Origin of the sequence: Streptomyces sp. NBC_01808, from assembly GCF_035917395.1 — a bacterium.
Taxonomy (GTDB): domain Bacteria; phylum Actinomycetota; class Actinomycetes; order Streptomycetales; family Streptomycetaceae; genus Streptomyces.
This window is the reverse complement of the sequence record NZ_CP109072.1, coordinates 4932135-4987774: the sequence shown is the minus strand read 5'-3', so window position 1 is coordinate 4987774 and position 55640 is coordinate 4932135. Positions and strand designations below refer to the sequence as shown.

The following is a 55640-nucleotide window of genomic DNA, read 5'->3' as shown; positions in this document are numbered from 1 at the left end:
CGCCGGCCGCCTGGAGCCCGTCGCCGGGCTCGTCGCGGAGCTGGAGCGCAGGATACGTACCCTCCTCTCCGGCACCCCCGGCCAAGGCCCCCGCGCCGAAGGGGAGATCCCCGCCGAAGCCTCCGTGGACGGCACCGCCGTACTGTGCCTCGGCCTCGTCCGCCTCGCCGCGGGCGAGCCGGACGCCGTACGGCTCCTGGCGCTCGCCGACCGGCTGTACGTACCGCAGGCGTTCCACCCCACCCTCTCGGTCGACCGCGCCCGCCGCGCCGCGGAGGACGCCGACGGGGCGGCGTACGCCGACGCGGTGTCGGAGTACGCCGCCCTGGGGCGGAGCGAGCTGCGCGAGGTGGCCCGCGGGCTCATCTCGGTCACTTCGGGTCGCGGTTGAACGACGCCTTGGACCACAGGTAGCCGAGCACGACCAGCCCCAGGCACCAGGCGACGGCCAGCCACCCGTCGTGCCCGATCTCCGTGCCGAGCAGCAGCCCTCGCAGGGTCTCGATGGCCGGGGTGAACGGCTGGTACTCGGCGATCGGCCGGAACCACCCCGGCATGGCGTCGAGCGGCACGAACGCGCTGGACAGCAGCGGCAGCACGATCAGCGGCATGGCGTTGTTGCTGGCGCCCTCGGCATTCGGGCTGACGAGCCCCATGCCGACCGCGAGCCAGGTCAGCGCCAGCGAGAAGAACGCCAGCAGCCCGAAGGCGGCGAGCCACTCCAGCACGGTCGCGTCGGTGGAGCGGAAGCCGATGGCCACGGCGATGGCGCCGACGAAGACGACGCTGGCCAGGCACTGCAGCACGCTGCCGAGGACGTGCCCGATGAGCACGGAGCCGCGGTGGATCGCCATCGTACGGAAGCGGGCGACGATGCCCTCGGTCATGTCGGTGGCGACGGAGACGGCGGTGCCGATCGTGGTGCTGCCGATGGTCATGAGCAGCAGTCCCGGCACGACGTAGGCGATGTAGACGTCGCGGTCGGGGGCGCCGCCGGCGAGGCCCGCGCTCATGGTGTCGCCGAAGACGTAGACGAAGAGCAGGAGCAGCATGACCGGGGTGAGCAGCAGGTTGAGGGTCATGGAGGGGTAGCGCCGGGCGTGCAGCAGGTTGCGGCGCAGCATGGTGGAGGAGTCGCGTACGGCCAGGGCGAGGGTGCTCATCGGGCGGCTTCCTTCTCGGGCGTGGCGGTCAGGGCGAAGAAGACGTCGTCAAGGTCGGGGGTGTGGACGGTGAGGGTGTCGGCGTGCACGTCGGCGGCCTCCAGCCAGTCGAGGATCGCGCGCAGCTCCCGCTGGGTGCCGTCGCTGGGTATCTGCAGCGTCAGCGCCTGGTCGTCGCGTACGGTCTCGCGCAGCGCGCCCGCGGCCCGCTCGTACGCCCCCGGGTCCTCGAAGCGCAGCCGCACGTGGCCGCCGGGGACGAGCCGCTTCAGCTCGGCGGCGGTGCCCTGCGCGGCGATCCTGCCGCCGTGCAGCACGGCGATGGTGTCGGCGAGTTCGTCGGCCTCTTCGAGGTACTGGGTGGTGAGGAAGACGGTGACGCCGTCGGTCAGCAGCTCGCGGATGATCTGCCACATGTTGTGGCGGGAGCGCGGGTCGAGGCCGGTGGTCGGCTCGTCGAGGAAGATGATCCGCGGGCTGCCGACAAGGGTCATGGCGATGTCGAGGCGGCGGCGCATGCCGCCGGAGTAGGTGGCGGCGGGCCGGGCGGCGGCGTCGGTGAGGTCGAAGCGCTCCAGCAGTTCTGCGGTGATCCGGCGGCCCTCGGCTCGCGGCAGGTGGTGCAGGTCCGCCATGAGGCGCATGTTCTCCTCGCCGGTGATGAGGTTGTCGACGGCGGAGAACTGGCCGGTGACCCCGATCGCGGCGCGTACGGCGTCGGCGTCGGCGGCCGGGTCGTGGCCCGCGACGCGGATGGCGCCGGCGTCGGCGGTGATGAGGGTGGACAGGATCTTCACGGCGGTGGTCTTGCCGGCGCCGTTCGGGCCGAGGAGGGAGAAGACGGTGCCCTCCGGCACGTGCAGGTCGATGCCGTCGAGGACGGTCTTGTCGCCGTACGACTTGCGCAGCCCGGTGGCGGCGATGGCGGGTGTGTCGGTGGTCGTCGTCATGCCCCGAAGCTTGCGGGGCGCCGCGCTCAACGGCCTTTCAGCGCGATTTCAACGCCCGGCGGAAAGCTGAAAGCCGATGAAATGCGCAGGTCACGGCGGGCGCGGCGGGTGTCGTGTGACGGCGGCGTCGGGTTGAATCCCCTTCGTCGGTCATGTGGAGGGAGTGGTGACGGTGGAGCGTGGCGAGGAGCGGTTTCTGCGGCGGGCGTTCGAGCTGGCGGCGCAGGCGCGCGGCGAGGGGAACGGGCCGTTCGGCTCGCTGCTCGTGGGGCCCGGCGGGGACGTACTGGCGGAGGACCGGAACACCGCCGCCACGGACGGCGACATCACCGCACACCCCGAGCTGAAGCTCGCGCGGTGGGCGGCGCGGGAGCTGGACGCGGTGACCGCGGCGGGGACGACGATGTACACGAGCTGCGAGCCGTGCGGGATGTGCGCGGGGGCGCTGGCGCGGTCGGGGCTCGGGCGGGTGGTGTACGCCCTGTCGGCCGGGCAGCTACGGGACTTGCAGCCCGGCGCGGGCCGGGCGGCGGTGCGGAGCGAGGGGCCGTATCTGTACGACGAGGCGAGGCGCGTCGTCGAGGGGTACGTCCCGTAGCCGGGGGCCTGTCCCGTAGAAGATAATCGGGATGTGTAGCATCCCCTTTATGAACATGGGCGAAGGCGTCGAGTGGGGGCTGCACAGTTGTCTGACCCTGGCCTGGCTGCGGGACGCGGGGCCGGTGCCCATCCGCAAGCTGGCCGTCTGGTTCGACCTGCCGCAGGAGTATCTGAAGAAGCGCCTCCAGGCCCTCGCCCGCGCCGGGATCCTCGACTCCACGCCCGGCGCGCGCGGCGGGTTCTCGCTCGCGCGGGAGCCCGAGCGGATCACGCTCATGGACGTCGTGACCGCCCTGGAGGGGCCGCTCGAACCGTTCGTCTGCACCGAGATCCGGCAGCAGGGGCACGGGGGGCAGGGCGCGGGGCGGGAGTTCGCCCGGCCGTGCGGGGTGGCCACCGCGATGCGCCGCGCGGAGCTGGCCTGGCGGCGCGAGCTGGCGGGGCAGACGGTCGCCGATCTGATGGCCGCCGCGCCGAAGGCGAGTGCGGAGCGCACGCGGCGGCAGTACGCCCGGCTGACGGGCTGAGCGCGCCGCGCTCCTTCACGCCGTGCCCCTCACGCCGCATCCCGTACGCGACGCACGAAAGGAATGGGGATGTCAGATATCCCGGTCAACGGGTCCGCGGAGCCGGCGGGAGCCGCCCCGGCGCGCGGGCTCTCCGCCACCCTCGTCCTCGCCCTCGGCACCTTCGCCGTCGGTACCGACGCCTTCGTGGTCGCCGGCTTCCTCCCCGCGATGGCCGGCTCGCTCGACGTCTCCGAGTCCGCCGCCGGGCAGTCCGTCACCGTCTTCGCCGCCGCGTACGCCGTCCTCTCCCCCGTACTCGCCACCGCCTGCGCCCGCGTCCCGCGGCGGACGCTGCTCGTCGGCGCCCTGCTCGTGCTCGCCGCCGCCAACCTCTGCTCTGCGCTCGCCCCCGACTTCCCGGTGCTGATGGCCAGTCGCGTCCTCGCCGCGGCCGGGGCGGCGGCGTTCACGCCCGGCGCCGGTGCCGTCGCCGCCGCGCTCGCGCCGCCCGAGCGGCGGGCGCGGGCGCTGGCGGTCGTCATCGGCGGGCTGACCATGGCCACCGCGCTGGGCGTCCCGCTGGGCACGCTCGCCGAGCGGGCGGTGGACTGGCGTACGGCGCTGGGGCTCGTCGCCGCGCTCTGCGCGGTCTGCGCGCTCGGGGTCTACGCCGTCATGCCGCCGCTGCCCGGCGGGGCGCCGGTGCCGCTGCGGGCGCGGCTGGGCGCACTGCGCCGGCCCGGGGTGCTCGCCGTGCTGCCGCTCACCGCGCTCGGCATGGGCGCGGGGTACACGGTCTACGCGTACACCGTGCCCGTCCTGGCGGACGTCGGCGTCGGCGCCTCGGGGGTGGTGTGGATGCTGTGCCTGTACGGAACCGGGGCGGTCGCCGGCAACTTCGCCGCCGGGCTGGCCACCGACCGCTGGGGGGCGGTGCGGGTGCTCGCCGTCGGGTACGCGCTGATGGCGGCGGGCCTCGGCGCCCTCGCGCTGTCGGCCGCGGCCGGGCTGCGCTTCCTGCCGCTGACGGCGGCGGCGATGATGGCCTGGGGCGCGAGCAGTTGGTGCCAGACCCCGCCGCAGCAGCACCGGCTCATCTCCGCCGCGCCGCAGGAGACGGCGCTCGTGGTGGGGCTCAACGCCTCGGCGATCTACACCGGCATCGGGCTCGGCACCTTACTCGGCGGGGTGCTGCTGCCGCTCGGCACGGCGGAGGCCGCGACGGCGGGGGCGGCGCTCGCGGTGGCGGCGTTGGCGTGGCTGGCGGGGACCCGCCGGTACCGGTGAGGGCGGGCCGGGTCGCGTGCTCGCCGGGAAGAACCCAACTCCAGTGTGTGCGTGCGCCGTTGGCGGAAGCCGACGACCGTACGCGCCGAGGACTGTCGTGCCGGCGCACCTCCGCGGCGGCGGCCGCCGTGCTGCAATCGACTATGGCCACGACCACCGACGGCACCCCACCGGCCACCCCGGACGAGCCGGCACACCGGCTGCGTACGGAAGTGGAGCGGTTACGCCAGGACGCGACGCGGCAGCGGAAACTCGCCCACCGCAGGGCCGAGTTCTGGGCCAGGACCGACATCGCCCTCGGCTTCCCCGCCGCCCTCCTCGCCGCCGTCTCCGGCGCCGCCGCGCTGGCGTCCGCGGACGCGCGGGTGCCGGCGGCGCTGGGCACGCTGGTCTCGGCGGGGTTCGCGGCGGGGGCGGCGTTCCTGCGGAGCGAGCGGCGGCGGCTGGCGAACAAGTGGTCGCGGCAGGCGTGGGCCGCAGTGGAGGCGCGGGCCACCGTACTGCTCGCGCGGGACGGGATCGGCGCCGCGGATCTGGCCGGGCTGTTCGAGCTGCGGCAGGCGGCGCTCGCGGCGTACGAGGGCGACGAGAATCCCAGGACGCCGGGCCCGCCGCCGCCCGCCGTCCCCGGCCCGGGTTGATACGTAGGAAATTTCCTACGTATCATCTGCCGCATGAACATCACCCATGCGCAGTTCGTGACCCTGCCCGTCGCCGACCAGGACCGGGCCAAGACCTTCTACACCGACGCCCTCGGCTTCGACGTCGTCGCCGACCGGCAGATGGGCCCCGTCCGCTGGCTCGCCGTCGCGCCCAGGGACGCGCAGACCCATTTCGTGCTCGCCGCCGCGGAGCAGGGCTTCACGCCCGGCAGCGTCCACGGCACGGCGCTCGTCAGCGCCGACCTCGACGGCGACTGCGCTGCTCTGCGCGCCGCGGGCGCTAAGGTCGAGGGCCCGGACGACCAGCCGTGGGGCCGCCAGGCGACCCTGGAGGACCCCGACGGCAACCGGTTCATGCTCTCCGCGGAGGGCTGACGCCCGGGGAGAGAGGAGACGGCGGACTTGCCTGCGACACAGGAAACCCGCGGCGAGGACCGCGTCTTCGGCGCGCTGTCCAGTCCCGTACGGCGCGAGGTGCTGCGGCTGCTGCGCGACGAGGGCCCCCAGCCCGTACAGCAGTTGGCGGCGCACTTCGACATGCGGCGGCCCAGCCTCTCGGAGCATCTGAAGGTGCTGCGGGAGGCCGGGCTGGTCAGCGAGGAGCGGGCGGGGCGGCAGCGGATCTACCGGCTGGAGGCGGAGCCGCTGACGGAGGTACGGGACTGGCTGGGGCCGTACGAACGGTTCTGGCGGGCGAAGCTGGCGGGCCTGGCGGAACTGCTGGACGACCTGCCGGAGTCGGAGGGCGACCGGGACCGTGCGGAGGGTCCGGACGGCACCGGGGCCGGGGCCGGGGCATGAGCGTCCCCGGCTTCCCCGAGCCCGCGGACCCCACCGAGATCCGGCTCGACGCCTTCCTCCCCCACCCGCCCCGCAAGGTGTGGCGGGCCCTCACCGAGCCCGAGCTGCGCGCCCGCTGGCTGATGCCCGGCGACTTCCGCCTCGAAGTCGGCCACCGCACCACGATGCGGGCACTCCCCCGCCCCGGAACCGGCTTCTCGGGCACGGTGGCGGAGGAGGTCCTCGCGTACGAACCGGAGCGGATGCTCCGCGTCCGCTGGACGGACGCGGAGCCGGGCGCCGGGGGCGGCACCGGGGCCGGGACCGCCGACTGGACGATCACCTGGACGCTCGCCCCCGAGGGCCGCGGGACCCGCCTCTTCCTCGTCCACACCGGCTTCGACCCCGACGACCCGCTCCAGCGCCGGGCCCACCGGATCATGGGCGGCGGCTGGTCGTCGCAGGTGCTCCCGGCGCTGGCGGAGGTGCTGCGGGAGGACTGACCCGGGGCCGCGGCCGCGGCCCCGTGCCCGTCCTCACTCCCCCGCGCCCACCGACGCGCGCCGCAGCTCCCCGGCGGTCCTGGTCATCAGCGCGTCCACCTCGGGGACGAGCGCGGGCAGCCGCCACAGCCCGATGCGCTTGCCGCGGAGGGCGCCGGGGCGGGCGAGGGCCGCGTACGACGGGAGGGAGGCCCGTACCGACTCGTCCTCGGCGAGGGCGGCGAGGGCGGCGAGGGTGAGCGCGGTGTCGGTGACGTTGCGGGCCATGGGCCCGGCGGTGTCCTGCTCGGCGGAGATGGGGACCACGCCGTCCTGGCTGACGACGCCGAGGCTCGGATTGTGCCCGACCACGCCGGTCATCCCCGCCGGGCAGACGATGGAGCCGTCGGTCCCGGTGCCGATCGCGACCTGGGAGAGGGAGGCGGCGAGGGCGGCGGCGGAGCCGGAGGAGGAGCCGCAGGGGTTGCGGTCGAGGACGTACGGGTTGCGGGTCTGCCCGCCGACGGCCGACCAGCCGGAGGTCGGCTTCGCGGCGCGGAAGTTGGCCCACTCGGAGAGGTTCGCCTTGCCGAGGATCACGGCGCCGGGGTCCCTGAGGCGGGTCACGAGCGCGGCGTCGGCGGCGGGCGGCGAGGGGCGATCCCGTACGCGCAGAGGACGCGCGGCACCGGCCGCGCATGTGCGACGCGGGGTACGCACCGCGGCGCGGTGTGGGCGCAACGGGCGGTGCGTACGCGGCGATCCCGTACCGCCGCAGGACGCGGCCCTCCGGTATCGCCGACTGCGCCTACTCCTTGGCAGCCACCGCCGCGACCGCGTCCAGCACCGGCGTGTTGCCCTCGACGAGTTCCAGCGTCAGGCCCACCGTCCGGGGCTCGTCCAGCAGCGCGACCAGCACCGCCGCCACGTCGTCGCGCGGGACCGCCGAACGGCCCGTCTTCGCGGCGAGTTTGACCAGGCCGGTACCGGCGTCGTTGCGCAGCGACCCGGGCCGCAGGATCGTCCAGTCCAGGCCGTCCCGGGCCTGCACGTACTCGTCGGCGGCGGTCTTCGCCCGCAGGTACGCGGAGAACACCGCGTCCCCGCCGGCCGGAGGCTCGCTGCCGGCGCCCATGGACGAGACGACGAGGAAGCGCCGCACGCCGGCCGCCACCGCGGCGTCGGCGAAGAGCACGGCGGCACCGCGGTCGACGGTGTCCTTGCGCGCCTCACCGCTGCCGGGTCCCGCGCCGGCGGCGAACACCGCGGCGTCGGCGCCTTCGAGGAGCCGGGCGACCTCGTCGGCACCCGCGGACTCCAGGTCGCAGACGAGGGGTTCGGCACCGGCGGCCCGCAGGTCGTCGGCTTGCTCCGGGCGGCGGATGATCCCCGCGACTTCGTCGCCCCGGGCGGCGAGCAACCGCTCAAGCCGCAGGGCGATCTGACCGTGTCCTCCAGCGATGACGATGCGCATGGCTCCGACCGTAACGCCTGCCCGCCCGACACGCGCGGCGTGCGGCAGTCGGAGGACCGGGGCCCCGCGTCACATCCCCCGCCACACCCTCACGCCACTACCCCGCAAGCCTTCCACCGGCCCGCATTCCACCGGCCCGCATTCCACCGGTACGCCTTCCATCGCAGGGCCTTCCACCCGCACGCCTTAGGTCGGCACGCCTTCCACGCACCCACCGTCACCCGCACACCCGCCCAAGGGTAGGGGCCTCCTCTGACAACGACGGTCTGCCCGCGGCCGCCCACCCCCTCCCCGGGGCCGCCCGCCCCTCGCGTGAAGAGCCGGCCCTCAGCCCGCCGTACGCCGCAGGCCCTGGCGGGGCAGGTCCAGGTCCGCGGCTCCCGAGTCGCAGTACTGCCGTACCGCGCTCGTACGGGCCACCACCCGCCCGCGATGGATCACGATCCGGCTGTACCCCAGCGCCAGCGCACCGGCAACCGAGTCGCCCCGTACCGCCAGCAGCTCCGCAGGAAAGCCCGCCTCCACCCGCACCTCCGGCAGGCCGAGCACCGCGCGCGCCTGGCCCGCCACCGTCGCGTACGCCGCCGCCGGGTCGGCCTCGCCCGCCGAGGCGAGGAGGTACGCGGACTGCAGCGGATCCCCGCGCCCCACGGGGTTCGCCGCGTCGCGTACGGCACCGGTCCCCGCCGCGACGCGCACGCCGGCGGCGCGCAGCAGCCGCACGGGGGCGTACGCGAACGGCCGCGCGCCGCGAGCCCGACCGCCGCCGCCCACCCCCCGCACCGCACCGCAGTCCCCCTGCGGCAGGCACACCACCGCCACCCCCGCACCCGCCAGCCGCTCGGCCACCCCCGCCGCCGTCTCGTACGGCACCCGCGCCAGCCCGCCGCACGGCCCGACAGCCACCCCGCACCGCAGCTCCCCCGCCACCGCCGCCACCCGGTCGAGCCGTGCGGGATCCGTACCGTCGCAGTGCAGATCGACCGCGCACCCGTACTCCGCGGCCACGTGCAGCACCGCCTCCGCGTACCCCGCCGGGTCCGGGTCCAGGTCCGGGCAGCCGCCGACCGCCGTCGCGCCCATGGCGACGGCGTCGTGGAGCAGCGCCCGCCCCCCGGCCCCCGCGACGCCGGTCAGCACCGGGGCCGCGGCGACCACCGCGACGTCGGCGAGCCCCCGCAGCGCGGCCCGGGCGGCGAGCACGCCGCGGAGGCCGTCGAGCCCGGCGCCGCCCCCGATCCGTACGTGCGTGCGCAAGGCGGTGGCGCCGTGCCCGAGTTGGAGGAGCGCGGCCTCGACGGCCCGCCGCTGCACACCGGCACCGGCAGCCCCCGCACCCCCGCCGACCCCCGGGGAACCCGCACCGGCACCCGCACCCAGACCCGCGCCCGCCCCCGCACCGGCCGCGCCCCCCACCCCCGTCAACGCCACGTCCAAGTGCGCATGCGCCTCCACCGGCGCCGGCAGCAGCACGTACCCCCCGAGATCCACCCGTGCCCCGCACCCGCCCGCCGGCCCCGCCAGGCTCCCCGCCTTCCCCACCGCCAGGATCCGGCCGCCCCCGAGACGCACGTCCACCGTCCTGCCGTCCGCGAGCCGCGCGCCGCACAGCACAGGTGTTCCGTCACCCCCCTGCGCGGACCCGTGCCGGGGCTGCTGCGGATGGCTGCTGGCGGGCATGTGACTCCTGCGGGCAGGTCAGGGTAAACATCCACGATGTGAGCAAAATCGCACAGTCACGATCAGAAGGCATCAGACTGTATCGGACGGCGCCAACGAGCCTAGGCGGGGCGAACGCGCACGCCGTGGAGGAGGGGAAAAGTCGTATCGGCGTGGCAACCGGCAGCTCCCACCCAGGCGCGGCCCAGGTCCGGCGCACCGGCGGCGCGGGTCCGCCCACAGGCGGTGATCGGCGCGTACGAGCGGGCGCGATCAAGGGAGGGTTACTGATTTCACCTTCGGCCGCTCAGCGTGTAGTGTCTTCATCGCTCGCCCCAATAGCTCAGTCGGCAGAGCGTCTCCATGGTAAGGAGAAGGTCAACGGTTCGATTCCGTTTTGGGGCTCTGATGCGGTTTGCACCTCGCTATCCTGGGAGGCGCAGAGCATCGCAGCGGTGTAGCTCAGTCGGTAGAGCAAGCGGCTCATAATCGCTGTGTCACCGGTTCAAGTCCGGTCACCGCTACTCACCTCAAGTAGCCGATTGCAGGGTCGGACCTTCGATCGGCTACGCTTTCTGCGTTGAAGAAGCTGTCCGTTCGTCAAGGAGCACTCACGTGGCTGCCACAGACGTCCGCCCGAAGATCACGCTGGCCTGCGTGGAGTGCAAGGAGCGGAACTACATCACCAAGAAGAACCGGCGCAACGACCCGGACCGTCTTGAGATGAAGAAGCACTGTCCTCGCTGCAACGCCCACACGGCGCACCGCGAGACTCGCTGAACGCAGGCCATCGAACCCCTCGTCCCACCCGGGACGAGGGGTTCGCCGCGCTTCACTCCGCGCACGCTCAGCCGCCTCCCACACCCCGCCCCGCCCGCGCGACAGGAGGGTTCATGCCGCTCGATCAGTCCTTCGTGGGCCGGAGTTATCCGCCCACCGCCCCCTACGAGGTGGGCCGGGAGAAGATCCGCGAGTTCGCGGAGGCGGTCGGCGACGCGAACCCCGTGTACACCGACCCGGACGCCGCGAAGGCCCTGGGCCACCCCGACGTGATCGCGCCGCCGACGTTCGTGTTCGCGATCGCGTTCCGGGCGGCGGGACAGGTGATCGCGGACCCGCAGTTGGGGCTGGACTACAGCCGCGTGGTGCACGGGGACCAGAAGTTCGCGTACAGCCGTCCGGTACGGGCCGGGGACCGGCTCTCCGTGACGTCGACGATCGAGTCGATCAAGTCGATGGCCGGGAACGACATCATGGACGTGCGCGGCGAGGTCCGCGACGAGTCGGGCGGGCACGTGGTGACGACGATCATCAAGCTGGTGGCCCGCGCCGCCGAGGAGGGCTGAGCGCCGATGGTGGCGAAGGTGGCGTACGACGCCGTCGAGGCCGGTACGGAGCTGCCGGCGCAGTCGTTCCCGGTGACCCGCGAGACGCTGGTGCGCTACGCGGGCGCGTCCGGGGACTTCAACCCGATCCACTGGAACGAGCGGTTCGCCAAGGAGGTCGGGCTGCCGGACGTGATCGCGCACGGCATGTTCACGATGGCCGAGGCGATCCGGGTGGTCACGGACTGGGTGGGCGACCCGGGCGCGGTGGTGGACTACGGGGTCAGGTTCACCAAGCCGGTGGTGGTGCCGGACGACGGCGTGGGCGCGGTGATCGAGGTGTCGGGCAAGGTCGCGCAGAAGCTGGACGACGAGGCGCGTACGGTCCGGGTGGACCTGACGGCGACGAGCGCCGGGCAGAAGGTGCTGGGGATGTCGCGGGCCGTGGTCAGGCTGGCGTAGCGGAACAGGGGCGGGGCCCGTACCAGAACCCTGCGGTTGACAAGTTAGTGAGTAGCCAATAACTTACTTCCCATGGTAAGGATGAGCGCAGAAGAGCGACGCGAGAGCGTCATCCGCGCGGCGATCACGGAGTTCGGCCGGGGCGGTTACCACGGCACGTCCACCGAGTCGATCGCCAAGCGGGTCGGCGTCTCGCAGCCGTACCTCTTCCGCCTCTTCCCCAACAAGCGCGCCATCTTCCTCGCCGCCTCCCTGCGCTGCATCGAGGAGACCGCGGCCGTCCTCCGCGCCGCCTCCGAGAAGGCGCCGGCGGGCCGGGAGGAGAAGGCGATGGGCGCGGCGTACCAGCGGCTCATCGAGGACCGCGACCTGCTGATGATGCAGATGCAGATGCACGTCGCGGTGGCCTCGGCCGAGTCGTCGGGCGACCACGAGTTCGGCGAGCCGATCCGGGCCGCCTGGTCCGAGCAGCTCTACGACCTCACGCTGCTGACGTTCGGCGGGGACGCCGAGACGGCGGCCAGATTCCTCGCGTACGGGATGCTGATCAACACCCTCGTCGCCCTCGGCTACGCGCCGAGGGAGCGGGTGTGGGACGGCTTCTGGCCCGAGACCCTGCCGAACACGTAGCCCACCACACCCGGCCCGTTCACCGCACAGGCATGCCTGCGAAAGTTATTGACTAATAACTAATCCGGAGGGAACCCCATGTCCGCCCCAGCCAGCGCCGGCGGCCGACGCCGCCTCGGCCCCACCTTCTGGGCCCTGCTCCTCACCAGCCTCGCCAGCTTCATGGGCGCGCTCGACAACCTCGTCGTCACCACCGCGCTCCCCGCCATCCGCGACGACCTCGGCGGCGGCATGGAGGACCTGGAGTGGACGGTCAGCGCGTACACGCTCACCTTCGCCGTCCTCCTCATGCTCGGCGCCTCGCTCGGCGACCGCTTCGGGCGCCGCCGGATGTTCGCCGTCGGCATCGGCATCTTCACCGCCTCCTCCGCCGCCGCCGCGCTCTCCACCGGCATCGAAGGACTGGTCGCCGCCCGCGCCGTACAGGGTGTCGGCGCCGCGCTGCTGATGCCGCTGTCGCTGACCCTGCTCTCCGCCGCCGTACCCGCCGCCCGCCGCGGGATGGCACTCGGCGTCTGGGGCGCGGTGCAGGGCCTGGCCGTCGCGTCCGGGCCGCTGGTCGGCGGGGCGCTGACCGAGCACATCTCGTGGCACTGGATCTTCTGGCTGAACGTGCCCGTCGGCATCGCCCTCATCCCGCTGGTCCGGCTGAAGCTGGCCGAGAGCCACGGCCCCAACGACCGCCTCGACATCCCCGGCACCGTGCTCGCCAGCACCGCGCTCTTCGGCCTCATCTACGCCCTGGTCCGCGGCAACGCCGACGGCTGGACCGCCACCCCCGTCCTCGCCGGGCTGATCGCGGCACCGGTGCTGCTGACCGCCTTCGTCGCGTACGAACTGCGCGCCGCGAACCCCATGCTGCCCATGCGCCTCTTCCGCAACCGCAGCTTCAGCGCCGTCAACGCGGCGAGCGTGCTGATGTTCGTCGGGATGTTCGGCTCGATCTTCCTGCTCAGCCAGTTCCTCCAGGGCGTCGGCGGCTACTCGCCGCTGGAGGCCGGCCTGCGCATGCTGCCGTGGACCGCGATGCCGCTGATCGTCACCCCGATCGCGGGCGCGCTCTCCGACCGCATCGGCGGCCGGCCGATCATCGCGGCCGGTCTCGCGCTGCAGGCGGTGGGGCTGGTGCTGTGGGCGGTGGCGGTCGAGGTGGGCTTCTCGTACGGGTCGATCCTGCCGGCGCTGACGGTGAGCGGCGTGGGCATGGCGATGTACTTCGCGCCCTCCGCCAACGTCGTCCTGTCCAGCGTCGCCCCGGAGGAGCAGGGCATCGCCTCGGGCGCGAACAACGCGCTGCGGGAACTGGGCGGCGCGCTGGGCATCGCCCTGCTGGCGGCGGTCTTCTCCGCCCAGGGCGGCTACGAGACGGGCCAGAGCTTCGTCGACGGCCTGACACCGGCGCTGTGGGTCGGCGCGGCGGGGGTGGGTCTTGGCGCCCTGCTGGCGCTGCTGATCCACAAGCACCGGGGCCCGGCGACGGCCGCGCCGCTTGCGGCGTCGAAGGAGGACCGTACCCCGGTGGGGGTCTGACGCGGCTGCTGCTCCTGGGGACCGCCCCGCGCTTCACCTGGCGCGGGGCGGTCCCGTACGCGCTGCGTTTCCGTCCGGGCGGAGGACGTGCCGATAATTGGTATCGAGGGGACCGCGTCAAAGCGAGTGTCCAGGAAGGTGCCGATGATGAAGCCCTTGAACCTCCTTTTGAACGTCCTGTGGCTGATCTTCTGCGGAATCTGGATGGCGATCGCCTACACGGTCGCCGCGCTGGTGTGCTTCATCCTGATCATCACGATCCCGTTCGGCATCGCGTCCCTGCGCATCGCCGGCTACGTCCTGTGGCCATTCGGCCGCACGGCGGTGGAACGGCCGGACGCGGGCACGCCCTCGGTCGTCGGCAACGTGATCTGGGTGATCTTCGCCGGCTGGTGGCTGGCCCTTGGCCACCTGCTCACGAGCATCCCGCTCTTCCTGTCGATCATCGGCATCCCCTTCGGCTGGGCGAACCTCAAGCTCATCCCGATCTCCCTGATGCCGCTGGGCCGCGAGATCGTCTCCACGGACGAACGCTTCGGCTACGCCCCCCGCTGACGACGGGGGGTCCCCGCGGGTACGCCGTACGCTCCCCGGGCCAGCGAACGGCCTGGGCCAGGGACGCCGGATGAGCGGGAGGCGCGCAGGGGGTGGTGTGACAATGCCCGGTTATCGACGCGGGCACGACCATCACCTTCCTGAAACCGAGCCTCCCGACGCTGCTTGGTCTCGTCCGGTACCTACCAACTACGTGGGGATACGCCCGAATCCACACAAGTCCTTGAACCGCAACCAGTTGCCAAGCAAAACTGCTGGTAGCAAAGGATGCTCCCCGCATACGCGGGGATGGTCCCCTCGCGGTCGGCGCCGCGCTCGACGTGCGGATGTGCTCCCCGCACACGCGGGGATGGTCCCCCGAGGTTAGGAAAACCCATGACGCATCGCTGTCCACACCGCCCACGCAGGGGTGGTCCCTGCCGACGTTCCGTCAGCGTCTACACGCCCGCGTTGCGCCCCGCCTGCGTGAACGTCAACGAGTCGGTAGCCGGTGAGTATGAGTGACTTCCTGCAGGTCTACACCGCAGCCGAGACCCGCGAAGCGGCCGTGGCGCTCGGGCGGAGTGTGACGCGGGCGCGGCTGGCAGCCGGGGTGCAGGTGGTCGGTCCAGTGGTGTCGCTGTTCTGGCACCAGGGAGAGTTCGGGGAGGGAGAAGAGTGGCAGGTCATCTTCAAGACCACTGCGGCCCGCTACCCGGAGTTGGAAGCACACTTGCTGGAATATCACCCCTGGAGCAATCCGGAGATCACAGCCATCCCGATGGCTGCCGGCTCCCAGCCCTACCTGGATTGGGTACGCCGCACCGTCGAATCCCCCGGCGACGAAACGGCCTGACCTACGCCCCTCGACGCAGCACCTCGGCCACAGCCTCCAAGGACCGATGCGGATGCAGTCGGGTCAAGAACGTCTGGATGCGTTGCCGGGGACGGACCGAGCCGACCCCTTCGGAGAGATCGATAGCCCTGCCGATCACTTGCGCCGACTGCTCGACCTCCCCGGCGTCGAAATAGGCGTACGCCAGCCAGGAGAGGTAGAGGGCCTTGTCCCTGGCTTGTGCGTCATCGAAGTCGGACAGCGCCGCCTCCAACTCCGGCACGGCGCGTAAGGGGCGGTGCAACTCGGTCCAGCAGCGACCCTTCATGATCCGCAACTCTCGCCCGTCAACCCACGAGGCCCACTCGGGGCCCGGTTCATCGTCGCTGCTGCTCAGGGCCTCCTCTGCCTGAGCGAGCGCAGCCTCCGTTTCCTTCGCCTCCCCGGCACGGGCATGAGCCCAGGCCCGGCGTTCGTGCAGCAGCCCGCGAACGGTGGGAGGCGCGTCGGAGCCCGCGGTACGGCACGACGCCACCGCGGTGGCCACGCCCGAAGATGCACTGCTGACCTGCTGATATGCCAGAAAGGCCAGAGAGTTGGCTTCGAGTGCGCGGTCACCGGCTTCGCTTGCCGCCTGGTGTGCCCACCGGTAGAGGATCGACGCCTCCCGCTGGTCCCCTGCATCAAACGCGGCCCAGCCGGCCTGTTGCGCCAGTTCGGAAACGATAGTGAGCAACTGCTTTCCGGTGGTCTCCGAATAACTGGCATGACGCATCAGACTCACCGTTCCGTCCAACTCGGTGCGGTAGATATGACGCGTGTCCGCCCCGCCAAGAACGTCGTCCAGGCGGCGAAGCCGAGAAGAGCGCAGTCTCAACTGCGCTACCTCACGGCGTCCGAGATGCGATCCCGCATTGCGCTCGGGGAGCATGCCGGCGATGCCTGCCACTCCCGATGCCGCGAGGAACCTTCTTCGCTCCACGTCGCCTCCTCCTCGACCGGCTGCTGCCCCGAATGCACGTGGGGAGACACGCGCCGCCCTCACCTCAGGTGCGGGTAACCGGCAAATATGTTCGGTGTGCGGCAGCGCGTCCAGTTGCGTTTGTTCCCACGGACGCGGTGCCAGGCCCACCAGATGCCCAGGGATGGCCAGGGCGTCCGCAATGCGCGTGATCTTCTCGTAGGTGGTGATCGCACCTTCGCCCCGGGCCAACCGCCCCACCCGTTCGGGCTTGATGTCGCAGGCATCGGCGATCTTCACGAAGCTGATTCCGCCCCATTGCCGAGCCAGCTTGAACACCTTGCCGAAATCATGACACCGCAAGGCGGCCTGCACATCGGCACGTTCGAGCACGTGCGGCGGAAGAGCGATTGGCGACATGCGTCCTGACATGCGATTTCCCCGCGATCTACCGCTTGCGGAGTGATTGCCGATCCGTCCGAGGAGTGTACCCACCATGGGTATCCCCTTCGTCGGGAAACGAGATCCCCAACGCTTCGCCCATGGTGTCGGACATGCAGATTCAGCAGGTGGATGGCGACGAGAAGGTGGTGGTGTGGCAGTGGAGGCGGCATCGGAGGTGTGTGGGGCTGGCTCGGGCGCAGTTGCGGAAGGCGTTGGCGGCGTGGGGGTTGGGTGAGTTGGAGTTCGCGGCGGTGGCGGTGTTGTCGGAGTTGGTGGCGAACGCCGTCGTGCATGCGCGGGTGTCGCCGGGGCGGGAGATCCGGACGCGGTTTCTGGTGGTGGAGGGCGGGGTGCGGATCGAGGTGCACGACGCCAGTGACCAACTGCCGGTGCCACGGCTGCCGGATGAGTCCGGTGGGTACGGGCTGGCGCTGGTGGCGGAACTGGCGGAGCGGTGGGGGGTGGAGGAGCGGGGTGGGGTGGGGAAGTGCGTGTGGGCGACGGTGACTTGTTCGGCCGGGGCGTCGGGCGGCATCTCGATGCGGTAGACCGCCGTCGCCAGGCTGCCGGTGACCGCGATACCGAGGGCCAGGCCCAGGTCGTACGCCGTCTGCCCCGTCGCCGCCGCCGCGCCCGCCTTCGGCGGGGGGCGCGCGGGCGCGGAGGAGGCACTGCGGCGAGGGGAAGAACTGACGCCGGAGGAGGCGGTGGCGGAGGGGTGCGAGTAGCGGGGCAAGAGGCAGGGGCCCTGCGCAACCCCACAGGTGGCGGTCGCCTCCCGATGAACGCCGCCGAGACGAACTCGCGAAATCACCCGCTGCGAATCGGGGCAAATCACCCCCGCGGGCCGACTTTCGCCCATCGGCACGCACAGGGCCGGGCCAGGACCCGCCACCGCCAGCCGCAGCGTCCCAGTGGAGAAAATCGGTCGTAACTCCCGGTAACTCTCGGCGATCCGGGCCGAATCGGTCCCCGGAGCCCGAGTTTTGCACCACGACATGCGACCGCCCGGCCCCCGACGCCACGCCCGCCCGGCGCCTCAACCGACACCCCCGCCCCGGCTCCCTTCCCGGCGCGGCGTCGCTCGGCGAACAGGGCAGGCCAACTCCGGGCAGCGGCCCTCCGTCCGCCGGGCTCCGCCTCCGTATCGCAGCGTTAGGGTGCCCGCTCCCCCCTGGGCCACCCTTAGCCGCCGTCTTTTACGGGCCGGAGTCCGCAGTCAGGGGTGGGGCGAAGCCCCATCGCGAAGCGACGCTCCTCGCAGCGAAGCGGAGGGAGCGCCCTTGACGGCGGACGCAGGCCCGCACACTCAGAAGTGGGGTGGCCCGGGGGGAGCCCCTGCGACGCCCTATTCCCTTCGCCGGCACCCCCGTACACCGGCCCACCCCACGCACCACCGCCAGCCCGGAACCGTACCCCCGTACCCGCCCTGCACAGACGCGACGTACCAGCTCAACTACCCCGCTGCCCCCGCGCTGTCAGACCAGCCGCATACCCTTGAGTGGGTGTGAGGGGATGTACGGTGCGAGCGATCCGTAGACCCCGCCCCCGGCCACCCCCTACCGCCCCACCCCCATCCGCCAGGCCACAGCCCCCGCCGCCGCCAGCCCTCCGACCGCCAGCACACTGCTCATCACAAACGGGTTCCCACTCCCCACCCCCGGTGCGAACCCCACCCCCACGTACAGCGTGACCCCCGTGGCGCCCCCCAACTGGTCCGCCGCCCGCTGGACACCCGAGGCGATGCCCGCGTCGGTCTCTGTCACCCCGCTCACCGCCGCGTACTGGAGGCCGATGATTCCGAAGCCCAGGCCCGCCGCGATCAGCAGCATCGCCGGGATCATCGCCAGCGGACCCCCCTCGACGTGGGTCACCAGCGCGAGCAGCAGCAATGCCAGCCCCGTCAGCCCGATCCCCGTCAGCGCGCACATCCGCGCCCCCCAGCGGCCCAGCAGGCGGGGTACCAGCACCGACGCCCCGATCAGGGTGAACGCCAGCGGCAGCATCGTCAGGCCCGCCTCCAGCGGGCTGAGGCCCCGGTGCTCCTGCAGGTAGTACGTGAACAGCAGGAACGACGTCGACAGCGCCGCGCTCAGCAACGCCGTCGCCAGGTTCGCCATCACCCGCGGGCCGTTACGGAAGAACCCCAGCGGCACAAGCGGGTTCGCCGAGCGGCGTTCCACTGCGGCGAACCCCAACGCCGCCAGCACCGCGCCCGCCAGGGACACCGGCGGCAGCCACGCCCCCGTCCCGTCGCCCTCCCCCGCCTCCACCACTCCGACCGCGAACAGCAGCGGTGCCGCGGTCAGCAGCAGTGAGCCGGGCAGGTCCATCGGGGTGCGGGCGGGCGGCAGGTCTGCCGGTACGAGAAGGAGCGTCGCCGCCAGGACGACGACGATGAACGGTACGGACACCAGGAAGATCCACCGCCATCCGAACAGCTCCGTGATCACCCCGGAGAGCACGAACCCCAGCACCAGCCCGCAACTCGCCACCGCTCCCCACACGCTCAGCGCCCGCGACCGCCGCGGGCCCTCCGGGAACATCAGCACCACCACCGCCATCGCCGCCGGCAGCGCGACCGCCTCGCCCGCACCCTGGAGCAGCCGGGCCGCCACGAGCCAGGCGAACGACGGCGCCAGCCCCGCCAGCAGCGACGCGAGGCCGAAGAGCGCGGTGCCGGACAGCAGGACGCGGCGGCGGCCCAGGACGTCGCCCAGCCGGCCGCCGAGCATGAGCAGGCCGCCGCCCGTGATGGTGTATCCGACGACCACCCAGGTCAGCTGGCGGTCGTCGGCCGCGAAGTCAGCGCCGATCGACGGCAGGGCGATGTTGACCACGGTCACGTCGACCGCGATGAGGAACTGCAGCATGGCCATGCAGCACAGCACCAGCCATGCGCGCGCCGGGGACGCGGAGTCCGCGCGCGCGGAAAGAATGCCTGAGAACACCTGGAAGCTCCGTTGCTCGGAAGACGAGTTCCGGGCAGCACAAAGAGGCCGCTCCGGTCGATCGATCACGAAGCGACGGAACTGTACGAGTGTGTCCACGGGGGCCCGCATATAGACGCAGATACGGGTCTACGGGTGTAAAAGTGACGTACGTCCCGCCGCTAGCGGGCCGTCCTCGTCACACCGGCGCAGCCGGCTCCAGAAGCACCTGACATGCGTCCTACGCTATCCCAGCCGCCCGTCAGTGCCCCAGGTCCCTGCCCGCCATGCGCTCCAGCCTGGCGATACGTTCCGCCATCGGCGGGTGTGTCGAGAACAGCCGCGACATGTTGCCCGAGCCCCGCCGGAACGGGTTCGCGATCATCATGTGGCTCGCCGTCTCGATCCGCGGCTCCGGCGGCAGCGGGAGCTGCTTCGTGCCCGCTTCGAGCTTCCGCAGGGCGCTCGCCAGGGCCAGCGGGTCGCCGGTGAGCTGGGAGCCGGTCTGGTCGGCCTCGTACTCCCGGGAGCGGCTGACCGCGAGCCTGATGATGCTCGCCGCCACCGGGCCCAGGAAGAGCACCAGGAGCATGCCGAACGGGCCCGGGCCGTTGCCGTTGCGGTCGCCGCTCGGGATCAGCCAGGCGAAGTTCACCAGGAACATCACCACCGACGCGAGCGCGCCCGCGATCGACGAGATGAGGATGTCCCGGTTGTAGACGTGCATCAGCTCGTGCCCCAGGACGCCGCGCAGCTCGCGCTCGTCGAGGATCTGCAGGATGCCCTCGGTGACGCAGACCGCCGCGTTGCGCGGGTCGCGGCCGGTGGCGAAGGCGTTCGGGGCCTGGGTGGGCGAGATGTAGAGCCGGGGCATCGGCTGGCGGGCCTCGTTGGAGAGCTCACGCACGATGCGGTACAGGTTCGGCGCCTCGATCTCGCTGACCGGGCGGGCGCGCATCGCGCGCAGGGCCAGCTTGTCGCTGTTCCAGTACGCGTACGCGTTGGTGCCGATGGCCACGACGAGCGCGATGACCAAGCCCGTACGGCCGAAAATGCTGCCGATGAGCAAGATCAGCGCTGACATGCCGCCCAGGAGCGCGGCTGTCTTCAGCCCGTTGTTCGACCGGTGCACGGTGTGCCCTCCAAAGCCTGCCGGCGCGAGTGTCGGCCGTCTCCTTCCAGTGGACCCCTCCCACGCACAGAACGCCCGGCCCACCGGGTAAGTTCCCTGGTCAGCGCAGATTCCCCGGGCGCCGCGCGGGTGAGGCGGCGTTACAGCAGGGCTTCGCCCGCAAAGCGGAGGACGAGCTGCGGTGCGCCCGAGAGCGCGACGCCGAGCGCCGCCGTCAGGCCGATGGCGCCGCGCAGCGGGGCGGTCAGGGTGGTACGGACCGGGGCGGGAGCGCCGTCCGGAGCCGCGGGCGCCGGGCGGAACAGCAGCGCCGTCCACTGCAGGTAGTAGTACAACCCCACCACCACGTTCGCCGCCATGACCACCGCCAGCCACCCAAGACCCGCGTCCACCGCGGCGCCCAGAACCGTCACCTTCGCGAAGAGGCCGATGATCCCCGGCGGCAGCCCGGCGAGGTTGATCAGGAAGAACGCCAGCGCCAGCGCGACCGGCAGCCGCGTGGCCGCCAGGCCCCGGTAGTCGGTGATCCGGCCGCCGCGGCCGCCCTTCGCGGCCACCGCGGCGACCACCGCGAAGGCACCGAGGTTCACCACCCCGTACATCAGGGCGTACGAGAGCGTGGAGCCCACCGCGCGCTCCGGTTCGTCGGCATAGGCCGCGGCGGCGATGGGGACCAGCAGATAGCCCGCCTGCGCCACCGACGACCAGGCCAGCAGCCGGACCGCGCTGTGCGGGGCGTCGACGCGCTGACGCAGGGCGGCGACGTTGCCCGCGGTCATCGTCAGCGCCGCCAGGACCGCGATCGCCGGGCCCCACACCTCGTCGTACGCCGGGAAGGCCAGCACGGTGACGAGGATCAGCCCGCTGAAGCCCACCGCCTTGCCGACGACCGAGAGATACGCGGCCACCGGGATCGGCGCGCCGACGTACGCGTCGGGCACCCAGAAGTGGAACGGCACCGCCGCCGTCTTGAACGCGAACCCGACCAGCGTCAGCACCACCCCCGCCGCCGCCAGCGTCTCCAGCCGCTCCGGCGCCGTCGCGAGCCCGTCGGCCAGCCGCGCCAGGTGCAGGCTGCCCCCGGCGGCGTAGACGAAGCTGACGCCGAGGAGCATGACGGCGGTCGCGGTGACGGAGGAGAGGAAGAACTTCAGCGCCGCCTCGGACGACAGCCGGTCCCCGCGGCGCAGGCCGACCAGCGCGAACGCCGGCAGCGAGGCGACCTCCAGGGCGATCACGAGCGTGGCCAGGTCGCGCGCGGCGGGCAGCAGCGCCGCGCCCGCGGCCGAGGCCAGCAGCAGGAACCAGAACTCCCCTGCGGGCAGCTTCGTCGCGCGCACGTCGTGCACGGACAGCAGCGCGGCGAGCAGCGCGCCCGCGAGCACCAGGAGTTGCACGACGAGGGCGAAGCGGTCGGCGGTGTAGCTGCAGACGTTTGGATCGTCGGTGAGACAGAAGGTGCTGCGGTCGCCGTCGAGGAGCGGCAGGAGCGCGAGCAGGGAGACGGCGAGCGCGGCGACCGCGCCCCAGCCGAGGAGGTGCTTGGCGCGCTCGGGCACGAAGAGGTCGGCGACCAGCAGCGCGACGGCGGCCACGGCGACGATCGTGGGCGGCGCGACGGCCAGCCAGTCGACGGACTGCACGACGGACTCGGCGAGGACCGTGTCCGCGGTCCCGCCGAAGGAGGGTGCGCCGGCGTGTGCGTACGTCATCAGCTTCCTCCCGCTAGGAGCTTCTGCACGGCCGGGTCGGTCAGGCCGAGGAGTGCGGCGGGCCAGAGGCCGGCGAGTACGGTGAGCGTGACGAGCGGGCTCCAGGCGGCGATCTCGTACCGGCGTACGTCCCCGAAGGCCGGCCGCTCCCCCGGCGTCCTGTCACCCATGCAGACGCGGCGGACGACGACCAGGAGGTACGCGGCGGTGAGCAGGGTGCCGAAGCCCGCGACGGCCATGGCGACCAGGTACGCCGGCCGCGGGAGCCCGGCGGCCGGGTCGTACGCCGCGAACATCGCCAGCATCTCGCCCCAGAACCCGGCCAGCCCCGGCAGCCCCAGCGACGCGACGGCGCCGAAGACGAGCAGCGCGCCCAGGCGAGGGGCGTTGCCGTAGAGGGCGGCGCCGGTGCGGCCTGCGAGGGCGTCGAGGTCGGTGGTGCCGGTGCGCTCCTTGAGGGCGCCGACGAGGAAGAAGAGCAGGCCGGTGATGAGGCCGTGGGCGATGTTGGCGAAGAGCGCGCCGTTGACGCCGGTGGGGGTGAGCGTGGAGATGCCGAGGAGCACGAAGCCCATGTGGCCGACGGAGGAGTACGCGATGAGCCGCTTGAGGTCGCCGCGTGCGCCGCTCCTGGCGAGGGCGAGGCAGGCGAGGGAGCCGTAGAGGATGCCGGTGACGCCGAAGGCGGCGAGGTAGGGCGCGTACGTCTCCATGCCGTCGGGGGCGATGGGCAGCAGGACGCGCACGAACCCGTACGTGCCCATCTTCAGCAGCACGCCGGCGAGGAGCACGGAGCCGACGGTGGGCGCGGCGGTGTGGGCGTCGGGGAGCCAACTGTGCAGCGGCCACATCGGGGTCTTCACGGCGAGGCCGACGCCGATGGCGAGGACCGCGATGAGCTGCGTGGTGTGGGTGAGATCGGCGCCGTTGTCAGTGGCGAGTGCCACCATGTCGAAAGTGCCGCCCTGGAACCCGACGAGGAGGAGGCCGAGGAGCATCACGACCGAGCCGAGCAGCGTGTAGAGGATGAACTTCCAGGCGGCGGCGGTCCGTCCGGCGCCGCCCCAGCGGGCGATGAGGAAGTACATCGGGATGAGCACCATCTCGAACGCCAGGAAGAAGAGCAGCAGGTTGAGGACGGCGAAGGTGGCGAGCATGCCGCCTTCGAGGACGAGCAGCAGCGCGACGAACGCCCGCGGTGAAGGACCGGCGGGCATGACGAAGTAGCCGTAGACCGCGCAGAGGAAGGTCAGCAGCGCGGTGAGGACGAGAAGGGGGAGCGATACGCCGTCGACGCCGAGGTGCAGCCGGATCCCGAGGGCCGGGATCCAACTGACGTCGGAGTCGGCCTGCATGGTGCCGGCATCGTCGTAGTCGAAGCCGGCGGCCAGGACGACGGACAGGACGAACACGGCGCCGGTGACGGTGACGCCGTGGCGCAGCACGGCCTGGTCGGGGCTCTTGCCCTTCAGCCCGGGCGGCGCGGGGAACAGGGCGGCCAGGGCGCCGAGAAGGGGGAGGACGACGATGGCGGCGAGGACGAGCTGCATCGCGGTGTGGTTCATACGCGGGTGACCTCCGCGGCTTCGGAGGACGGCCGGGGCGTGGGACGGATACGGCGGGCCGGGGGGCTGCCGGGGCGGTGCTCGGGCGGGCTGGTGTCCATGCGGCGTCAGCCTCCCGTGACCGACGTGGTGGCGACGACGACCGCGACGGCCAGGACGAGCGCGCCGCCGAGCAGCGCGCTGAGGTAGCTCTGCACGTTGCCGGTCTGCGCGCGGCGGACGGCGGCGCCGAGCAGCCGGGGCGCGGTGCCCGCGCCGCGTACGTACGTGTCGACGACCTCCCGGTCCAGGAAGCGGACCAGCCGGGCCGCGGCCCGTACCGGGCGGACGAAGAGCGCGGCGTACAGGGCGTCGACGTGGAAGCCGCGGGCGGCGTTCCGGTAGAGGGCGGGGCCGAGCAGTATGCGGCCGGGGTCCGTGGAGGTGCCGTCGGGGGCGGCGCCCGACGCGGGGGTGCCCTCGTCCGACGGGCTGCCGTACACCGCCTCGTGCGTGGCCTCGGCCTCCACCTCGGTGAGGGCCGGCTCGGCGTCGGGGTGGGCGGTGACCGCGCCGGCCGGGACCCGGGCGGCGAGCCCGGCGGTCTGCTTCCACGCCGCGTACGTCGCCGTCATGCCGACGAGCGCCAGCCCCGTACCGAGGACGGCGGTGGCGAGCGTCGGGGTGAGGGAGTGGTCGCCGAGCCAGTCCGGCAGCGTCCAGACGCTCAGCCCGAACGCAAGGGTGGGTACGAACAGCAGCCACAGCACGGCGTTCATGACGACCGGCTGGCGGCCGTGGTCGGGTACGGGTTCGCCGCGGCCGTGGAAGGCGAGCAGCCACAGCCGGGCGGCGTACGCGGCGGTGAGCAGCGCGGCGGCGAGCCCGGCGACCAGCACGGTCCAGGCCGCGGCGGCGGGGATGCCCTGGCCGGTCGCGCCATGTCCGGTGATTGCAGCTTCCGCGGCACCGAGGACGGCTTCCTTGGAGAAGAAGCCGGCGAAGGGCGGGATGGCGGCGAGGGCGAGGAGGGCGGCGGTCATCGTCCAGTAGGCGTCCGGCACGCGGTTGCGCAGGCCGCCCATCCGGGCCATCGCGGCCAGCGAGTTGGTGCCGGCGGCGTGGATGACGACGCCGGCGGCGAGGAAGAGCAGCGCCTTGAAGGCGCCGTGCGAGAGGAGGTGGAAGACGGCGGCGTCCCGGGATCCCGCGGCCAGCGCGCCGGTCATGTAGCCGAGTTGTCCGACGGTCGAGTACGCGAGCACGCGTTTGATGTCGTCCTGCGCGAGCGCGGCGAGCGCCGAGCCGACCATCGTGACGGCGGCCATGACCGCCAGCACCACCAGCGCGGCGGCCGAGGCGGCGAAGACGGGCAGCAGCCGGGCGACGACGTACACGCCGGCCGCGACCATCGTCGCCGCGTGGATCAGTGCGGAGACGGGCGTGGGACCCGCCATCGCGTCGGGCAGCCAGGTGTGCAGCGGGAACTGCGCGGACTTGCCCGCGACCCCGGCGAGCAGCAGCAGCGCGATGAGCGTGGGGTGCGCGAGGCCGTCACCGGAGCCGGCCGCGGTCACGATGCCGCTGATCCGGAACGTACCGGCCTCGGACGCGAGCGCGAAGATGCCGATGAGGAAGGGGACGTCGCCCAGCTTGGTGACCAGGAACGCCTTGAGCGAGGCGGCGCGCGCGACCTCCGTGTCCCAGTAGTGGCCGACGAGGAAGTACGAGCAGATGCCCATGATCTCCCAGCCGACCAGCAGCACCATCAGGTCGCCGGAGTAGACGACGAGGAACATCGCGGCGGTGAAGAGGGAGACGAGGGCGGCGTACGAGGAGTAGCGCGGGTCGTCGCGCAGGTAGCCGGTGGAGTAGATCTGCACGCACGAGGCGACGACGCCGACGAGCACGGCGACGAGCACCGCCATGCCGTCGAGGTGCAGCGCCAGGTCGATGGGTACGGAGCCGGTCGGGGTCAGCTCGGTGGCGGCGGTCACCGGCTCGTCGCCGCCCTGCCGCGCCGCCACGACGGCGGCGAGCACGGCGGCGGTCACGGTCGGCAGCACGGCCAGCGGCTGCACCATGCCCGGCGAGCGGCGGCCGAGGAGCAGGCCGGCGACGGCGCCGAGGAAGGGCAGCAGGGGGACGAGTACGGCGAGGGTGGTGGTGGTCACGCGGTGGCCTCCGCCTTCTTCGACGCGGTCCCGGACTCGCCGCCGGCGGTGGCGCCTGGGGCTGCAATTCCTGCTTCCGCGCCTTGGGCTGGGTCCTCCGCTCCGTCGCCGGTGCCGCCCGCGCCGGTGCCGCCCGCGTCCGTGTCGGCGAGGTCGCGCAGGCGGTCGACGGCGGAGGTGCCCCGGTTGCGGTACACCATCAGCACGATGGCCAGCCCGATGCCGATCTCGGCCGCGGCCACCGCGATGATGAACAGCGTGAACGACTGCCCGGCGCGCAGGGTGTCGCGCAGCCAGACGTCGAAGGCGACGAGGTTGAGGTTGACGGCGTTGAGCATCAGCTCGACGGACATCAGCACCAGGATGGCGTTGCGCCGCGCCAGCACGCCGTAGAGGCCGACGCAGAACAGCAGCACCGCCAGCACCGCCGGATACGCGAGATGCATCAGCCCTCCCCGCCGTCGTCGGCGGCCCCGGCGGCCTCTGCGGCCCCGGTGCTCTCGGCGGCGTCCTCGGCCGCGGACCCGCCGTCCTTGCGGGACAGCACGATCGCCCCCACCAGCGCCGCCAGCAGCAGCACCGAGAGCGCCTCGAACGGCAGCACCCAGTGCCGGAAGACACTGGCCCCCAGCAGGTCGGTGGTGCCCTTGGGCTCGTCGAGGTCGATCCACGTCGTACGGAACGCGTCCACCACCAGCGTCACCAGCAGCACCGCCGCCGCCCCCGCCACGCCCAGCGCCACCCACCGGTTGCCCGAGTCGGCGTCCGGCGAGCGGCCTATCGGCGCGCGGGTCAGCATCAGTCCGAAGAGCAGCAGCACGACCACGGAGCCGACGTAGATCAGCACCTGCACCCAGGCGACGAACTCGGCCGTCAGCAGCAGGTACTCGACCGCCAGCCCGCCCAGCGCGACCACCAGCCACAGGGCGGCGTGCACCAACTGCCGCGTGGTCACGGTGATCACGGCGGCGCCGAGGGTCACCAGACCGGTGAGGAGGAAGACGATCTCGACGCCGGTGGGCGACAGGAAGCCGTGGGTCTCGGCGGCGAGGGTCATGCGTCGTCGCCCTCCCCGGCCGGGGGCTCCCCCGCGTCCCGTACCCGCGCGGCCTCCGCCTTTTCCGCGGCCTCCGCCTTTTCCGCCGCCTTACGCGCCGCGCCCAGCTCCTTCGGCTCCTCCCCCGCCGGGTCCGGCGCGGGCGGGACCGGCACCGTCCACATCCAGTCCCGCAGCCGGTCGCGCTCGTGGGTCAGCTCAAGGATGTCGGTCTCCGCGTACTCGAACTCCGGCGACCAGAAAAGCGCGTCGAACGGGCAGACTTCGACGCAGATCCCGCAGTACATGCACAGCGCGAAGTCGATCGCGAAACGGTCGAGCACGTTGCGGCTGCGCTCGCGCCCGCCGGGGGCGGCGGGCGGCACCGTCTCCTTGTGCGAGTCGATGTAGATGCACCAGTCCGGGCACTCGCGTGCGCAGAGCATGCAGACCGTGCAGTTCTCCTCGAACAGCGCGATGACGCCGCGGCTGCGCGGCGGCAGCGCGGGCAGGGTGTCGGGGTAGTGCGCGGTGTGCGAACGCCGCGTCATCGTACGCAGCGTGACCGCGAGCCCCTTGGCGAGCCCCTTCACCGTCAGATCACCACCTTCACGATGCCGGTCAGCGCGATCTGCGCGAGGGCGAGCGGGATGAGGGTCGTCCAGGCGAAGCGCTGGATCTGGTCCTCGCGCAGCCTCGGGTACGTGACGCGCAGCCAGATCACGGCGAAGGCGAGGATCCCGGTCTTCAGCAGCGTCCAGAGCCAGCCGAGCCCGTCGGCGTACGGGCCGTGCCAGCCGCCGAGGAAGAGCACGGCGGTCAGCGCGCTGAGGACGACGATGCCGGCGTACTCGGCGAGCAGGAACAGCGCGAAGCGCAGCCCGGAGTACTCGGTGTACGCGCCGAAGATGATCTCCGAGTCGGCGACGGGGGCGTCGAACGGCGGGCGTTGCAGCTCGGCGAGCCCGGCGGTGAAGAACACCACGCCGCCGACGAGCTGCCACGGCAGCCACCACCACTCGAACCCGTCGACGATCCCGACGAGCGAGACCGTCCCGGCGGCCATGGCGACGGAGGCGGCGGCGAGCAGCATGGGCAGCTCGTAGGCGAGAAGCTGCGCGGCGGTGCGGAGGCCGCCGAGGAGGGAGTACTTGTTGGCGGACGCCCAGCCGCCCATGAGGGACCCGAGGACGCCGACGCCCATGACGGCCAGGACGAAGAAGATGCCGGCATCCAGTGCCTCGCCGACGCCGCCGTCGGGGTGGAAGGGGATGGCGACGAGGACGACGAGGTAGGGCAGGAGGGCGACGGCGGGCGCGAGCTGGAAGACCCGCCGGTCGGCACCGGCGGGGACGACGTCTTCCTTCTGTACGAACTTGAGCCCGTCGGCGACGAGTTGGGCCCAGCCGTGGAAGCCGCCGGCGTACATGGGGCCTACGCGGCCTTGCATGTGGGCCATGACCTTGTGCTCGGTCTGCCCGACGACGAGCGGAAAGAGCAGAAAGACGACGAGCACGCCGAGGAGTGTGACCAGGATTTCGAGCACGTCGTTCACGGGGGGTCACCGCCTTCGCCGTCCTCGGGGGCGGAGGGGGGTTCGCCTGCGGCGGGCTTGGCGGGTGGGGTGCCTTCGCCGGCGGCGGGGGTCGACTCGTCGTCGGGGCGGGGGCGTTGCCACGGGGCATCGGGCGTACGGGCACGGGAGCGCGGCTCCCGGCCCGCGACGGCGGGGCCGCCACCGGAGGCCCGCTGCGACGCGGAACCCTCACTCGCCGAAGGCGTGCGTCGTGCGCCCCGCGGCGGGCGCCCGGACTCCGAGGTCTCCGCGGACTCGTCCTCCGCGCCGCCACCGGCACTCCGCTGCGACGCCGAACCCTCGCTGGCCGAGCGCGCGCGTCGTGCGGCGCGGGCCGGGCGGCCCGTCCCCTCTTCGGCGGGGGGCGCCCCCGCGCCCGTACGGCGGTCGCGCGGTTCGTCCGGCCGGGTCGCCGGACCCTCGCCTGCGGGCGCCGCCTCGCCGGCGCTCCGCTGCGATGCCGAGCCGGCGCTTGCCGAGCGGGCGCGGCGGGGTGGGGCTTCGGTTCTGGTGCCCGCGCGGCGGGCGGGGCGGGTGGGAGGGTGGGGGAGGGTGCCCTTCTGAGGGCCCCAGTCGTTGGGGTCCGGGACGCCCGGGGGTTGCATCTGGCGCCGCTTCGGGCCGCCCGCGTGGGACTCGCCCGGCTCCTTCGCGCCCGGCCACGCCTTCGCCACCCGCGCCGCCAGGACGAAGTCCTTCCGCAGCGGGTGCCCCTCGAACTCCTCCGGCAGCAGCAGCCGCACCAGGTGCGGGTGGCCGGGGAAGTCGACGCCGAACATCTCGTGCGTCTCCCGCTCGTGCCACGCCGCCCCCGCGTAGACGCCCGTCGCCGTCGCCAGCGCCGGGGCCTCGTGCGGCACCGTCGTGCGCAGCAGCAGCCGGCGCGGCGGGGTGCCGACCGCGACGACGTGGGCGGCGATGCGGAAGCCCTCGGCCGGTTCGTCGACGGCGCTGAGCCAGTCGAAGAACGTGCAGCCCAGCTCGTCGCGTGCCGTCCGCAGCGCCTCGGTCCAGGTGGCCGCCGGTACGTCCACCGTCAGGACGCCGTACGCCTCCTTCGCCACCGCCTCCGGGCCGAACAGTTCCGTAGCCGGCCGTGGGAGCCAGCCCTCACCCTGCTCCGTCATCCGGCGTCCTCCGGCGGCTTCACCAGCCCGCTCGTCAGCGCCCCCACCGACGCCCCGGACGGCGATGTCCCGTACCGCTCCTCCAGCGGCTCCCGCGCGATCTTCTCCTGGAGCTTCAGGATCCCCTGCAGCAGCGCCTCCGGCCGCGGCGGGCAGCCGGGCACGTACACGTCCACCGGGATGATCTGGTCCACGCCCTTCGTCACGGCGTACGAGTCCCAGTACGGCCCGCCGCAGTTGGAGCACGCGCCGAAGGAGATCACGTACTTCGGCTCCGGCATCTGCTCGTACAGCCGCTTCACCGACGGCGCCATCTTGTCCGTCACCGTGCCGGACACCACCATCAGGTCCGCCTGCCGCGGGCCGGGCGCGAACGGGATGACGCCGAGGCGGATGAAGTCGTGCCTGGCCATCGACGCGGCGATGAACTCGATCGCGCAGCAGGCGAGGCCGAAGTTGAAGACCCACAGGCTGTAGCGGCGGCCCCAGTTGAGCACGACCTTCATCGGCTGGGGCGCCAGCCGCTGGAGCACGCCCACACTCTGCACGGGGGCGGGGACGGGGCCGGAGGCAGGGGCCGGGGCGGCGGCGGGGTTCACGTCCATTCCAGGACGCCCTTCTTCCAGGCGTACAGCAGGCCCACGGCGAGGAAGCCGAGGAAGATGAACATCTCCACGAGCGTCACCGCCCCGTACCCCGGCGCCGCGAAGACCGTCGCCCAGGGGAAGAGGAAGATGACGTCGACCGCGAAGATCACATACAGGAAGGCGTACACGTAGTAGCGGACCTGCGTGTGCGCCCAGCCCTCCCCGACCGGGTCCACCCCGCACTCGTACGTCAGCAGCTTCTCCGGCGTCGGCACCGCGGGCCGCAGCAGCCGGGCAGCGCCGAAGGCGACGCCGACGAAGAGCAGGCCCAGCACGGCGACGAGGCCGACCACCCCGTAGCCGTCGAAGTACCCGGCGGCGAGGGCGTCGGCGGCGAGCATGTCCGGCACGTCCGCTCCGCTCCTGACTGCTGTGGCTGGCTGACCCGTGCGCGTTCGGTCAGGACATCGACCTGTACGGGCAAGGAGTGTAGGCCCTGCCCCGGGCGCTGTGGCCATCCCGTGTACGCCACTTCCTGCGAGCCGCCGAAGGTACGGACCGCGCCCGCCCCCGCCGCGGGCCGAAGCCGGGCCCGAAGCGGAGACTTCTCCGCAAAGGGTGGGGTTAGCCCCCGTACGTTCCCCCGTACACCCCCCATGGCGCCCCCGCGCCCCGGCGCGGCACCCTGGGAGGATGACCCACAGCCGCCCTGGTGCGGAGCCGCCGGCCGAGCCGAGCGGCGACAAGCCGCTGCCCCCACCGCGCCCGCCGCTCAGCGGCACGACCTGGCTTGAGATCGTGCACCTGCTGGTGAACCTCCCCATGGCGATCTTCGCCTTCACCTACGTCTCGATCTGGCTCTACGCCGGCGCGCTGCTGTCGATCACCGTGATCGGCCTGCCGCTGCTGGCCGCGGGCCTCGCCGGCGCCCGCGGGATCGGTTCGTGGGAGCGCGCGCGGGCGCGGGCGCTGCTCGGCGTGCACGTCGAGGCACCGACGCCGATCCGGCGCAGCACGTACGGCGGATTCCTGCCGTGGCTGTGGGCGACGCTGAAGGACCCCGTCGGGTGGCGGACGACGCTGTACAGCGTGATGCGGCTGCCGTGGGGGGTCCTCACTTTCGCCCTCATGTCCGTGTCGCTGTTCGTCCTGTGGCCGCTGCTGCCCTGGCTGGCGCGCGGTCTGACGGAGGTGGACCGGGCGATGGTCCGCGGGCTGCTCGGTCCTTCCGACCCGCTGGAGCGGCGCATCAAGGAGCTGGAGGAGAACCGCGGCGTCGTGGTGGACACGGCGGCGGCGGACCTGCGGCGCATCGAGCGCGACCTGCACGACGGCGCGCAGGCCCGGCTCGTGGCCCTGGCCATGGGTCTTGGTCTGGCGAAGGAGAAGCTGCTGGAGGATCCCGAGGCCGCCGCCGAGATGGTCGGCGAGGCGCACGGCGAGGTGAAGCTCGCCCTGGAGGAGCTGCGCGACCTGGCCCGCGGCATCCACCCGGCGATCCTCACCGACCGCGGCCTCGGCCCGGCGCTGTCGGCCGTCGCCGCGCGCTGCACGGTGCCCGTCTCGGTGACCGTCGACCTCAAGGACCGCCCCGCGCAGGCCATCGAGGGCATCGCGTACTACACGGTCTCCGAGCTGCTGCAGAACATCAGCAAGCACAGCGGCGCGAAGACCGCGAGCGCCGACGTGTGGCGGGCGGAGGGGCGCATCATGGTGCAGGTCACCGACGACGGGAAGGGCGGCGCCCGGCTGGACGGCGGCACGGGTCTGTCCGGGCTGGCGGAGCGGCTGGGCTCGGTGGACGGGCTGCTGGTCGTGGAGTCGCCGGGCGGCGGTCCCACGGTCGTCACCGCCGAACTCCCCTGGCGCAACCGCGAGTCGCAGGCGCAGGCGCGCGCGTAGCCGCACCGACAGGGGTGGGGTTTTCCCCCGTACGGACAGACCGACCTGCTCCATGGCCCGCGCCGCCCCCGCCGAGGAGGCTGGAGGCACAAGCTCGACAGACCCGTCACCAGCGCTCCGGCAGAAGGACTTCCGACGATGGACAGCACCGCGTACGCACCCGAGGCCCGCCGCCCGCGGCTTCCCCTCGCCCTGCGCGCCCCCTTCGAGGCACGCACCTGGCGCGAGTTCCTCTACCACCTGCTCAGCCTGCCGGTGTCGATCGTGTTCTTCGTCTACACCATCACGATGCTGTCGCTCGGCCTCGGCCTGCTGATCACGTTCCTCGGCGTCCCGGTGCTCGCCGCGATGCTGGCCGGCTGCCGCGGCATGGGCTACTTCGAGCGGACCCGCGCCCGGCTGCTGCTGGGCGTGGACGTCGACGACCCGGAGCCGCTGAGCCGGCGGGCCTCCGGGTTCATGGGCTGGGTCGGGTCGCTGTTCCGCAGCGGCGAGTCGTGGCGGACGATGCTCTACGGGCTGCTGCACATGTTCTGGGCGGTGTGCTCCTTCGGCATCTCGGTGGCCGTGATGTTCTGGAGCTGGTCCATGGTCACGTACCCGCTGTGGCAGTGGGTCTTCCCGGCGCACTGGGGCCAGGACGGGCTCCAGGTCTACGGGAACGCCGAGGGCGACGGCTGGTACCTGGACTCGCCGCTGGAGCAGCTCTTCGCGGTCGGCGCAGGCGCGGTGTTCCTGCTCGCCTCGCCGTGGGTGGTGCGCAGCCTGTCGTACGTGGACCGGGCGATGGTCGTCGGGCTGCTGGGCCCGTCGAAGCTGGCGACCCGGGTGCAGGAGCTGGAGACGGACCGCGGGGTCGTGGTGGACACGGCGGCGGCGGACCTGCGGCGCATCGAGCGCGACCTGCACGACGGCGCGCAGGCCCGGCTCGTGGCCCTGGCGATGGACCTGGGGCTGGCCAAGGAGAAGCTGCTGGAGGACCCGGAGGCGGCGGCCGCGATGGTCGACGAGGCGCACGGCGAGGTGAAGCTCGCGCTCCAGGAGCTGCGCGACCTGGCGCGCGGCATCCACCCGGCGATCCTCACCGACCGGGGCCTCGGCCCGGCGCTGTCGGCCGTCGCCGCGCGCTGCACGGTGCCGGTCTCGGTGACGGTGGACCTGCTGGAACGGCCGGCGCAGTCGATCGAGGGCATCGCGTACTACACGACCTCCGAGCTGCTGCAGAACATCAGCAAGCACAGCGGCGGGAGCCGGGCCATGATCGACCTGTGGCGCGCGGAAGGACGGCTGATGATCCAGGTGACGGACGACGGCAACGGCGGCGCGCGGCTCGACGCGGGCTCGGGGCTCTCGGGCCTTGCGGAGCGGCTGGGCTCGGTGGACGGCCTGCTGGTCGTCGACTCGCCGCCCGGCGGCCCGACGGTGGTCACGGCGGAGCTGCCCTGGCGGGCGTGAGCGGTTCTACGGGGACGGGGCGGGCCCGCGGGCCGGCCACGTCCCCGTACGCCTGCCGCCCCTCCGCGCCCCGGCCCCGGATGTCCGCGCGGTCCCGTACGCCCGGCACCACCGCCGTTTTCCACCCTTTACCTGCCGTTATCCGCCTCCGGCACCTCCCCCGCCGCGGAATGCTGGGATGCTGGAGATCTACACATCTTCGTATGGGTTCGTAAGGGGGGCAACGGTGGAGGACAGCGTGCGGGTGGTCATCGCCGAGGATTCGGTGCTGCTCCGGGAGGGGCTCACCCGGCTGCTCACCGACCGGGGCCACGAGGTCGTCGCCGGTGTCGGCGACGGCGTGGCCCTGGTCAAGACGGTCGGGGACCTGGCCGCCGGGGGCAGCGCGCCGGACGTCGTCGTCGCCGACGTGCGGATGCCCCCGACGCACACCGACGAGGGGGTGCGCGCGGCCGTCCAACTGCGGCGCGAGCATCCGGACGTCGGTGTGCTGGTGCTCTCGCAGTACGTCGAGGAGCAGTACGCCACCGAGCTGATCGCCGGCTCCAGCCGCGGCGTCGGGTATCTGCTGAAGGACCGGGTCGCGGAGGTCCGCGAGTTCGTCGACGCCGTCGTGCGCGTCGCCGAGGGCGGCACGGCGCTCGACCCGGAGGTCGTCGCCCAGCTCCTCGGCCGCAGCCGCAAGCAGGACGTGCTGGCCGGGCTGACCCCGCGGGAGCGCGAGGTGCTGGGCCTGATGGCCGAGGGCCGGACGAACTCGGCGATCGCCGGGCAGCTCGTGGTGAGCGACGGCGCGGTGGAGAAGCACGTCAGCAACATCTTCATGAAGCTCGGCCTGGCGCCGAGTGAGGGAGATCACCGTCGGGTGCTCGCGGTCCTCACCTACCTCAACTCCTGACCGGGCCGTGCCCCGGCGCCCCGCCCCGGGCCCCGCTCCGGTGACAAGGGATTGTCACACCGGCGGATGGGGTCAAGAGGGGCATTAGATAGGGACAAAAAGGGATATAACCTGACGTCTCGCCACCGTCCAGTTTGCGGACGGACTCAGGAAGGCATGCCTAACCCGCGTACGATGTTCACTGGGTCAGGCGGTCGGAATCCCGTTCCCGAGCGGCCGCCGCGAGGGAGGTCCACGAAGGTGACCAGCGAGGTCAACAGCAAAGAGGTCAAGCGTCTGGACCGGGTGATCATCCGGTTCGCCGGTGACTCCGGAGACGGGATGCAACTGACCGGCGACCGCTTCACCTCGGAGACCGCGTCGTTCGGCAACGACCTGTCGACGCTCCCGAACTTCCCCGCCGAGATCCGCGCCCCCGCAGGCACGCTGCCGGGGGTTTCCAGTTTCCAGGTGCACTTCGCCGACCACGACATCCTCACCCCGGGCGACGCGCCCAACGTGCTGGTGGCGATGAACCCGGCCGCTCTGAAGGCGAACATCGGGGACGTTCCGCGCGGCGCCGAGGTGATCGTCAACACCGACGAGTTCAACAAGCGCGCGATGGCCAAGGTGGGCTACGAGGCGAGCCCCCTGGAGGACGGCTCCCTCGACGGGTACAGCGTGCACGAGGTGCCGCTGACCACGCTCACGGTCGAGGCGCTGAAGGAGTTCGGGCTGTCCCGCAAGGACGCGGGCCGCTCCAAGAACATGTTCGCGCTCGGCCTGCTGAGCTGGATGTACCACCGCCCCACCGAGGGCACGATCGGGTTCCTGCGGGCCAAGTTCGCGAAGAAGCCGGACATCGCCGAGGCCAACATCGCCGCCTTCCGGGCGGGGTGGAACTTCGGCGAGACGACGGAGGACTTCGCCGTCTCGTACGAGGTCGCCCCGGCGCAGTCCGCGTTCCCCGCCGGCACGTACCGCTCGATCTCGGGGAACCTGGCGCTGGCGTACGGCCTGATCGCCGCGGGGCAGCAGGCGGACCTGCCGCTCTTCCTCGGCTCGTACCCGATCACGCCCGCCTCGGACATCCTGCACGAGCTGAGCCGGCACAAGAACTTCGGCGTGCGCACCTTCCAGGCCGAGGACGAGATCGCCGGCATCGGCGCCGCGCTCGGCGCGGCCTTCGGCGGCGCGCTCGGCGTGACGACCACCTCGGGCCCCGGCGTCGCGCTGAAGGCCGAGACCGTGGGCCTGGCCGTGTCGCTGGAGCTGCCGCTGCTGATCGTGGACATCCAGCGCGGCGGCCCCTCGACCGGGCTGCCCACCAAGACCGAGCAGGCGGACCTGCTCCAGGCGATGTTCGGGCGCAACGGCGAGGCACCGGTGCCGATCGTCGCGCCGGCCACGCCGTCGGACTGCTTCACGGCGGCCCTGGACGCGGCCCGTATCGCGCTGACGTACCGCACGCCGGTGATGCTGCTCTCCGACGGCTACCTCGCCAACGGCTCCGAGCCCTGGCGGATCCCGGAGGTCGACGACCTGCCGGACCTGCGGGTGCAGTTCGCCGGCAAGCCGAACCACACCCTGGCCGACGGCACCGAGGTCTTCTGGCCGTACAAGCGCGACCCGCAGACCCTCGCCCGCCCGTGGGCGATCCCCGGCACGCCGGGCCTGGAGCACCGCATCGGCGGCATCGAGAAGGAGGACGGCTCCGGCAACATCTCGTACTCGCCGTCCAACCACGACCTGATGGTGCGCACCCGCCAGGCGAAGGTCGACGGCATCGAGGTGCCCGACATCGAGGTCGACGACCCGGAGGGCCCCTCGGGAGAAAGGGCGCGCACGCTGGTGCTGGGCTGGGGCTCGACGTACGGGCCGATCACCGCGGCCGTGCGCCGCGTGCGCCGCGCCGGCGACCACATCGCGCAGGCCCATCTGCGCTACCTCAACCCGTTCCCGGGCAACCTCGGCGAGGTGCTGGCCGCGTACGACAAGGTCGTCGTCCCCGAGATGAACCTCGGCCAGCTCGCGACCCTGGTCCGCGCCAGGTACCTCGTGGACGCCTTCTCCTACAACCAGGTCAACGGCATGCCGTTCAAGGCCGAGCAGCTCGCCACCGCCCTCAAGGAGGCCATCGACAATGGCTGAGACGACCGCCGAGGGACCGGCGATCGACGCCCTTTCGCTGATCCCCAAGGCCGAAGCCAAGCAGTCCATGAAGGACTTCAAGACGGACCAGGAAGTGCGCTGGTGCCCCGGCTGCGGCGACTACGCCGTCCTCGCCGCCGTCCAGGGGTTCATGCCTGAGCTGGGCCTCGCCAAGGAGAACATCGTCTTCGTCTCCGGCATCGGCTGCTCGTCCCGCTTCCCGTACTACATGAACACGTACGGGATGCACTCCATCCACGGCCGCGCCCCGGCCATCGCCACCGGCCTGGCCAGCACCCGGCGCGACCTGTCCGTCTGGGTCGTCACCGGCGACGGCGACGCGCTGTCCATCGGCGGCAACCACCTGATCCACGCGCTCCGCCGCAACGTCAACCTCAAGATCCTGCTCTTCAACAACCGGATCTACGGGCTGACCAAGGGGCAGTACTCGCCGACCTCCGAGGTCGGCAAGGTCACCAAGTCCACCCCGATGGGCTCGCTGGACGCGCCGTTCAACCCGGTCTCGCTGGCGCTCGGCGCGGAGGCGTCGTTCGTCGCCCGCACCGTCGACTCGGACCGCAAGCACCTCACCGAGACGCTGCGCGCGGCGGCGGCCCACCCGGGCACGGCGCTGATCGAGATCTACCAGAACTGCAACATCTTCAACGACAACGCCTTCGAGGTGCTCAAGGACCGCCAGCAGGCGCAGGAAGCGGTGATCCGGCTGCAGCACGGGCAGCCGATCCGCTTCGGCGCCGACGACCACAAGGGCGTCGTGCGGAACCCGGCCACGGGCGACCTGGAGATCGTGGAGGTGACGCCGGAGAATGAGGCGGACATCCTCGTCCACGACGCCCACGCCGCCACCCCGACCACGGCGTTCGCGCTCTCCCGGCTGGCCGACCCGAACACGCTGCACCACACGCCGATCGGCATCCTCCGGGACGTGAACCGGCAGGTGTACGACACGGAGATGGCGGAGCAGCTCGACGACGCGGTGCAGCAGAAGGGCAAGGGCGACCTTGCCGGGCTGCTCGCGGGGGGCGACACGTGGACGGTGCTCGGCTGAGCCGACCGCCGGCCGCGGGCTGACGGTCCCACGACCGCCGGTCCCCCGCCGCTACGACCCGGGCCCGGGCCTGAGCACCTCAGGCCCGGGCTTCGTCGTACCCCTCCCGGGCCGCGGTCACCGCGGGCACGCTGTCGTTCGCCCAGATCGCCAACGGCCGTACCCGCAGGGCCGCCTGCTCGCCGAGCGGGGTCAGCGAGTACTCCACGTGCGGCGGGATGACGGGCTTCGCCTCGCGCAGCACGAGGCCGTCCCGCTCCAGCGTCTGCAGGGTCTGGGCGAGCATCTTCTCGCTCACCCCGCCGATCCGCCGCCGCAGCGCGCTGAACCGCATCGTGCCCTCCAGCAGCGCGAGCAGCACCAGCACGCCCCAGCGGCTGACGACGTGCTCCATGATGTTCCGGGCGGGGCAGTCGGCCGTGATCACGTCCGGAAAGTCCCGCAGCCGGGGCGCCGCCTCTCCCTCTGCCTGCATGCTTACCTCCACACCAGTACCTTACGTGAAAGTGGGTACTTTCTCTCCGTAAGTATGCAGCTTACGGTGGTCGACATGAAGATCACCGTCACCGGAGCCACCGGACACCTCGGCCGCCACGTCATCGCCGCACTGCTGGAGCAGGTGCCCGCGGAGCGGGTGGCCGCCGTCGTACGCAGCAGGGAGAAGGCCGCGGACCTCGCGGCACGCGGGGTGGAGGTGCGGGTCGCCGACTACGACGAGCCGGCCACGCTGGCGGACGCCTTCCGCGCGGGCGAGCGGGTGCTGTTCGTCTCGGGCAACGCGGTCGGGCGGCGGGTGCCGCAGCACCGGGCCGTGGTCGACGCCGCCGCGGCGGCGCGCGTGGGGCTGCTCGCGTACACCGGCATCCTGGGCGGGCCGAAGGCGGACCTCCTGCTGGCGGACGAGCACAAGGCGACCGAGCAGCTCGTCCTCGACTCCGGCCTGCCGTACGCCTTCCTGCGCAACGGCTGGTACCACGAGAACTACACCGAGCACCTCGCCCCCGCCCTCGACAACGGCGCCGTCGTCGGCAGCGCGGGCGCCGGCCGGATCGCCGCCGCCTCCCGCGCCGACTACGCCGCCGCGGCCGCCGCGGTGCTGACCGGCGAGGGGCACGAGGGCCGGGCGTACGAGCTGAGCGGCGACACGGCGTGGAGCCTGCCGGAGTACGCGGCGGAGGTCGCCCGGCAGTCCGGCGCCCGGGTCGGCTACCGCGACCTGCCGCCCGCCGAGCACCGGCAGGTCCTGCTCGGCGCCGGGCTGCCGGAGGCGATGGCCGACGTGCTCGTCGACGTCGACGCGGCGGTCTCCCGCGGGGTGCTGGCCGGCACGTCCGGCGAGCTGTCCCGGCTCATCGGCCGGCCGACGACGCCGCTGGCGGACGCGGTCGCGGCGGGGCTCGCGGTGGTCTCGGCGACGGAGCGGCCGTAAGGACCCAAATGCTGATACAGATATGACAATGGGCTCTCGCGCCCGCTACCGTCGGCACGGCGCACGCCGTGCGGGCGGCGGAACGGGAGGGCGGCCGTGGGGTCATCAGGTGAAGCACCGGCGCGCGCGGCGAGCGAGGCCCGGCTCGGGCTCCTCTACGGCTTCGCCGCGTACGGCAGTTGGGGCGTCATCCCGCTCTTCTGGCCGCTGCTGGAACCCGCGAGCCCCGCGGAGATCCTGGCCAACCGAATGGTGTGGTCGCTGGTCGCGTGCATCCTGCTCCTGCTGGTGCTGCGCCGCTGGGCCTGGATCCGGCCGCTGCTGCGCGAGCCGCGGCGGCTGGCGCTGGTGGCGGGGGCGGCGGCGACGATCACCGTCAACTGGTTCGTCTACATCTGGGCCGTCAACTCGGGCCACGTCGTCGAGGCGGCCCTCGGCTACTTCATCAACCCCCTGGTGAGCATCGCCTTCGGCGTGCTGCTGCTGCGGGAGCGGCTGCGCGGGCTGCAGTGGATCGCGGTCGCGGTGGGCGCGGCGGCGGTCGTCGTGCTGACGGTGGGCTACGGGCGGCTGCCGTGGATCGCGCTGGTGCTGGCCTTCTCGTTCGGGACGTACGGGCTGATCAAGAAGCGGATCGGTCTTGAGGGCATCGAGTCCTTCGCGGCCGAGACGGCGGTGCAGTTCCTGCCTGCGCTGGTGTTCATGCTGATTCTGGGCGCCCGCGGGGACTCGACGTTCCACACGGAGGGGGTCGGCCACGCGCTGCTCCTCGCGAGCTGCGGCGTGATCACGGCGTTCCCCCTGATCTGCTTCGGCGCGGCGGCGGTCCGGCTGCCGCTGTCGACGATCGGCCTGATGCAGTACCTGGCGCCGACGCTGCAGTTCGTGCTGGGAGTCCTGTACTTCCGCGAGTCGATGCCGGCGGAGCGCTGGGCGGGCTTCCTGCTGGTGTGGCTGGCGCTGGCCCTGCTCACGTACGACGCGTTGCGCACGGCACGCCGCGGCCGGCTGGAGCTGCGCCGGGCGGAGGCGGAGGCGGAGGCGAGGGCGGCGGCTGCGGGCGGCGCGGCGGACGGCGAGGCGAAGGCGGAGCCGGCCGGCATGCCGGAAGCGGCGAACCCGGGCCGGCCCGCATGACCCACCGGCGGACCGGCCGGGAACCGGCAGTTCACGCCCACGCTCGCGCCTCGGCGTACGTGACGGCGGCGGCCTGACGCTCACCAGCCACGCGGCGGACGAGGCCGGCACCGGCGGCACCGACCAGCCCGGCCACTACCTGACGTACATCGACCCCGAGACCCGCGAGCTGACACCCTCGGCGTGCACGGCTTCGCCGAGCGGCTCGACGTCCACGTCGGCGGCGACGGCCGGCTCCGCGCTGAACACGCCTTCTCCGTCTTCGGCATCCCGTTCCTCGTCCTGCACTACCGAATGGACCGCAAGACATGACGCCCGACGCCTGGACCCCCGTCACCACCGGCGAGTCCGGGGCCGCCGTCTTCCGCAGCGCGGACGGCACCCGCTACGCCAAGCACGTACCCGCGACGGACCCCGCCGGCGCCGCCGCACTCGCCGAGGAGCGCGACCGCGTCGCCTGGCTGGCCGGCCAGGGCGTGCCGGGGCCCCGCGTCCTCGACTGGCACTCCGACGGCACCGGCGCCCGCCTGGTCACCGCCGCCGTCCCGGGCGTCCCCGCCGACCAGTTGCCGCCCGGCGACCTGCGGGCCTGCTGGAGCCGCATCGCGGAGGCCGTACGCGCCCTCCACGCGCTCCCCGCCGCCGACTGCCCGTACCGCAGGGACCTGGACGACGTGATCGCCACCGCCCGCGACGTCGTCGCCCGCGACGCCGTCCAGCCCGACTTCCTGCCCGAGGAACAACAGCACACCCCGCCCGCGGAGTTGCTGGCCCGCCTCGAACCCCAGCTCCCCCGGCGCCGGAAGCAGGCCGCCGGCGACACCGTCGTCTGCCACGGCGACCTCACCCTGCCCAACATCGTCCTCGACCCCGGGACCCTGGAGGTGTCGGGCTTCGTCGACCTCGGCCGCCTCGGGCTCGCCGACCGCCACAGCGACCTGGCCCTGCTCCTGGCCAACTCCCGCGAGACCTGGCCGGACGAGACCGAAGCCTGCGCCCAGGACGCGGCGTTCGCCGAGCACTACGGCACCGCGCCCGACCCCGACCGCCTCCGCTTCTACCTCCACCTCGACCCCCTCACCTGGGGCTGACCCCTCCCGGAGTTGGGTGCCGTTATGGATCCCGTAACCGAGATCGCCCGTGCCCTGGGAGCCTGCATCCTGCTCCAAGAGGGCGTGGCGGTCGTGGCCGACCCCGATGGGTCGTGAGCAACTGCCTCCGGAGTTCCAGGAGAACGCCGTGATCGGCCTCACGAGCGCGGGAATCGACCTCGCGCCGACCCGAGCAGTGGCGTTACTGCAGATCAGAGCATTTGGCGAGGAAATACCGCGAAGTGCATGGCCGTTGCAGGCTGGACGGCCGCCCGCCGGGCCAGGTGCGTATGCGACAGGAGTAACGCCTCGTTCACAGATGTCTCTTGAGCGTCTAGAGTGACGCACGCCCCCCTCAGTAGTGCCTTATGACGCCTGAGGAGCAGTGAATGTCCGCACGAAATTGGGTCGCCACACTGGCGAGCACCGCCCTGATCGCCGGCCTCTCCACCGTCGCCGCCAACGCCGCCGACAATCCCACCGTCGGCGCGATCCCGCCGGTGTCCCACTGTGGCACCGAGGCATCCGGATCCGGCAACAACGGCTTCGTCGACTATGCGCAACTGACCACCGCTCTCCGGCAGCTTGAGACCAGCACCGGCGGCACCGTCGACGTGGAGGTGGCCGGGTACTCCAACAAGGGCCGCGCCATCCACACCGCGCGCGTCGGCGAGGGCGACAAGGTCGTGTACGTGCAGACGCAGATCCACGGCAACGAGATGCACGGCACCGAGGCGGCCCTGGAGCTGCTCAAGCAGTGGGGCTCCAACAGCCCGGAGGCCAAGAAGCTACGGGAGAACGTCACCGTGGTGGTCGTCCCCCGGCTGAACGTCGACGGAGGCGAGCTCGACCAGCGGCAGAACGACATGACCTGGAACGAGGTCGTCGCCGACTTCCCGCAGCTGGCGGGTGCGTCCCCGTCGTGGAACTACAACTCCCGGGTCGGCGGTTTCGACATCAACCGTGACTTCCACCCGAACCTGGACTACGTTCCCGCCGCCGAGGACTTCCCGGGCAACAGCGCCGACACCGGCTGGTACATCACTCCCGAGGCGCAGACCTCCCGCAATGTCTACCGTTCGCTGGAGCAGGAGTTCGGCACGGTCGATTACTTCGTCGACCTGCACAACCAGTGGTCCTGCTACGCCACCGATGACATGGAGAGCATGTCGCCGCTGTCCATCTCGGCCAAGTTCATCGACAACCCGGCCGAGTTCGGCAACTGGCCCAAGTTCGACCTGGACGCCTCCAAGCGGGCCAACGTCGCCGTCTACCAGGCGCTCCAGGAGCGGGGCGAGTCCTCCTACGGCAAGCTGACCCTGTACCCCCAGTCCACCAACCTGCCGGGCACCGCGCTCGGTTCGTACCAGCTGCGCGGCTCTGCGGTGGTTCTCTTCGAGACGTCCTCGCAGACCCAGTACGACGGCATGAAGCGCAACGGCATGCTCGCCAAGATAGTGGAGACCGGGCTCGGCGGCCTGGTCGACGCCGTCGCGGACGGCTCGGTGAACTCCCTCGACACGGGCGTCTACGACACCATCCCGAACCGCGTCACGCTGCCTTCCGACGGCCCCCGCGCCTGACGGACCGGACTGCCCGCGGCATCGCCCGGTGGTCCGCTTCTCCCCTGGCTCCGCACCGGCACTTCGGTCCGGAGCCGGGGGAACCACCGCCCTGCCGGGAGATGCCGCTTCATGCCCGCCGGACCGCGGACCCGCCCTGCGCCGCGGCGAGCGCCGCGTCGGTACCGGCGGCGGCCAGGTCACTTCGACGGCGGCTTCACCGCGGTCTTCCTGGTCCCCGCCGACTGACCCTCACGCCGGAGTGCCCGCCCTGATCAGCCGGACGTGCGCCTCCTGGAGCCCCTCCGGGAGCGCGTCCGGGCTGAACCATTCCGCCGCCAGGATCTCGAAGCCGTCGAGCTTGAGCGTTCCGCCCACGTGCAGTGCCTCGTACGCGATCTCCGCGCGGAGGCGGTAGCCGCTGGTCACCTGGACCAGCCGGCCGGGTACGACGTCGAGGCCGGTCTCCTCCCGGACCTCGCGCACGACGGTCTGCGGGAACTCCTCGCCCTTGACCGCGAAGCCGGTCGGCAGGCCCCAGGGGCGGGAGTCGGGCCACATGCGGTGCTTGAGCAGCAGCACCCGGCCCTGTTCGTTCCGCACCACACCCGTCACGCCGATCATGAACTTGGCCTGGGTGAGCCACAGGATCCGCCACTGCAGGGGGCCGCGCAGGAGTTTCCAGGCCCGGGCGACGACACGCTTCATATGCCGCATCTTGTCAGGAGTGGTCCGCTTCGCGCCGGGCTCTGAGGGTGCGGACCTTGTGGCGGTTGCCGCAGCGCTCCATGGAGCACCAGCGGCGGCGGCCCGGGCGGGAGGTGTCGGCGAAGAGGAGGTAGCAGCGCTCGCCAGCGCACTCGCGGATGCGGTGGGCGTACGGGCCGGAGAAGAGGTCCACCGCGTCGCGGGCGACCGTCGCCAGGAGCCGGGCCGTCGTCGCAGGTCCCGGGGCCCAGGACGGGGTGCCGTCGGGAGTGAGGCGGGGGGCCAGCGGGGGTTCGGCCGCGGCGGCGTTGAGGACGGCGAGGTCCGCGGCGGGGAGGGGGGCGGCGTGGGCGCGGGCCTGGGTGAGGCGGAAGAGGGCGTCGCGCAGGTGGCGTACGGCCGGTACGTCGTCGTCGGTGACCGCCAGCTCCGGCACCGGGCGCAGCCTGCTCGCCGCCGCCCACGCCGCGACGTCCGCGGGGGTGTGCAGCACCTCGTACCGCGTGAAGGGGCCCGGGCCGCCGGTCGTCAGCAACTCCAGGCTGAGCGCGCCCGGATCGAAGCGGAAGACCTGGCCGTCCGGGGGTCGCATCTCGATGCCCGGGGCGCGGGCGCTTGCCTCGTCCACCATGTAACCAGTATAACCGGTACATGGTTCCCACGCACTGGAAGCTCGTCATCGACGCCACCGACCCGCACGCCCAGGCCGACTTCTGGGCCGCCGCCCTCGGCTACGAGGTGGAGGACAACAGCCCGCTCATCGAGCAACTCCTCACCGCGGGCGCCGTCCCCGAGGACGTGCTGACCCGCCACCGCGACCGCCGCGCCTGGCGCACCGCCGCCGCCGTCCGGCACCCCGACGACCCGTACGACCCCACCTCCGGCACCGGACTCGGCCGCCGGCTGCTCTTCAACCAGGTCCCCGAGCCCAAGCCCGCCCACAAGAACCGCCTGCACCTCGACCTCCACCCCGAGTCCGGGCGGCGCGAGGAGGAGACGGCCCGGCTCGCGGAGCTGGGGGCCGCCGTCGTACGGCACGTGAAGGAACAGGGCGGCGAGTGGACCGTCATGACGGACCCGGAGGGGAACGAGTTCTGTGTGCACTGAGCTTGTGCTTTATCCACCGGTCCGTGATCGTTCTTTGATGCTCTCGGGCCGTTTGGCGGTTTTGCCGACGTTGTGGTGGGTGGCGGGGTGTCGGTTCTTGGAGCCGGGAGGGCGGCCGGGGCCTGGCCGGGAGGGTTTCGGTGCACGAGCCGGGCAGGTCAAGTGCGGGCGGAGGTTTCTGAACCCCCGGCGGACTCGGGCCGGGGTCAGACGGCCGGGCTGAGCGGGTCGTTCCCAGGGGTGGCGGAGATCCCCGGCTGCCTCACGAAGGAGGCGGAGCTGGGTGTGGGCGGCGATCACGAGCCAGGTCCAGCGGTCGGCGGCCGCGGGGGCCCGGAGCTTAGGGCGGGTCCAGCCCAGGGTCTGCTTGATCATCCGGAAGGTGTGCTCCAGATCGAAGCGGCGGAGGAACGCCTGCCAGCGGATGTCGATGTCGTCGCCGGCCAGGCCGGTGGCTGAGGACCACAGCCAGACCGGGAGGGGATCGTTCCCGCCGGGCAGGCGGTCGACCTGGAGCCGGATCTGGGTGCCCTCGATGACGGGGAGCTCGGCGGTGTGGTCGATCCACGCGGAGCGAGTGGTCAGCCTGGGGTGGATGCGGTTCCAGGCCATTGCGCGGGCGGTGCCGTAGCGGTCGGTGACCTGCACCGTTGCCGCGTCCGGGTCACCCCAGGTCTCCGGTTTGGCGAAGCGGAACTCCCCGCCGTGCTTCGGTGGACGCCCGCCATAGGGGTGGGCGAGGTGGAACTCCTCCCGGGAGGGCGCCGGCCGGCGCATCACGCGGTCCGCCCGCATCCGCCCGAGGACTTCCACCGGGAGCCCCGCCAGGAGGTGGGCCATGCGCGGGGCGTCGTAGCCGGCGTCGAAGACGACCAGGACCTCGCGGTCGCCGGTCTTCCAGCGGCCCATGCCGATCAGGTCCTCGACGATCCGGCGGACCTGGGCGGCGGTGACCTCGGCGACGTCGTCGGCCGGGCCCAGCCGGACAGCGTCCAGGAGCTGGCACCAGGATGTGCGGCCTGTCTCCAGCGCGGCCACGAACGAGTAGGGCCAGCCCGGCACGAACTGGTCCGAGGACCGGCCGCTACGGCCGTAGACGTGACAGAACAGGCGCTCTGGGCTGGTGGAGGCGTCAGGGCGGAGCCAGTGGGTGACGTCGACAGCGAGGACCAGGCGCCCGTCGGCGGCCCTGGGCTGTGGCAGGCCGGCCAGTACCTGCCGCAGCCGGGGCACGTCGATCTCCCCGCGGTTCAGCGCGGAGTACATCGCGCCGTGCCCGCGCCGGTGTTCGGCCGTCAAGGTCAGGTCCACCGGTGCGGTTACCGGACCGTCTTTGCACAACAGCGCGTCGGCCAGCTCGAACAGCGCGTCCCCGCGGACGGTCAGGCAGTCGAAGAAGTCGTCCCGGAAGTGTGACGCCAGCGCGAACGGGCCCCGCCCGGCTTCGTGATGCAGCAAACTCGTTCCCCCACGGCCTTTGTGCTGGTCAGTGCATCCTTGGTCGGAGCACAGGATCAGCCGAAGGCCGTGACCACGTCCGGTGAATCCCCTACCGAGTGACCGCGTACGGGACGCCGTTCGAAGCCGGTGGATAAAGCACAAGCTGAGAGCCTGTTTTCGATCCCTGGTCGGTCGGCGCGGCGACTATCCGTCCGTCGGCCGGGGTTCTGAAGCAGGCAGGTGGCTATTGCGTTATGAAGGTGAGGGTTCGTCATACTGAGGAGGCTTCGTGTCGCTCGATCATCTGCCTGAGAACGTTAGTAGTCTTTCCATGCAGCAGCCTGCGGTGCTGGAGGAGACCGGTGACTCGCGTTTCCTGACGTCTCCGTCACCAAACAGCCTTGAGGGGTAACCCCTCTCATCTGCATCAGGTGTGGAACGACTCTGTACAGGCTGGCCTAAATAGCCATCGTCGCGACGACGGCTATATGCACACGCATACGGAGTGGCGGGTGTCTCCGTTGGGTGGGGGACCGCCAGCAGCACTACTGCGTGGCAAGGGTTCATGGGGCCAGCGTGAACTTCGGCAATCTTATGGGGCATTATGGATCGCGGATGCTGTTCTCCAGAGAGGGCTTGACATGATTCATCGGTCACGTGGAGAAACCTGGGCACCGCTGTGCCCGCAGAATCGTGTAGCGGAACATATCTCGGGGGAATTGCCGTGGTACTCGTAGCACCCTCAAGGTCCGCTGCCACCGTACTCGGGTCCGCCTCAGCGGGAGGGGCGGCCAATGCGCAGTGCCGGTGCTGGGCGAGCAGCCTTGACTCCAGGGGCTTTTGAACCATGTAGACAGTTGATGCGTTGTGGTGAGGTGAGAAGCAGTCTTCTGTTGGAGGGTCCATGCCTTTGAGTGACTATCTGCCCGCCAATGTGGATGAGCTTTCGTCTCAGCAACGGGCGGCGCTGGAAGAGACCGGGGACTGGCGGGTTATGTCATCTCCGTCGCCGAATAGCTTGCGTGGAGACGATGCGCAGCTGCATCGGGTGTGGAACGATTCCGTGATCGCTGGCCGTGACGGCCACGATGTTGACCTGGAATATGTTCGAGAGGAGGTGGACTGGCGCACGGCTCATGGCGGAAGCAGCGAGGAGAACTTTCAACTGGTGACTCGCGTGCACGGGGCAGGCATCGACTTCGGCCGACTAGTGAGTGTCCATGGGTCCGCAGATGCTGTAGTGCAAAGTCGACTGAACGCAATTCACCGGTCGCATGGAAATACTGAGCCCCCTGCTTATATCCCGCCACCGCAATACTCCCCCGGAGTGGCGATGGAACTTATGCCGCCTGGTGCGGCGGCACGGCGTTCCGATGCTTCCCAACCAGAGCAGCTTCCTGCCTATGACGGCGGTGGGCACCGGCCCACCGCCGCCCAAATAGAGGCGTACGAGGCGGCAGCCAGCGACCGGCCGGTGATGGTCATGACCTCGGAAGAGCAGCAGATGAGGGCTGCTTTGCGTGCCTCCCTTGACGATCGTCAAGGCGCCTCGCAGCGACCGGTGCCTGCTGCGCAGACGTACCAGCCCTCGACTTCGAGGTCGCCCAGCCGGTAGGTTCCCAGCATTTCCCCAGACCAGAATTCGAACAGGGGGTTTGGGTGGCAAAGTCGGCCGGTCAACAGCTGCCGGTTCGACCTCGATGTTGCCGGTCGCGCTGGGAGCGCGAAGCCGCTGACAGGGAGCTGTTTCCAACCTCACCGTGAGGTCGCGAGTTCCAGGAACAGGGTGGCGCGGATGATGTCGGTGATGCGGCGGCCGGTGCTGCAACGCAGCTTGCGCAGCAGGCGCCAGCTCTTGAGGATGGCCATGGCCTGCTCGCCGAGCGCGCGGATCTTCGCGTGGGCGCGGTTGACAGCTTGCTGACCAGCGGAGAGCTTGTGCCACCGGCCTCGGAAAGGCACGCGAACGGTGCCGTCGGCGCCTTGGTAGCCCTTGTCGGCCCAGCAGGGCAGATCGGCCGCGGCCAGGGCGGCGATGATGCCGTGGGTGCGGGCGGCCTTGAGGTCGTGGATAGCGCCGGGCAGCGCGGGCGAGGCCCACAACAGCTTCCCAAACGGATCGGTGATCACCTGCACGTTCATCCCGTGCCGCTTGTGTTTCCCGGAGTAGAAGGGGCGGTCGGCGGCGGTGCGGTCGATCGGCGGCAGGGTGCCGTCGAGGATGACGTACGCCTTGGTGGCGGCAGCTTGTCTCGCCTTGCTGAGGGTCGGGGCGAGCGGGGCGAGGACCTCGATGGCCTCGGTGACATAGCGGTGCGTGGTGGCCAGGCCGACGCCGAGCCGGCGGCGGGCTGGGCGAAGGTGTGGCCGCAGCGCAGATGCGCCAGGGCCAGCAGAAGCCCGGCGGCCGCAGGTCAGGCGCCGCCAGCGGGTGCCGTTCATGCGATGCCGGGCGGCCAGCTCACGGCGTAGCAGCCGCAGTGCGGAAATGGACAGATCCAGCCCGGACGGGTAGACAGCACAGCGAAGCCCCTGGCAGCGACGGTTGATCTTGATCGGCAACCTATCTACCAGGAGCTTCGTCGTTCCGTCAGCCGAACTGCCCAACATCAACGGCAGGTTGGAAGAGCCGCCGTGAGTCCTGCGATGCGCGGGACCAGGTTCGTCGTCAGCCGGGCGACGTCCGGCAGAGTCTTTGAACTAGGAAGACCGACCATGCGTAGTGCCTGGCAGTCCCATGCGTCGATCCCGCGTTGAAGGGAGCGGGGTGATACTCGCCGTGTGGAGGCAGCCTGCTCGTGGTGAGGAGGCTCGGTTGATAAGAAAGGGTGATTATGCCAGAGAGTCTGTCTGTGGCCGAGCTGGAGGAAGCCGCATATGAGCGCTGCTTTCTCGACGACCCGCCGTACAGTATGCGCGGAAATGACCCCTCAGCTGCACCAGTTGTGGGATTACTATAAGGCTTCCGGGATACGGAACGGCGACGCCGGTTTGACCGCAGCATTTTTGGCCCCTGAGCTGTTGCCGATGGCGGAGCAACGGGTCGCCGACGGCACTGCACGGGAGGACAGCGTTGAAGACGAGCACGCGCACCTCGACAATGTAAGGAGACGGGCGCAGACGTTCGGCGCTCTGGTGGCGGAACGTGGGTCGGAAGAGGCCGCCCTGGAATATCAGAGGCAGCGGTATGCACCGATAGAAACCCGGGCACAATGGGAGGCGCGTGCTGCGGCGGAAGCCAGGGCCCGAATGATGGAAGCGAGGGCTGCGGCCCAGGCCCAGATGCCAACCACCCGTTCGTGGAACCCGGGTGGGGCGGTCTCTCCGCTCAGTGCTGAGGGCCTGGCATCTGCCCGCTCCTTGCCGGCGCATCCGTACTCTCGTGAACCGATTCCCGGACATGAGCTGCCGCCTGCGTACAGGAGCCGATCGAACTCGCCGTCCCCGTCCCGGCGCTCCTCTGGCGGCAGGTGAGTGCCGGTACTTGATCCCAGGCGAGCCGTTCGCCATCTGCGATGCCGAACGGGTCTGGTTCGGGTGGTTGGCCGGTGTGGTGGAGGGGACGCTTTGCTGGTCGGGCGGACGGTTCGTCGGCGGCAGTGGGAGGACCGATGCAGTGTGCCTGTTCAACCTCGTGTGGGTGATGGGGCGTTGGGCTGACAGCGCGGTGAAGCCGCTGGTAGATGGGTTTTCGACCAAGAGAACCGTCGCCACCAGAGGCTTCGCATGCTTCTCTACCCGTCCGGGATCGACGTGTCCAGCTCCGTTCTGAGCTTCCTGTCCGCCCGGCTGCGGGAGCTTCGTCGGCAACACGGCACCCGCTGGAGGCGGCTGACCCCCGGTCGTCAGGCCCTGCTCACCCTCGCGCACCTGCGGTGCGGGCACACCTACGCCCAGCTCGCCGCCGGGTTCAGCGTCGGCACCGCCACCGCCTACCGGTACATCGCCGAGGCCGTCGATGTCCTGGCCGCCCCCGCACCCACTCTCACCGAGGCGGTGAAGACCGCCGCCACCAAGGCATTCGTGATTCTGGACGGCACGCTGCTGCCGATCGACCGCATCGCCGCCGACCGGCCCTTCCACTACGGCAAGCACAAGAGGCACGGCATGAGCGTGCAGGCCCATCACCGACCCGGCGGGACGGCCAGCAAGCCGTCAATCGCTCGCACGCGAAGATCCGCGCACTTGCCGAACAGGCGATGGCCACCCTCAAGACCTGGCGGCTTCTACGCAAGCTGCGGTGCTCCACCACCCGCATCACCAGCTCGTCCAAGCCGTCCTCACCCTGCACCTGACCTGCTCAAATTGAGGATGGAAAACGCTCAGGCTTTCGGTGGCGGTAGGAGAGTGGCGCTCAGGGCCGGGATCCAGGCTTGCTGATCTCTTGGTGGCACTGCTGACCGTCAGTGCCGCAATGATCAGCCGCGGTGGGCTTCGCGGGAGGCTGGCTGACCGCTTCTGCGGGTGAGTCGTCTGGTCATGAGGGTGATGGCGGCCCAGGTGATGAGGGTTTCGGAGTGCTGGACGAGGCGTTCGTAGTCGCGTGCGTGGCGGCGGGCGTGCATGATCCATGCCAGGCTGCGTTCGACGACCCAGCGGCGGGGCAGCACGACGAAGCCGGAGGTGTCTTTCGGGCGGCTGACCGGTTTGATGGTCAGGTTCAGGTGTTTCTTCGCCCAGGTGATGAGGTGTCCGGCGTAGGCGGAGTCGGCCCAGACGATGGTGATTTCGGGGTGCATCAGCCGCAGGCGGAAGAGGACTTCCTTCGCGGCGGCGGAGTCGTGGAGGTCGGCGGGGGTGACCATGACCAGCAGCGGCAGGCCGCGGGTGTCGACCACCAGGTGCCGCTTGCGGCTTCCCGGCGTCGTAGCCGCGGGAGTCGTGGCCGACGGTGGAGGCGGCCTTGACGGACTGCGAGTCGATGACGGTGGCGACCGCGCGGTGTCCTTTGCCCATCTCGCGGCGGATCCGTGCGGCGAGTTGGTCGCGGATCTGGCCGGTGACGCCGGCGGCGGCCCAGCGGGCCATGAAACCCCAGACCGTGCGCCATGGAGGGTAGTCCAGCGGGAGGGACCGCCATTTGCAGCCGGTGTCGACCACGTAGCGGATGGCGTCGACGATCTCGCGGCGGGGGTGCTTCTCCGGCCGGCCACCGGCGGGTGTGTCGCAGGCCGGGACCGGAAGCAGGGGCTCGATCAGCCCCCACTCTGCGTCGGTGGTGTCGGAGGGATAGCGGCGGCGGCGCATGGCGGGGTGTCCTCAAGGCCGGGGGCTGCGGGGCGCCCGGCAGGAGTCCCAGGACACGTGCGCCCCCCAGCGGTCAGGGGTGGGTGTGGATCATGTCGAGGGTGGATTCGATGGAGTTGAGCTGGGCGACGATGTACTTCGCCCACTTGTCACCCGGGTGGGCCCTGGCGTGCGGGCCGACGGTGCCGGCCAGGAACCGGCGCAGCTCGGTGAGCTTCTCCTTGAGGACCGCCCGCTCGTATGCCTGAAGCGCCGGCCGTTCGGCGCCGAGCTGGTAGCCGTCCGCACGTGTCCAGATCAGCGGAGGCCAGCCCTTCTCCTCGGCCTGGTCCTTCAACGCCGCCAGCCCGGAGCGGGTCTGGCTGGCGGACAGGCCGCTGGCGCGGGTCAACTGGGGAAACAGAAGTCCGGCCGGGCGTGCCTCGAAGAGCACGAAGCGGATGGTGTCGGCGTGCCGCCGGGCGGCATCACCGCGGCGCCGCGAGGCGCGCGGCATCGTTATTCGCCCCGCAGGATGCGGGCAAGCGCCTCGTCCATGTCGACCTTGCCGGTGTCCACCGCGGTCTCGATCCAGTCGAGCGTCGCGCGGACGCGGGCGACGTTCTCGTGGACGATGGTGCGTTCGTCGTCGGCGAGCTGCCGGTCGCGCAGGCCGGGGACGGTGCGGCCGGCCGCGGCGACGAAGGCGTGGCAGGCGGTGACCAGGTCCAGGAACTCCACCGTCTTCTCGATCTTGCGGATCGCCGGTGCGACCTCGCTGGTGCCCTCGTCGAGGTCCTCGCGGGCCTGCCGGTGGCGCTCGTTTTGGGCCTGGTTGACCTGGAAGCGGGCGGTGTCGTCGCTCATCGCCTTGAACGCCACGTCCGGCCGGCGCAGAAGATGGGCGGCGGTGCTCGCCGCGACCGTCTCATCGCGCGTGAACTCCTGCACCACCCGGGACTTCTCCGCCTCCGGGACCCGGGCGGCGACCTGGGGGCGCTTGAGGAAGTCGGTGGTGACCGTCGCGGCGACGTCCTCGTCCCGGGCGAGGGAGTGGATCGCGGTGACCTTCTCCTGCGCGGAGACGGGGTTGTCCACCTGGCGGCCGACGCGCCGGCTGGCGTCGTCCGCGGTCCATCGGCTCTTGCCTGCCGGCGGGGCGTTGACGGCCGCGAATCGCTCGGCCTCGTCATCGATGCTGGCCAGGATCCGGTGCGACCGGCACCGGCAAGCCACCGGGCCCCGCACTCCGGGCACTCGACCCCACCGGCGCCATCCCGCTCGAACGCCACCCGCTTCCGCAGCCGACGCTCAAACCGCCACTGCCTGGCACGACACGACGCCGAGCAGAACACCGCATCACGCCGCACACCAACTCGCAGCGGCTCGCCACAAGCCCGGCAGTCCTTCTCCCCGACCCACCCGGCGCCCTCGGACACCACGCCACCGTACGGCCCCAGACTACGCAGAACCGGGGTATCAGAAACAGCTTCTGACGGGGGCGCACGCGAAGGCCGCCGCGTGCCGGGGAGGCGCGCGGCGGCCCTTGCGGTGCGGTGCTGCGGTCAGCCCGCGGCGGCCTCCAGGGCCTCCGGGGTGACGGCGCCGACGTAGACCTTGTCGTCCGTGATCAGCACGTTGACCAGCCGGCTCTCGAAGACCCGGCCCGCGTCCGTCTTGTCGGTGAAGAAGTCGAGGGCGGCCCCGACCCCGTCCTCGCTCAGCGTGCCGCCGGGCAGCGAGATCTCGGCGATCGAGCCCCAGCCCTCGCCGTGGACCTTCACGTCCTCCAGACCGCCGGCCTTGCCGCCCCCGGCCCAGTCCCCGCCGGCCCAGTCGCCGCCGAAGCCGCCGAAGCCGCCGAAGCCCTTGCCGAAGTCCCCGCCGTGGCCCTCGCCGAAGCCCTCCCCGGGATCCTTCTCGGTCACGTCGGCGCCCGCGGGCGGCGCGAACAGGTCCGCGTCCGGCTTGTTGAAGTCGACCTTCGTGAAGCCGGCGTCCAGGACCGCCTTGCCGTCGTCCGCCGTGAGCGCCACCCGCAGCGGCACGCCGTTGTCGGCGTCCACCGCGATCGTGACGTCCCGGACGGTCGACTCGTCCTGCTTCGGCGTCAGCCGCAGCTCGTACGCGTCCTGCCCGGCCACCTGCGCCGTGCCGGCGACGTCCACGTCCGTCGTCCCGTCCGCGGCCTTCAGCAGCCGCTCCGCCAGCTCCTGCGGGGTGGCGTCCTTCAGGTCCTTCGGCAGCCCGAGGCCGTGCTCCTTGGCGTCCTTCTTCCCCGCGTCCTTCGGCAGCGTGGAGTGGGACACCTCGTCCGAGCCGCCGCCGAACGTCCACAGGTCCTTGCCGTTGCGCACCACGGTGCGGTCGCCGTCCGAGCCGGTGAGCGTGACCCGCTGCTTCTCCGGGCCGTCGGCCGCGACGTGCAGCTTGGTGTCGCCGGCGAGCAGCCGCGAGAGGTCCGCACCTTCGCCACCGCCGCCGCCGAACGGTATCGAGGGCAGGCCCAGGTCGGTGCTGACCTTCACCGTGCCGTCGACCGACTCGACCTCCGACGCCAGCGCCTTGGCGATCAGTTCCTCGGCCGTCACGTCGTCCTTGCTCGGTCCTTCGTCCTGGGCGAGGGCGGGCACCAGGCCGATGGTGGCGGCGGCGAGCCCCGCGATGCCCAGGGGCACCCCGTACCGCACCGCCTTTCTGCGCCGGGCCGCGGCGAGGTCCGCGGCGCGGTCCTCGGCCTCGTCGGCGGGTCGCTCCGGTGGGATCAGTGCCATGGGAAGTACCTCCGTCTCCGCGATGGTCCGCGGAAAGTCATTCGCTGCGTCACGGCTTCCCCTCCATCACAACAAACCGGAAGGACCGTGGCGTCAGCCCCTGGGTGCAGCTTCGATTACTCCTGTCGTATGACGGCATCCGCCCCGAGAGGGGGGACCACCCTGACCCTTGTACGGGCCATCCGCCCCCGGACCGCGGCCCGCACCGCTACCCCGCCCGGTCCACCACCGCGTCGCACAGCCCCTCCAGGGCCGTCCGCGCCGGGCACGCCGGCAGCGCCGTCAGGATCGCCCGCGCCTCCGCGGCGTACCGCACGGTGTCCCGCCTGGCCTGCTCCACCGCCGGGTGGACCCGGAGCCGGGCCAGGGCCTCCGCGTGCCGCGAGTCGTCCGTCAGGTCGTCGGCGAGCAGCGCCGCCAGCTCCAGGTCCGCCGGCTCGCGGTGGCGCTGGGCGGCGGCGCGCAGGTGCAGCACCGGCAGCGTCGCGACGCCCTCGCGCAGGTCGGTGCCCGGGGTCTTCCCCGACTCGGTGCCGTCGCTGGTGATGTCGAGCAGGTCGTCCGCGAGCTGGAAGGCGATGCCGATGCGCTCGCCGTACTGCGTCAGCACCTCCACCACCGACTCGTCCGCGCCCGCCGTCAGCGCGCCGAAGCGGCCGGAGACGGCGATGAGCGAGCCGGTCTTGCCGGCGAGCACGTCCAGGTAGTGGTCGACCGGGTCGCGGCCCTCGGTCGGCCCCGCGGTCTCCAGGATCTGCCCGGTGACCAGTCGCTCGAACGCCTGGGCCTGGATACGGACCATCTCGGGGCCCAGGTCGGCGAGGAGCCGCGAGGCGCGCGCGAAGAGGAAGTCGCCGGTGAGGACGGCGACGGAGTTGGCCCAGCGGCTGTTGGCGCTGGGGACGCCGCGGCGTACGGCCGCCTCGTCCATCACGTCGTCGTGGTAGAGCGTGGCCAGGTGCGTCAGCTCGACGACGACGCCGGAGGGCGCGACGCCCGGCGCGTGCGGATCGCCGAACTGCGCGGCGAGCATGACAAGCAGGGGGCGGAATCTCTTGCCGCCCGCGCGGACGAGATGCCGCGCGGCCTCGGTGATGAACGGCACATCGCTCTTCGTGGCTTCGAGCAGCCCCTCTTCGACGGCCGCCAGTCCGGCCTCGACATCGGCTTCCAAGGCTCGGTCCTGAACGCTGAGCCCCAAGGGCGCGACCACGGTCACGAGGGCTCCTCCTGTCTGCAGACGTTCACGTGGAACAGATTGTCGATGTGTCGTTAGCAACCACCATGCACCACGTTCGCAGCGTATCCGGTCACGCGACGATCACGTCGGGCGGCTTCCTCTAGGCCGACCTGGGGGTCGTAACCTGAGGTCCCCAGCCCGCCGACCACGATGAGGCAGGACCCCGCGATGGCCGAGCACAGCCCGCTCGACGTTCCTGAAGGCGATCCCTTCGGGCCGCACAACCTTCCGTACGGTGTCTTCTCCACGCCCGCCGGCACGACCCCCCGCGTAGGCGTGCGCTACGGCGATCACGTCCTGGACACCGCCGCCGTCGCGGCGGCCCTCGGCTCCCCGCACACCGCGCTGCTCGCCGCCCGGACGCTGG

Annotated in this window: 54 protein-coding genes, 2 tRNA genes and 5 pseudogenes (2 of these 61 cut by a window edge); 33 read left to right on the top strand and 28 right to left on the bottom strand. The window is 71.8% G+C overall.

Annotated features, from left to right (window positions below; all coding sequences use genetic code 11):
- Positions 1–391, top strand: the end of a protein-coding gene (locus OG946_RS22155; protein ID WP_326797785.1) for an ATP-binding protein. 2843 nt of this gene lie to the left of the window's left edge; only the last 391 of its 3234 coding nucleotides appear in the window; the start codon falls outside the window, past its left edge; the stop codon is at positions 389–391.
- On the opposite strand, the gene OG946_RS22150 is transcribed toward OG946_RS22155, so the two are convergent.
- Both OG946_RS22150 and OG946_RS22145 read right to left on the bottom strand, forming a co-directional pair.
- Entirely contained in the window at positions 372–1163 is a 792-nt protein-coding gene (locus OG946_RS22150) for an ABC transporter permease (protein ID WP_326797784.1), read from the bottom strand. The genes OG946_RS22155 and OG946_RS22150 overlap by 20 nt on opposite strands.
- Positions 1160–2113, bottom strand: a complete 954-nt coding sequence (locus tag OG946_RS22145; protein WP_326797783.1) for an ATP-binding cassette domain-containing protein — start codon at positions 2111–2113, stop codon at positions 1160–1162. The genes OG946_RS22150 and OG946_RS22145 overlap by 4 nt, the downstream gene beginning before the upstream one ends.
- A gap of 172 nt (positions 2114–2285) precedes the next feature.
- Here OG946_RS22145 and OG946_RS22140 point away from each other — a divergent pair, with 172 nt between their 5' ends.
- From OG946_RS22140 to OG946_RS22110, 7 genes are all read left to right on the top strand, one after another.
- Positions 2286–2711 (top strand): nucleoside deaminase, encoded by a 426-nt coding sequence (locus tag OG946_RS22140; protein WP_326800335.1) that lies wholly within the window; start codon positions 2286–2288, stop codon positions 2709–2711.
- 49 nt (positions 2712–2760) lie between these two features.
- Positions 2761–3240 carry an RrF2 family transcriptional regulator gene (locus tag OG946_RS22135; protein WP_326797782.1) on the top strand — a complete coding sequence of 160 codons (480 nt, stop codon included), beginning with the start codon at positions 2761–2763 and terminating at the stop codon, positions 3238–3240.
- A 69-nt stretch (positions 3241–3309) separates the two neighbouring features.
- Positions 3310–4509, top strand: a complete 1200-nt coding sequence (locus OG946_RS22130; RefSeq protein ID WP_326797781.1) for an MFS transporter — start codon at positions 3310–3312, stop codon at positions 4507–4509.
- A 143-nt stretch (positions 4510–4652) separates the two neighbouring features.
- The gene (locus OG946_RS22125) at positions 4653–5150 is read left to right on the top strand and encodes a hypothetical protein (protein ID WP_326797780.1); all 498 of its coding nucleotides are present in this window, start codon (positions 4653–4655) and stop codon (positions 5148–5150) included.
- Between the two features lie 33 nt (positions 5151–5183).
- Entirely contained in the window at positions 5184–5546 is a 363-nt protein-coding gene (locus tag OG946_RS22120) for a VOC family protein (protein ID WP_326797779.1), read from the top strand.
- Between the two features lie 27 nt (positions 5547–5573).
- The gene (locus OG946_RS22115; protein WP_326797778.1) at positions 5574–5972 is read left to right on the top strand and encodes an ArsR/SmtB family transcription factor; all 399 of its coding nucleotides are present in this window, start codon (positions 5574–5576) and stop codon (positions 5970–5972) included.
- Complete coding sequence (locus OG946_RS22110) at positions 5969–6454, top strand: SRPBCC family protein (protein ID WP_326797777.1); 486 nt, start codon at positions 5969–5971, stop codon at positions 6452–6454. Before OG946_RS22115 ends, OG946_RS22110 begins: the two co-directional genes overlap by 4 nt.
- Positions 6455–6508: 54 nt before the next feature.
- On the opposite strand, the pseudogene OG946_RS22105 reads toward OG946_RS22110, so the two are convergent.
- The 3 genes and pseudogenes from OG946_RS22105 to OG946_RS22095 all read right to left on the bottom strand — a co-directional run.
- Positions 6509–7108: pseudogene (locus tag OG946_RS22105) on the bottom strand (amidase family protein); the annotation flags it as partial.
- Between the two features lie 133 nt (positions 7109–7241).
- The gene (locus OG946_RS22100; RefSeq protein ID WP_326797776.1) at positions 7242–7907 is read right to left on the bottom strand and encodes an SDR family oxidoreductase; all 666 of its coding nucleotides are present in this window, start codon (positions 7905–7907) and stop codon (positions 7242–7244) included.
- A 327-nt stretch (positions 7908–8234) separates the two neighbouring features.
- Positions 8235–9587 (bottom strand): hydrolase, encoded by a 1353-nt coding sequence (locus OG946_RS22095; RefSeq protein ID WP_326797775.1) that lies wholly within the window; start codon positions 9585–9587, stop codon positions 8235–8237.
- Positions 9588–9898: 311 nt separating this feature from the next.
- Here OG946_RS22095 and OG946_RS22090 point away from each other — a divergent pair.
- The 9 genes from OG946_RS22090 to cutA all read left to right on the top strand — a co-directional run bounded on the left by OG946_RS22090 (position 9899) and on the right by cutA (position 14903).
- Positions 9899–9971, top strand: a tRNA-Thr gene (locus OG946_RS22090).
- Positions 9972–10017: 46 nt separating this feature from the next.
- A tRNA-Met gene (locus tag OG946_RS22085) sits at positions 10018–10090 on the top strand.
- A 91-nt stretch (positions 10091–10181) separates the two neighbouring features.
- Positions 10182–10346: a 50S ribosomal protein L33 gene (gene rpmG, locus OG946_RS22080; RefSeq protein WP_004571794.1), complete on the top strand. Its 165-nt coding sequence runs from the start codon at positions 10182–10184 to the stop codon at positions 10344–10346.
- A 113-nt stretch (positions 10347–10459) separates the two neighbouring features.
- The gene (locus OG946_RS22075; protein ID WP_326797774.1) at positions 10460–10912 is read left to right on the top strand and encodes a MaoC family dehydratase N-terminal domain-containing protein; all 453 of its coding nucleotides are present in this window, start codon (positions 10460–10462) and stop codon (positions 10910–10912) included.
- Between the two features lie 6 nt (positions 10913–10918).
- Positions 10919–11353, top strand: coding sequence for a MaoC family dehydratase (locus OG946_RS22070; RefSeq protein WP_047017514.1), 435 nt, complete (start codon positions 10919–10921; stop codon positions 11351–11353).
- A gap of 81 nt (positions 11354–11434) precedes the next feature.
- Positions 11435–11983, top strand: a complete 549-nt coding sequence (locus tag OG946_RS22065) for a TetR/AcrR family transcriptional regulator (protein WP_326797773.1) — start codon at positions 11435–11437, stop codon at positions 11981–11983.
- Positions 11984–12061: 78 nt separating this feature from the next.
- Positions 12062–13513 (top strand): DHA2 family efflux MFS transporter permease subunit, encoded by a 1452-nt coding sequence (locus OG946_RS22060; RefSeq protein ID WP_326797772.1) that lies wholly within the window; start codon positions 12062–12064, stop codon positions 13511–13513.
- 147 nt (positions 13514–13660) lie between these two features.
- Positions 13661–14068, top strand: a complete 408-nt coding sequence (locus OG946_RS22055; protein WP_326797771.1) for a YccF domain-containing protein — start codon at positions 13661–13663, stop codon at positions 14066–14068.
- Positions 14069–14564: 496 nt separating this feature from the next.
- Complete coding sequence (cutA, locus tag OG946_RS22050) at positions 14565–14903, top strand: divalent-cation tolerance protein CutA (protein ID WP_326797770.1); 339 nt, start codon at positions 14565–14567, stop codon at positions 14901–14903.
- Between the two features lies 1 nt (position 14904).
- Here the strand turns inward: cutA and OG946_RS22045 are convergent, their stop codons facing one another.
- Positions 14905–16275: an XRE family transcriptional regulator gene (locus tag OG946_RS22045; RefSeq protein WP_326797769.1), complete on the bottom strand. Its 1371-nt coding sequence runs from the start codon at positions 16273–16275 to the stop codon at positions 14905–14907.
- 122 nt (positions 16276–16397) lie between these two features.
- On the opposite strand from OG946_RS22045, the gene OG946_RS22040 reads away from it, so the two are divergent.
- Both OG946_RS22040 and OG946_RS22035 read left to right on the top strand, forming a co-directional pair.
- Positions 16398–16835, top strand: coding sequence for an ATP-binding protein (locus OG946_RS22040; RefSeq protein WP_326797768.1), 438 nt, complete (start codon positions 16398–16400; stop codon positions 16833–16835).
- 21 nt (positions 16836–16856) lie between these two features.
- On the top strand, positions 16857–17015 hold the full coding sequence (locus tag OG946_RS22035) for a hypothetical protein (protein WP_326797767.1): 159 nt from the start codon (positions 16857–16859) through the stop codon (positions 17013–17015).
- A gap of 831 nt (positions 17016–17846) precedes the next feature.
- On the opposite strand, the gene OG946_RS22030 is transcribed toward OG946_RS22035, so the two are convergent.
- The 12 genes from OG946_RS22030 to OG946_RS21975 form a co-directional block, all read right to left on the bottom strand.
- On the bottom strand, positions 17847–19166 hold the full coding sequence (locus OG946_RS22030) for an MFS transporter (protein WP_326800334.1): 1320 nt from the start codon (positions 19164–19166) through the stop codon (positions 17847–17849).
- Between the two features lie 313 nt (positions 19167–19479).
- Positions 19480–20349 carry a zinc metalloprotease HtpX gene (gene htpX / locus OG946_RS22025; protein ID WP_018834937.1) on the bottom strand — a complete coding sequence of 290 codons (870 nt, stop codon included), beginning with the start codon at positions 20347–20349 and terminating at the stop codon, positions 19480–19482.
- Between the two features lie 140 nt (positions 20350–20489).
- Positions 20490–22061, bottom strand: a complete 1572-nt coding sequence (locus OG946_RS22020) for an NADH-quinone oxidoreductase subunit N (RefSeq protein ID WP_326797766.1) — start codon at positions 22059–22061, stop codon at positions 20490–20492.
- Positions 22061–23626, bottom strand: a complete 1566-nt coding sequence (locus OG946_RS22015) for a complex I subunit 4 family protein (protein WP_326797765.1) — start codon at positions 23624–23626, stop codon at positions 22061–22063. The genes OG946_RS22020 and OG946_RS22015 overlap by 1 nt, the downstream gene beginning before the upstream one ends.
- Positions 23627–23733: 107 nt before the next feature.
- Positions 23734–25779 carry an NADH-quinone oxidoreductase subunit 5 family protein gene (locus tag OG946_RS22010; protein ID WP_326797764.1) on the bottom strand — a complete coding sequence of 682 codons (2046 nt, stop codon included), beginning with the start codon at positions 25777–25779 and terminating at the stop codon, positions 23734–23736.
- A complete protein-coding gene (gene nuoK / locus OG946_RS22005) occupies positions 25776–26225 on the bottom strand; it encodes an NADH-quinone oxidoreductase subunit NuoK (RefSeq protein ID WP_326797763.1) in 450 nt (149 codons plus the stop codon). The genes OG946_RS22010 and nuoK overlap by 4 nt, the downstream gene beginning before the upstream one ends.
- Positions 26225–26836: an NADH-quinone oxidoreductase subunit J family protein gene (locus OG946_RS22000; protein WP_326797762.1), complete on the bottom strand. Its 612-nt coding sequence runs from the start codon at positions 26834–26836 to the stop codon at positions 26225–26227. The genes nuoK and OG946_RS22000 overlap by 1 nt, the downstream gene beginning before the upstream one ends.
- Entirely contained in the window at positions 26833–27366 is a 534-nt protein-coding gene (locus tag OG946_RS21995; RefSeq protein ID WP_326800333.1) for a 4Fe-4S binding protein, read from the bottom strand. The genes OG946_RS22000 and OG946_RS21995 overlap by 4 nt, the downstream gene beginning before the upstream one ends.
- A gap of 44 nt (positions 27367–27410) precedes the next feature.
- Positions 27411–28370 carry an NADH-quinone oxidoreductase subunit NuoH gene (nuoH, locus tag OG946_RS21990; protein ID WP_326797761.1) on the bottom strand — a complete coding sequence of 320 codons (960 nt, stop codon included), beginning with the start codon at positions 28368–28370 and terminating at the stop codon, positions 27411–27413.
- The gene (locus OG946_RS21985) at positions 28367–29518 is read right to left on the bottom strand and encodes an NADH-quinone oxidoreductase subunit C (protein WP_326797760.1); all 1152 of its coding nucleotides are present in this window, start codon (positions 29516–29518) and stop codon (positions 28367–28369) included. The genes nuoH and OG946_RS21985 overlap by 4 nt, the downstream gene beginning before the upstream one ends.
- The gene (locus OG946_RS21980) at positions 29515–30123 is read right to left on the bottom strand and encodes an NADH-quinone oxidoreductase subunit B (protein WP_326797759.1); all 609 of its coding nucleotides are present in this window, start codon (positions 30121–30123) and stop codon (positions 29515–29517) included. Before OG946_RS21980 ends, OG946_RS21985 begins: the two co-directional genes overlap by 4 nt.
- Positions 30114–30506, bottom strand: a complete 393-nt coding sequence (locus OG946_RS21975) for an NADH-quinone oxidoreductase subunit A (RefSeq protein WP_326800332.1) — start codon at positions 30504–30506, stop codon at positions 30114–30116. The genes OG946_RS21980 and OG946_RS21975 overlap by 10 nt, the downstream gene beginning before the upstream one ends.
- Before the next feature lie 292 nt (positions 30507–30798).
- On the opposite strand from OG946_RS21975, the gene OG946_RS21970 reads away from it, so the two are divergent.
- The 5 genes from OG946_RS21970 to OG946_RS21950 all read left to right on the top strand — a co-directional run bounded on the left by OG946_RS21970 (position 30799) and on the right by OG946_RS21950 (position 37559).
- Entirely contained in the window at positions 30799–32007 is a 1209-nt protein-coding gene (locus OG946_RS21970) for a sensor histidine kinase (RefSeq protein ID WP_326797758.1), read from the top strand.
- Between the two features lie 138 nt (positions 32008–32145).
- On the top strand, positions 32146–33462 hold the full coding sequence (locus OG946_RS21965; RefSeq protein ID WP_326797757.1) for a sensor histidine kinase: 1317 nt from the start codon (positions 32146–32148) through the stop codon (positions 33460–33462).
- 238 nt (positions 33463–33700) lie between these two features.
- The gene (locus OG946_RS21960) at positions 33701–34360 is read left to right on the top strand and encodes a response regulator transcription factor (RefSeq protein WP_326800331.1); all 660 of its coding nucleotides are present in this window, start codon (positions 33701–33703) and stop codon (positions 34358–34360) included.
- Between the two features lie 240 nt (positions 34361–34600).
- Positions 34601–36490, top strand: coding sequence for a 2-oxoacid:acceptor oxidoreductase subunit alpha (locus OG946_RS21955; protein ID WP_326797756.1), 1890 nt, complete (start codon positions 34601–34603; stop codon positions 36488–36490).
- Complete coding sequence (locus OG946_RS21950; protein ID WP_326797755.1) at positions 36483–37559, top strand: 2-oxoacid:ferredoxin oxidoreductase subunit beta; 1077 nt, start codon at positions 36483–36485, stop codon at positions 37557–37559. Before OG946_RS21955 ends, OG946_RS21950 begins: the two co-directional genes overlap by 8 nt.
- Before the next feature lie 79 nt (positions 37560–37638).
- On the opposite strand, the gene OG946_RS21945 is transcribed toward OG946_RS21950, so the two are convergent.
- The gene (locus tag OG946_RS21945) at positions 37639–38034 is read right to left on the bottom strand and encodes a winged helix-turn-helix transcriptional regulator (protein WP_326797754.1); all 396 of its coding nucleotides are present in this window, start codon (positions 38032–38034) and stop codon (positions 37639–37641) included.
- Between the two features lie 75 nt (positions 38035–38109).
- Here OG946_RS21945 and OG946_RS21940 point away from each other — a divergent pair, with 75 nt between their 5' ends.
- The 5 genes from OG946_RS21940 to OG946_RS21920 all read left to right on the top strand — a co-directional run bounded on the left by OG946_RS21940 (position 38110) and on the right by OG946_RS21920 (position 42799).
- A complete protein-coding gene (locus OG946_RS21940) occupies positions 38110–38988 on the top strand; it encodes an NmrA family NAD(P)-binding protein (RefSeq protein WP_326797753.1) in 879 nt (292 codons plus the stop codon).
- Between the two features lie 96 nt (positions 38989–39084).
- The gene (rarD, locus tag OG946_RS21935; RefSeq protein WP_326797752.1) at positions 39085–40125 is read left to right on the top strand and encodes an EamA family transporter RarD; all 1041 of its coding nucleotides are present in this window, start codon (positions 39085–39087) and stop codon (positions 40123–40125) included.
- A 183-nt stretch (positions 40126–40308) separates the two neighbouring features.
- Positions 40309–40437 carry a hypothetical protein gene (locus OG946_RS21930; protein ID WP_326797751.1) on the top strand — a complete coding sequence of 43 codons (129 nt, stop codon included), beginning with the start codon at positions 40309–40311 and terminating at the stop codon, positions 40435–40437.
- Complete coding sequence (locus OG946_RS21925; protein WP_326797750.1) at positions 40434–41216, top strand: APH(3'') family aminoglycoside O-phosphotransferase; 783 nt, start codon at positions 40434–40436, stop codon at positions 41214–41216. Before OG946_RS21930 ends, OG946_RS21925 begins: the two co-directional genes overlap by 4 nt.
- A 389-nt stretch (positions 41217–41605) precedes the next feature.
- Positions 41606–42799, top strand: coding sequence for a M14 family zinc carboxypeptidase (locus tag OG946_RS21920; RefSeq protein WP_326797749.1), 1194 nt, complete (start codon positions 41606–41608; stop codon positions 42797–42799).
- A gap of 231 nt (positions 42800–43030) precedes the next feature.
- On the opposite strand, the gene OG946_RS21915 is transcribed toward OG946_RS21920, so the two are convergent.
- Positions 43031–43486 carry an NUDIX domain-containing protein gene (locus OG946_RS21915; RefSeq protein ID WP_326797748.1) on the bottom strand — a complete coding sequence of 152 codons (456 nt, stop codon included), beginning with the start codon at positions 43484–43486 and terminating at the stop codon, positions 43031–43033.
- Positions 43487–43499: 13 nt separating this feature from the next.
- On the bottom strand, positions 43500–44117 hold the full coding sequence (locus OG946_RS21910) for a CGNR zinc finger domain-containing protein (RefSeq protein ID WP_326797747.1): 618 nt from the start codon (positions 44115–44117) through the stop codon (positions 43500–43502).
- Between the two features lie 20 nt (positions 44118–44137).
- Between OG946_RS21910 and OG946_RS21905 the strand changes: the two genes are divergently transcribed.
- Positions 44138–44593, top strand: a complete 456-nt coding sequence (locus tag OG946_RS21905) for a VOC family protein (RefSeq protein ID WP_047017488.1) — start codon at positions 44138–44140, stop codon at positions 44591–44593.
- Positions 44594–44602: 9 nt separating this feature from the next.
- Here OG946_RS21905 and OG946_RS21900 read toward each other — a convergent pair whose 3' ends face one another.
- The gene (locus tag OG946_RS21900) at positions 44603–46051 is read right to left on the bottom strand and encodes an NF041680 family putative transposase (protein ID WP_326797746.1); all 1449 of its coding nucleotides are present in this window, start codon (positions 46049–46051) and stop codon (positions 44603–44605) included.
- 892 nt (positions 46052–46943) lie between these two features.
- On the opposite strand from OG946_RS21900, the gene OG946_RS21895 reads away from it, so the two are divergent.
- The gene (locus tag OG946_RS21895) at positions 46944–47648 is read left to right on the top strand and encodes a hypothetical protein (protein WP_326797745.1); all 705 of its coding nucleotides are present in this window, start codon (positions 46944–46946) and stop codon (positions 47646–47648) included.
- A 140-nt stretch (positions 47649–47788) separates the two neighbouring features.
- On the opposite strand, the pseudogene OG946_RS21890 reads toward OG946_RS21895, so the two are convergent.
- Positions 47789–48583, bottom strand: a pseudogene (locus OG946_RS21890) (transposase family protein).
- Between the two features lie 1176 nt (positions 48584–49759).
- Between OG946_RS21890 and OG946_RS21885 the strand changes: the two are divergent.
- Positions 49760–50342 (top strand): annotated as a pseudogene (locus tag OG946_RS21885) (transposase family protein).
- Positions 50343–50451: 109 nt separating this feature from the next.
- Here the strand turns inward: OG946_RS21885 and OG946_RS21880 are convergent.
- The 5 genes and pseudogenes from OG946_RS21880 to OG946_RS21860 form a co-directional block, all read right to left on the bottom strand.
- Positions 50452–51280, bottom strand: a pseudogene (locus tag OG946_RS21880) (IS5 family transposase).
- Positions 51281–51353: 73 nt separating this feature from the next.
- Complete coding sequence (locus tag OG946_RS21875; protein WP_326797744.1) at positions 51354–51776, bottom strand: RacP protein; 423 nt, start codon at positions 51774–51776, stop codon at positions 51354–51356.
- 2 nt (positions 51777–51778) lie between these two features.
- Positions 51779–52519, bottom strand: a pseudogene (locus OG946_RS21870) (DUF6192 family protein); the annotation flags it as partial.
- Between the two features lie 305 nt (positions 52520–52824).
- Positions 52825–54033, bottom strand: a complete 1209-nt coding sequence (locus OG946_RS21865) for a LolA family protein (protein ID WP_326797743.1) — start codon at positions 54031–54033, stop codon at positions 52825–52827.
- A gap of 208 nt (positions 54034–54241) precedes the next feature.
- The gene (locus OG946_RS21860) at positions 54242–55252 is read right to left on the bottom strand and encodes a polyprenyl synthetase family protein (RefSeq protein ID WP_326797742.1); all 1011 of its coding nucleotides are present in this window, start codon (positions 55250–55252) and stop codon (positions 54242–54244) included.
- 189 nt (positions 55253–55441) lie between these two features.
- Between OG946_RS21860 and OG946_RS21855 the strand changes: the two genes are divergently transcribed.
- On the top strand, positions 55442–55640 hold the start of the coding sequence (locus OG946_RS21855; protein ID WP_326797741.1) for a fumarylacetoacetate hydrolase family protein. 1025 nt of this gene lie beyond the right edge of the window; the window shows 199 of its 1224 coding nt (coding positions 1–199); its start codon is at positions 55442–55444; its stop codon lies beyond the right edge, outside the window.

What these genes read in the sequence shown, in the direction of transcription:
- OG946_RS22150 (WP_326797784.1), bottom strand. Translation starts at nt 1,163, where the DNA reads ATGAGCACCCTCGCCCTGGCCGTACGCGACTCCTCCACCATGCTGCGC.
- OG946_RS22145 (WP_326797783.1), bottom strand. Translation starts at nt 2,113, where the DNA reads ATGACGACGACCACCGACACACCCGCCATCGCCGCCACCGGGCTGCGC.
- OG946_RS22135 (WP_326797782.1), top strand. Translation starts at nt 2,761, where the DNA reads ATGAACATGGGCGAAGGCGTCGAGTGGGGGCTGCACAGTTGTCTGACC.
- OG946_RS22130 (WP_326797781.1), top strand. Translation starts at nt 3,310, where the DNA reads ATGTCAGATATCCCGGTCAACGGGTCCGCGGAGCCGGCGGGAGCCGCC.
- OG946_RS22125 (WP_326797780.1), top strand. Translation starts at nt 4,653, where the DNA reads ATGGCCACGACCACCGACGGCACCCCACCGGCCACCCCGGACGAGCCG.
- OG946_RS22120 (WP_326797779.1), top strand. Translation starts at nt 5,184, where the DNA reads ATGAACATCACCCATGCGCAGTTCGTGACCCTGCCCGTCGCCGACCAG.
- OG946_RS22110 (WP_326797777.1), top strand. Translation starts at nt 5,969, where the DNA reads ATGAGCGTCCCCGGCTTCCCCGAGCCCGCGGACCCCACCGAGATCCGG.
- OG946_RS22100 (WP_326797776.1), bottom strand. Translation starts at nt 7,907, where the DNA reads ATGCGCATCGTCATCGCTGGAGGACACGGTCAGATCGCCCTGCGGCTT.
- OG946_RS22095 (WP_326797775.1), bottom strand. Translation starts at nt 9,587, where the DNA reads ATGCCCGCCAGCAGCCATCCGCAGCAGCCCCGGCACGGGTCCGCGCAG.
- OG946_RS22075 (WP_326797774.1), top strand. Translation starts at nt 10,460, where the DNA reads ATGCCGCTCGATCAGTCCTTCGTGGGCCGGAGTTATCCGCCCACCGCC.
- OG946_RS22070 (WP_047017514.1), top strand. Translation starts at nt 10,919, where the DNA reads ATGGTGGCGAAGGTGGCGTACGACGCCGTCGAGGCCGGTACGGAGCTG.
- OG946_RS22065 (WP_326797773.1), top strand. Translation starts at nt 11,435, where the DNA reads ATGAGCGCAGAAGAGCGACGCGAGAGCGTCATCCGCGCGGCGATCACG.
- OG946_RS22060 (WP_326797772.1), top strand. Translation starts at nt 12,062, where the DNA reads ATGTCCGCCCCAGCCAGCGCCGGCGGCCGACGCCGCCTCGGCCCCACC.
- OG946_RS22055 (WP_326797771.1), top strand. Translation starts at nt 13,661, where the DNA reads ATGAAGCCCTTGAACCTCCTTTTGAACGTCCTGTGGCTGATCTTCTGC.
- cutA (WP_326797770.1), top strand. Translation starts at nt 14,565, where the DNA reads ATGAGTGACTTCCTGCAGGTCTACACCGCAGCCGAGACCCGCGAAGCG.
- OG946_RS22045 (WP_326797769.1), bottom strand. Translation starts at nt 16,275, where the DNA reads ATGTCAGGACGCATGTCGCCAATCGCTCTTCCGCCGCACGTGCTCGAA.
- OG946_RS22040 (WP_326797768.1), top strand. Translation starts at nt 16,398, where the DNA reads ATGCAGATTCAGCAGGTGGATGGCGACGAGAAGGTGGTGGTGTGGCAG.
- OG946_RS22030 (WP_326800334.1), bottom strand. Translation starts at nt 19,166, where the DNA reads ATGGCCATGCTGCAGTTCCTCATCGCGGTCGACGTGACCGTGGTCAAC.
- OG946_RS22020 (WP_326797766.1), bottom strand. Translation starts at nt 22,061, where the DNA reads ATGACGTACGCACACGCCGGCGCACCCTCCTTCGGCGGGACCGCGGAC.
- OG946_RS22015 (WP_326797765.1), bottom strand. Translation starts at nt 23,626, where the DNA reads ATGAACCACACCGCGATGCAGCTCGTCCTCGCCGCCATCGTCGTCCTC.
- nuoK (WP_326797763.1), bottom strand. Translation starts at nt 26,225, where the DNA reads ATGCATCTCGCGTATCCGGCGGTGCTGGCGGTGCTGCTGTTCTGCGTC.
- OG946_RS22000 (WP_326797762.1), bottom strand. Translation starts at nt 26,836, where the DNA reads ATGACCCTCGCCGCCGAGACCCACGGCTTCCTGTCGCCCACCGGCGTC.
- OG946_RS21995 (WP_326800333.1), bottom strand. Translation starts at nt 27,366, where the DNA reads ATGACGCGGCGTTCGCACACCGCGCACTACCCCGACACCCTGCCCGCG.
- OG946_RS21985 (WP_326797760.1), bottom strand. Translation starts at nt 29,518, where the DNA reads ATGACGGAGCAGGGTGAGGGCTGGCTCCCACGGCCGGCTACGGAACTG.
- OG946_RS21980 (WP_326797759.1), bottom strand. Translation starts at nt 30,123, where the DNA reads ATGGACGTGAACCCCGCCGCCGCCCCGGCCCCTGCCTCCGGCCCCGTC.
- OG946_RS21975 (WP_326800332.1), bottom strand. Translation starts at nt 30,506, where the DNA reads ATGCTCGCCGCCGACGCCCTCGCCGCCGGGTACTTCGACGGCTACGGG.
- OG946_RS21970 (WP_326797758.1), top strand. Translation starts at nt 30,799, where the DNA reads ATGACCCACAGCCGCCCTGGTGCGGAGCCGCCGGCCGAGCCGAGCGGC.
- OG946_RS21965 (WP_326797757.1), top strand. Translation starts at nt 32,146, where the DNA reads ATGGACAGCACCGCGTACGCACCCGAGGCCCGCCGCCCGCGGCTTCCC.
- OG946_RS21950 (WP_326797755.1), top strand. Translation starts at nt 36,483, where the DNA reads ATGGCTGAGACGACCGCCGAGGGACCGGCGATCGACGCCCTTTCGCTG.
- OG946_RS21945 (WP_326797754.1), bottom strand. Translation starts at nt 38,034, where the DNA reads ATGCAGGCAGAGGGAGAGGCGGCGCCCCGGCTGCGGGACTTTCCGGAC.
- OG946_RS21940 (WP_326797753.1), top strand. Translation starts at nt 38,110, where the DNA reads ATGAAGATCACCGTCACCGGAGCCACCGGACACCTCGGCCGCCACGTC.
- OG946_RS21925 (WP_326797750.1), top strand. Translation starts at nt 40,434, where the DNA reads ATGACGCCCGACGCCTGGACCCCCGTCACCACCGGCGAGTCCGGGGCC.
- OG946_RS21920 (WP_326797749.1), top strand. Translation starts at nt 41,606, where the DNA reads ATGTCCGCACGAAATTGGGTCGCCACACTGGCGAGCACCGCCCTGATC.
- OG946_RS21915 (WP_326797748.1), bottom strand. Translation starts at nt 43,486, where the DNA reads ATGAAGCGTGTCGTCGCCCGGGCCTGGAAACTCCTGCGCGGCCCCCTG.
- OG946_RS21910 (WP_326797747.1), bottom strand. Translation starts at nt 44,117, where the DNA reads ATGGTGGACGAGGCAAGCGCCCGCGCCCCGGGCATCGAGATGCGACCC.
- OG946_RS21905 (WP_047017488.1), top strand. Translation starts at nt 44,138, where the DNA reads ATGGTTCCCACGCACTGGAAGCTCGTCATCGACGCCACCGACCCGCAC.
- OG946_RS21875 (WP_326797744.1), bottom strand. Translation starts at nt 51,776, where the DNA reads ATGCCGCGCGCCTCGCGGCGCCGCGGTGATGCCGCCCGGCGGCACGCC.
- OG946_RS21865 (WP_326797743.1), bottom strand. Translation starts at nt 54,033, where the DNA reads ATGGCACTGATCCCACCGGAGCGACCCGCCGACGAGGCCGAGGACCGC.